This window comes from Bradyrhizobium sp., from assembly GCF_016213215.1.
GTDB lineage: Bacteria > Pseudomonadota > Alphaproteobacteria > Rhizobiales > Xanthobacteraceae > Bradyrhizobium.
This window is the reverse complement of record NZ_JACRAW010000020.1, coordinates 1-57,553: the sequence shown is the minus strand read 5'-3', so window position 1 is coordinate 57,553 and position 57,553 is coordinate 1. Positions and strand designations below refer to the sequence as shown.

Genomic DNA, 57,553 nt, shown 5'->3' with positions numbered 1-57,553 from the left:
TAATCGTCTCGCGCCAGCACGATTTCATGTAGCCGAGGACGACCGTGGCCTGGGGGGCGAGCTTGATCACCTTGCCGGGCGCCACATAGTCCATGAATTCAACGCCCTGGACCTTGCCTTGCACGTCCTCGACGATGGCAACGGGCGACTGGGCTGCGGCGGACGCAGCGAGACCAAATACGCCGACTACGACACCGAGCAGCCTTTTCATGGCATCGCTCCCGAAGAGAAATTGGTTTAATTGCCTGATAAATCGAGGGAGGCTGGAAGCTTTGATCTGGATCATTCTTCGTTCTGACTGGTTTCACATTATGCGACGATGTTTGAATCAGCAAAACTAAAGCACCACGTTGCCCCGGCTGTCTACCACCGCGAGGAGGCAAAGCTCCGGGAGGCGCTGCTCAACGCGCAGTTCGACCTGAAGGAGCAACGCCGCTTTCCCGTGCTGATCCTGATCGCAGGCGTCGAGGGCGCCGGCAAGGGCGAGACGGTCAATCTCCTCAACGAGTGGATGGACCCTCGCCAGATCCATACCCATGCATTCTTCCGACCTTCCGACGAGGAAAGCGAGCGACCGCCGAACTGGCGTTTCTGGCGCGCCCTGCCTCCAAAGGGGGAAATCGGCATCTTCTTCGGTGCCTGGCATACGATGCCGATCGTACAGCGTGTCATCGGTGAGACCGGCGAAGGAGAGTTCTCAGGCGCCGTTGCCGAAATCCAGCGGCTGGAGAAGATGCTGTGCGATGAGGGCATCCTGCTCATCAAGTACTGGTTTCACTTGTCCAAGGGCCAGCAGAAGAAGCGGCTGGAGTCGCTCGAAAAGGATCCCAAGACGCGTTGGCGGGTCACCGATCTGGAATGGGACTATTTCAGGCTCTACGACCGGTTCATCAAGGTCTGCGATCCTTTCCTGCGCGAAACGTCGACCGGCGAGGCGCCCTGGATCGTGGTGCCCGGCGCCGATGCCCGTTTTCGGGCGCTGACCGTCGGCCGGCATCTGCTGGCGACCATTCGCCAGCGACTTGACGATTCACGCGGGAAGAAGCCAGCCAGGAAGGCCCTGCCGCTGCCGGTTGTCGGCGACCGGTTGAATGTGATCAGCAAGCTCGAGCTCGACCAGAAGATGTCGAAGGACGAGTACAAATTGGAGCTGGAGAAATGGCAGGGGCGGCTCAACGTCGCCTCGCGCGATCCGCGCTTCAAGAATCTCTCGGTGGTGGCGGTGTTCGAGGGTAACGACAGCGCCGGGAAAGGCGGCGCGATCCGGCGAGTTACCCAGGCGCTGGACGCGCGGTGGTACGATACAGTTTCGGTCGCCGCGCCGACCGAAGAGGAGCTTGCACAGCCCTATCTCTGGCGCTTCTGGCGCCATCTGCCGAGGCACGGCAATCTCACGATCTTCGATCGGTCCTGGTACGGCCGGGTGCTGGTCGAGCGGATCGAAGGGTTCTGCTCGGATGCAGACTGGATGCGGGCCTATGGCGAGATCAACGACTTCGAAGACGCCATGGTCAGCCACGGCACGGTGGTCGCGAAATTCTGGCTCGCAATCAGCAAGGACGAGCAGTACCGGCGCTTCAAGGAACGCGAGCAGGTCGCGTTCAAGCGTTTCAAGATCACCAAGGAAGACTGGCGCAATCGCGAGCGGTGGAATGACTATGAAGTTGCGGTCTGCGACATGGTCGACCGCACTTCGACGGCAAAGGCGCCGTGGACGCTGGTCGAAGCTAACAACAAGTATCACGCCCGGATCAAGGTGCTGAAGACTCTGTGCAGCGCCGTGGAAGAGCGGCTCGAGCAGATCCCGAAGAAGGACGGCAAGCGGAAGTGAAGCCGCAGGCGGCGGCCGCCGATGCACAAGCGGCTCGCGCCTTGCGGCCGGTCAGCCTTCTCTTCTTCCCCATTCGAGAAACAGTCCGATATCGCCGGGCAGGCCATCCGGGAATTCGACCACGCGCGCAACCAGGCTGAAGCCTTGCGGTTGCAACTCCTTTTTCCACCGCATGAAGACCTCGGCGGCGAGGCCGCGAAGTGTCGTCGGCCAGCTCGGATCGGGTGCGTTGATGGCGCGGCCGTGGTCGGTGCAGAGCTCGGACGGAAAGCGCAGCAAGAGCTGTTCCTCATCGCCCTTCTGGGCCGCAGCGCGCGCGTTTCGCAGCATGTGCTGCCAGGATGCTTCCGAAAGCCGAGCGGACATCATCTGCTCTGCCTGCTTGTGATGCGTTTCGGTGAGCTGGTGCCGCACTTCGTCGCGATGCTGTGTCTCGTGCTGTTTGAAATTGAGCGCCAAATCGCGGAACGCACCGGCCGACAATTCGGTGCTGCCGGCGTGGGCCGAGGAGATTGCGGCCGTCGGCTTCCGAATGTCTTTCATTGCACCGTGCCTTTCCAGGAGGGCAGGACCCTTGCCGATGTTCTCGGGCGACGGCTCGGGCTGAGCCGCCTGCCTGTTGGCGAATGCCCGAACCAGATCGGCGCGGCTGACGATGCCGACCATGCGGCCGCCGCTCATGACCGGTACCCGTTTGATCTTCCTCGCCGACAATAGCTCCGCGATCTCGATCGCGTCGGCGTCCTCGTCCACCGTCACGACGGGCGAGATCATCATGTCCCGCGCGGAGCGGTCCTGCGATTCCAGAAAACCGAGAAATTCCGGATTGAGTTCCTCGCCTTCGGCCAGCGCCTTGAGCCACCAATCGCGGCGGGCTTCCCGCGCCGACTCGTCGCGCGGCATCAGGTCACCCTCGCTGATCATCCCGATCGGCCTGCCTTGCTCGTCAACGACGGGCACGGCGCTGATGCTGTGCCTGGCAAGAAGCGTGGCGACGGCGCGCCTTGACGCATCCGCCGTCGTCGCCACCACGTTCCGGTTCATGATATCGCGCGCCTTCATCGGTTCTCCGTTTAGGAAGCTATCCCAGTTTGCTTGCCGATCAGTTGCCGGCTTCCTGCTTTGTCGCCAGATTGGTCACCTGCACCCGCCGATTTTCGGCGGCGAAGGGATTGGCCCGATTCTTCAGCTGCTCCTTGCCGTAGCCGGCCGATACCAGATTCTCGGAGGCAATACGGAAGTTCTGGACCAGAAAGGCCCTTACCGACTGCGACCGGCGCTCCGACAGCTGTTGGTTGTACTCCTGGCTGCCCCTGGCATCGGTGTGGCCGCTCAGCAGAAACACGCCGCCCTGCAGCGCTTGATTGGTGAGCGCGCGACCAAGATTCATCAGGTCGGGCACGGCCTTGCTGGCGATCTCGGAGGAGTTGTAGTCGAAATAGATTTCGAGATCGATGCTCGGCCGTTCCTTGGCGATCGTCGCCACCTCGGTCCGCTCGTCGACCGTCAGCGAGCGCGTCTTGGTGCGCAGGCTGTTGATGAAGGTCTGGCGTTGGGTATTCTGCTGCGCCGGCATGCCGCTCAGATTGCGGGTTACCGATTTCGGCGTGAGCGCCCGCAGGATCTGCGACTCGCTGACCGGTTCGGCCGCCTGGGCCAAACCACACGCCGCAAGCAGTGCGATTCCGCACCCAATGGTCAGTTTGCGGAGAAATCGGCCTTCGCTGCGTAAATATGTCATGGCCTTGTCCACCCTCTGCTATGGTATGAAATGTATCGGCTCGAACCGGAATCGGCTCCTTGACGGAAATCAAAGAACAGGCGGACGCCGGAGATTCTAGAGGATGCCATGAGTGGTGATAGCAGCATTGCCGAGACGCTAAAGGAAGAGGTCGCGGAGATCGCGAAGGCCGTTGCGGCTGACGTGAAGGCGATCGCGGCGGAAGTGGCGGAAGTCGCGGAAGCAGTGGCCGAAGGCACGGCCGAGCTCTGCGGCGATGGGACCAGTGAGGAAGTCGCGGCAAGTCCGCCCCCTGCAATACCGTCTCGCGCGGACGAGGTGCCCGGCACCGGCCGCGCCAACGAACAGAAATAGGATCCGCCAGCGTCGACCATTTTCTTACCGGGTCGGAAAGAAAAAGAACCTCTCTCCTTCGCGTAACCGCCCATTGAACGCCGGCCGCTGGCGCCCCTGTGTGCCATTGGTCACCTCGTCGCGGACCCGATCAAAGAACGATCGCAGGTCCAGGTTCGGCGTCGGCAGGTTCTTGAGTAATGCCCGCGTAAAGGGGCTGTTGAACTCATCGCCGTCGAGCGTGACCTCGCCGGGCTGGGTCGAATACAGCGCGACCATGTTCAAGTGCTCCGTCTTCAGGCCCGCCAATCCGCCACCGATCTCTTTCCGGCGCGCGAGGAGCTGATCCAAGGCAGTGTCGGTGGATTTGTCGAAGGTTCTCTTGCGGGCGGCGATCCGGTGCGCTTGCTGCACGAAGGGGTCGTCCCGGCAGGCATCGAGCACGATCATGTGCAGGTGCTTGGCGGGCCCGACCGCAGCAACCATCTGGTCGATGGATATCGCATGGGAGGGGGCATCTCTCAATGTGTCCATGCTCGCATCAACCGGAATGGCATAGTTGACTCCGTCAACCTCGATGCCGTGACCGGCGTAGTAGATTACCGCCCAGTCTGCGCCGGCGGCTTCGCGCGCGAACTGCTGCAACGAAGCTTCCAGCTGATTTCGATCGAGGTCTCTCCCTACCGTCACCTGGGCGAATCCGGCTTCGCTGAGGGCGGCGCCGACGCTCTCGGCATCCCGGTCAGAATTCATCAACGGCGGCACATTGGCGTAGGCGGCGTTGCCGATGACGAGTGCAATGCGTCGCCCCTGTTGCTTGCCGATCGAAGCGGAGCGGGAGAGCACGTCGATATTCGGCGGCAACGGATCGCCGGCCCTTCGCGAGAGCCGGGCGCGCAGCACTTCGAGCCGGAAAAGCGAATAGTCATAGGTGGCCTTATCCATGGGGTTGGTTCGCGTCATGTCGCCGGCCTTGCGATACTCGCTCGCCGCTTCGTCGAACCGCTTCGACCTTTCGTAGGCCAATCCGCGCTCGATCACTGCCTGGGCATAGGTCGGGAGCACGGCAAGCGCCCGGCCGTAGGCGTGCAGCGCCTTGTCCAGATCCTTCAGGTAGTCGCGCGCGAGGTTGCCGGCACGGACATGGAATTGCGCCGCCAGCATGGGCAGCGGCGAAGTTTCCGCCGCCCTGGTCCAGTCGGCAAAAGCGCGTTGCGGCTCTCCGACAACGTAGGCAAGCCTGGCGCGGCCGCTGAGGGCATACCAGGTCTGGCTGCCGCCCGCCGTTTCCGCACGGTCATAGTCGGCGAGCGCCTGTTCGAAATCGCCGTATCGGGCCCACAGAATGGCGCGGTTGATCCATGCGTTCTGATTGCCGGGGTCGAACTGGACCGCGGTATCGAGTTCGGTTCGAGCCTCGGAGAAGCGGTCCAGTCGTTCGAGAATGATCGCGCGTTGGACGTGGTGTGATGAGATTTTCGGGTCGGCGCGAATGGCTTCCGCGAGATCAGAAAGCGCATGATCGAACCGCTCCAGCACCGTGTAGATCGTCGCCCGCAGGCTGAATGGTTGCGGGGCCGGCCTGGGTGCGGCGGAGATCGACGCTGCAAGGTCATCGAGGGCGAGCTTCACTTCGCGCTGGGATGCTTCGCCCGCCGATCCGATCGGCTTCATGTCGGCAATCGCCAGTTGGCTCGCCTTGAGAAAATGATTGAGGCCCCTGAAATAGTAGGCGTGCGCGCGCTGCTCTGCCGTCGCCGACGGATCGTCCAGCACGCCGGTGCAGGCCCGGACCGTGCCGGCGATCTCGTTGTCGGTCCTGACGCGCTCGTACCGGAGCGCCACACACTCGGCATAATCGCTCTGCTGGGCGTGGGCCAGGTTCGCCGGCATGAGCATCGCCATCACGCCAAGCCAAGCGATGCAAACGGGCCGGGCGCAATTTGAGAAGGTGTTCATTAAAGACGCAGCGGTCGCTGTGGGTGCCTGGGTTCAGGTCACAGCACGCGCGGTTTGCCCGCGTTGAGGCAGGTCAACCCAAGATCGGTTTTGTGGTGTCGCGAGGTCGTCCGATGCGGTGACCACAGCCGTCGCGCCCCCGCCGTACCGCAAGTGGCAGACCTGAGCCCTTCGCTATCCTGATTCAAGCCGATTTGATGCTGTTCCGAGGTCTGGAACAAGCATCAAGCGGCGCGAGTTCATCCCGCTTCTTGCGTAATGGGAGTCATCGACCCGACACTATTTTCTTACGTTGTACGTTGTGATTCAATTAAGTTATTATCATTGCGCTGGGGCTGCCCTTAACGGGTGTTGCCATGCCACGGCTGAAACATGAAGTTGGCGCCGCAACGGACACGCTGCTTGACCGCTCTGACGGGCCAATAATCAGTCAAAGCTCCGCCCTAACAACACTGCTGCCGGCTTTGCGACTGACGCGCTGTTGCGCTTCCCAGTCTCGAAAGAGACGTGGCACCCTTCCATGGCCCTGCTCGACTCGGAAGCTCTGTTTGATGAGCATGCGTTCGAGAATGCCTTACCCATACCCGAGGTGATCGATGCGAGCAGAGGTAGGCACATCACGCTCCAGATTCACCAAACAAGCCAGTTTCTCGGGCTACATGATGCTGATGGCCATGCACTCTACACGACGGTTTGGGGTTACGGGACCGGGTTAGGAAACACCAGCTACCCCGGCCCGACAATTCTTGCCTACGAAGGGGTACCAATAACGGTCAACTGGCAGAACAAGCTGCCTCTTACGGGACACCTTCTGCCAGTTGATACCTCGCTGCATTTCGCGGACTCGTTAACTCACCCGCTGAGCAGCGGTTACGTACCTATAGTGACCCATCTTCATGGTGGGCATAACGACTCGATTTTCGACGGCTTGCCCGATCAGTGGTTCACCCAATCGGGAGGCGGGAACGGGCCGCGAGGTGTTGGCCCGGGGTTTGTCACCTCGACAATGACGTATGGCAACGACCAGCAGGCTGCCACGCTTTGGTACCATGACCATGCGCTCGGGATAACACGCCTCAACGTCTACGCGGGTCTTGCCGGGTTTTACGTGCTCGAAGACCAGAACCGACTCCACCTTGTGAAGCAGGGCGTCCTTCCAAGCGGGGACTACGACCTCGGCCTGGCGATCCAGGACCGCGCCTTCACGAGCGATGGTCAACTCTATTATCCTGCCTTAAAACCGATCCTCTTCCCGGCAGCGATATGACTGTCGGCGATGTGGTACCCCAGAAATTCTATGACACGTTCGGCGAGAATGCGCCGTCGGTCGTCCCGGAGTTCTTCGGCGATACGATCCTGGTCAACGGCATGGCGTGGCCCAAGCTGAACGTCGCCGCGGGCGATTACGAATTCCGGCTTCTCAACGGCTCCGATTCCCGCTTCTACGTGCTCGAGGTCAGCAATCCAGACGTTGCGGTGCACCTCGTCGGGACGGAAGGCGGGCTTCTCCCTCAGGCCGTGACTATCAGCGATGGCGACGGCATTCAGGAAAGCAACGAATTCCTTGTTCTCGCGCCTGGCGACCGCGTCGAACTCGTGTTCGATTTCAGCAAGCTTGACAACGGTGATCCCGTGAACCTGCTTAACGTTGGTCCGAAATTCGACCCATTCAAGGGGGTCTCGTCTGAGGGCCTTTTGTTCGGGGATGCAGAGTCGGCTGGCGCGAACGATCCCGTCGGCAACATCATGCAATTCGCTGTCGACACTGAGATCAAACCGTTTGACGCGAAGGTTCAGGACGGAACCGTCCTGGTGAAGGACTTCGTGAGCCTCACGCAGGACGCCAACCACGATGATGTTGCCGATATCGCGACGAATGTTCGGAAGGTCGGATTGTTTGAGGGCGTCGATGGGTATGACCGCGTCACCCCGATGCTTGGCAAGGCTGAAGCCGGTACGGTCATCACCGACAAGATGTCGTCCGGTGATTTTGGCCCGCTAGCATGGGAGGCGCCAACGACCGAAAAGCCGCTCCTTGGCTCAACTGAGCAGTGGGAAATGTTCAACTTCTCGGAGGATAGCCATCCGATCCATCTGCACCTGACGCAATATCAGGTACTGGGGAAGTGGCACATCGACTTCCTTGATCAGGATGACAATGGCATCCCCGACGATACGAACGCGGATGGGCTGATTACTTACGTAACGGGTCATCCCCGGACTATCTGGTCGCGGACATCTGGATCGGCGACAAAATCGCTCTGCGACCTGAAGAGACTGGATGGCAGGACACCGTCTCTGTGGACCCGCAGCAGATGATGGCGCTTGTCGCGACCTTTGATAAGCCGGGCGACTACGTCTGGCACTGCCATATCCTCTCGCATGAGGACAACGAAATGATGCGGCCGTACACGGTAGTCAGCGATCCCGGCCTGTTCACGTAGTCACTCGGTTGGCTTCTTTTTGATAATCAAAATCGGCCGACATGGGTCAGCAGCGTCCGCAGTTTCTGATTGCGCAGCGTCTTATGCACTCGACGACAACGTCCCGCCCGCATCATCTGCGCCATACCGCGCATCGTTGCGGTCGGTCTTGTTGATCTGCCTGTAACACCGTTCGCATGTGCCGCGCCTCGACACAGATCACCGCCATGGACCTCGTGTCACCGTCGCAGCCCCCATCTTCTTCAGGTCCGGCAACTGGAGGGCGAGCCGTAGCCCTCTTTAGAAATCATTAACTGTCGAAAGCCACGCGGCCTCGGCGTCATGGTCTCGCCCAAGAGTTGGCGCCAAATGTTAGCACTCTTGATGCGAGTATTTTTCCATGTCCAAAGACGGCAAATATGCTGCCTGGTTCAGAACGAAGTATGGCCAAGGCACTGGTATCGTCTACCTGAAGAACGGCGAGATCTCGGGTGGCGATGGATTCTTTACCTATGCCGGCTCCTACGAGATCGACCAAGAACGATTTACCGCAACGTTGACGACCAAACGGCACGCCGACGGCCCGTCGACCGTGTTCGGTCTCGACGAGGTCGAGGTCACGCTGACGGGGCAGGTCAAGGGCGCCATCGCGACCTGCACCGGAAGCGCCAAGCAGGCCCCCGGCGTCGTCTTCGAAGCGACGCTGATCCCAAGCCAGGATGACAAGCCTGCGTTCGATCTCAAGCACACCGTGCTCAAGCTGAACCCCGACAAGCTGCCAAAAGGCCTCGACTTCCGGTCGCGCACCCGCAATCCGTTCGGCTTATGAGCCGATCGACGCCTGCGCGCGGGCCTGCAGATTTCCGTTTGGACTCGAAAGTGCGTCTCTGCCGTCCGCCCGCGCGAATGTTCGCAACAGCGTCGACCCGTCAAACGTCGCTTCAGGCCAGGCCAACAGCGGTATTTGAGAACGGCGGGGTTTGACCGATCCTGCGTGCAAAGACCAGCTTCCGGGCAGTCCGACTGGTGCAGAAGGGGACGAGAAACACGAAACTGCCAGTCCGAGAAAACGTTTGCTGGAACAACCATTCCGTGTGAGCCAGTGCAGGACTTAAGTCTTTGTTAACCATGCCCGGCCGATCCTGTCGGCGGGTCACTTCAGACCGAAAGACGGACATGTTTCAGCTGTTCTTGCGGGCTCGCGCACACAACCTCCTTCACGAGCGTTCCCACGAGCGCTCCGGTGAGAAGGGCTTCAAGGCTCGCGCGACTGAACGCGATGCGGAAACGGATCGCGTGCGCATCGGCTCGGTCTTCACCGCCATCGAGACGGCTCTCCAGGATGCAGAGCGGGAGCAGGCGGGCCTGACCAAGCGCGTGGATGATGCGCTTGCGCGCTCCGCGGTCACCTTCGGTAACGGAACGGACGAATACCTGGATCGGGAGCCGCTAGACAACTACCACCAGGATCTGTTTGCGGCCGACATCTCCAACGGCCAGCGGCGGCTCAAGGAACTGGCCAACACGATTTCCCATTTGAAGTTCGTCAAGGCCGCGTTGCTGACCCGCTTCCCGGATTTCAAGCCGCCCCCCGGCTGACCGGTCGCATCGGGGGTACCTGCAGCGAATCGCAGTGGTGCTGATGCGGGGGGCGTTTCCCGGGCTCGAGAGGCGCCCGCTATTTCGAGACGCTGCGCCTGGTCTCTGCCAGATCACTGGCGACCATTTCTTTCACCAGTTGCGCAAAACTGGTTTTGGGCTTCCAGCCGAGCTTTTGCCGCGCTTTGCTCGCGTCGCCAATCAAGAGGTCGACTTCGGTCGGACGGAAGTACGTCGGATCGATGCGAACCAGGACCTTGCCGCTCCGCTTGTCGATGCCAGTCTCGTCCACACCCTTACCGCGCCATTCGATGCTGCGGCCGACTTCGTTGAAGGCTAGCTCGACCAATTCCCGCACCGAATGCGTCTCGCCGGTCGCCAGCACAAAGTCCTCCGGTTTGTCCGCCTGCAGGATCAGGTGCATGCCTTCGACATAATCCCGCGCATGGCCCCAGTCGCGCTTGGCTTCGAGATTTCCCAGATAGATTGTTTCGTCCATACCCAGTTCGATGCGCGCGACGCCGCGCGTGATCTTGCGTGTCACGAAGGTCTCGCCGCGGATCGGGCTCTCGTGATTGAAGAGAATTCCGTTCGAGGCGAACATGCCGTAGGCTTCACGGTAGTTCACCGTGATCCAGTATCCGTACAGTTTGGCGACACCGTAAGGCGAGCGCGGATAGAATGGCGTCGTCTCCTTTTGCGGGATTTCCTGCACCAGGCCATAGAGCTCGGAAGTCGATGCCTGGTAGAAGCGCGTCTCTTTCTCCATGCCCAAAATGCGTATGGCCTCCAGTAATCGAAGAACCCCGATAGCGTCAGCGTTGGCGGTATATTCAGCAGTTTCGAAGCTGACTTGGACGTGGCTTTGGGCGGCCAGGTTGTAGATTTCGGTCGGCCGAATCTGTTGCACCAGGCGAATGAGATTGGTCGAGTCCGTCATGTCCCCGTAATGCATGAGAAACGGCACATTCCCGACATGCGGATCCTGATAGAGGTGATCGACGCGCGCGGTGTTGAAGGAGGACGAACGCCGCTTGATGCCGTGCACGGTATAGCCGAGCCTGAGCAGGTATTCGGCAAGATAGGCGCCGTCCTGACCGGTAACCCCTGTGATCAACGCGACGCGGCGCTTCGAATTTTCAACCGCCATGACTTCTCCAGTACGTGGGGCCCGAGGTGAGTTCCCGAGCCGGGAATGGGCATCTAGCACACAATTCGTGCTTGCGCAGACCCTGCGTTAGCCGCCCGGCCCCAGTGTTGCCGTACCTGGCCTCGAACGCCGGGATCGGGTAGCGTCTCTTCCATCAGCCGGCGGCGGGTGGCTCAATCCGCCGCCGACGGGAAGGGGCCCGCCACCGCTCATTCTGCTTGCGGCCGCTGTTCCGGGCCTGTCTGGAATTTTTCGCGCGACGGATAAACCCACCTCTCCCGCGCGCGCCCGCGCCTTCATCACGGCGTCGTGCCGCAGGGAACCCCATCGACCAGCCTTGCGGCGTTTGCTAGGGAATGGGCAGAACGATCCGTCCAGGGAAGGGAATAGACCATGCGTGAGGCTGTCATCGTTTCATATGCTCGCACCGGGCTCGCCAAATCGGGGCGCGGTGGCTTCAATATCACGCCGCCGATGACCATGGCGGCGCACGCGATCAAGCACGCCGTTGAGCGCGCCGGCGTCGACAAGGACTATGTCGAGGACTGCTATCTCGGCAATTGTGCCCACGGCGCCCGCAATATCGGCCGCGAGGCGGCGCTACTTGCAGGCATGCCCAAGACCACCGGCGGCGTTTCCGTCAACCGCTTCTGCTCCTCGGGCTTGCAGACGATTGCCATGGCGGCGAACAGCATCCGCTCGGACGGCTCCGACTGTATCGTTGCCGGCGGTGTCGAGAGCATCTCCGTTCCCCAAGGCGGGATGCCGAAGGAAGCCCAGGATGCGGAACTCCTGAAATACGCTCCGGATATTTACATGGCCATGATCGATACGGCCGACATCGTTGCCCAGCGCTACAATATCAGCCGCCAATACCAGGACGAATTCTCGCTGGAATCGCAGCGCCGTATGGCCGCAGCCCAGCAGGCCGGCAAGTTCAAGGACGAAATCGTCCCCGTGAAGACGAAGATGAAGGTCGTCAACAAGGAGACGAAGGAGGAAAGCATCGTCGACTACACGGTGACGCGGGACGAGTGCAACCGTCCCGACACGACGATGGAAGGTCTCGCCAAGCTCGAGCCGGTCAAGGGCCCGGGCAAGTACGTCACCGCTGGCAACGCCAGCCAGCTCTCGGACGGTGCGGCCGCTGTCGTGCTGATGGAAGCCAAGGATGCCGAAAGGCGCGGCCTTGAACCGTTGGGACGCTTCGTGTCGTGGGCCAGTGCCGGTTGCGAGCCGGACGAAATGGGCATCGGCCCGGTTTTCGCCATTCCGAAGCTCCTCAAGCGCCAGGGGCTGAAGATCGATGATATCGATCTGTGGGAGCTCAACGAGGCGTTCGCCAGCCAGTGTCTCTATTGCCGCGACAAACTCGGGATCGATCCGGCGAAGTACAACGTCAATGGCGGGTCCATCGCCATCGGTCATCCCTTCGGCATGACCGGCGCCCGCCTGACCGGTCACATCCTGCAGGAAGGCCGTCGCCGCAAGGCAAAATGGGGCGTCGTCACCATGTGCATCGGCGGTGGTCAGGGCGGCGCGGGGCTGTTCGAGATCTACAGCTGAGGACCAAGCCGCAAATCATACCGCCGGGTTCATTTTGAAACTGCCGGCCGCCGCATGACTATTACGACGTGAACCGACCGATACGCCGGGTTTCCGGCGCATCGGAACGCGAGAGGCGGGCCAGCAGCCGGAACGGCTAGCCGCAGTTTTGTTCGCGGCTGGCTCCCGCTTCCGACGGTTCGACCGCGGCCTTCCGTCAAGCTCGATCGGGTGATGGGCTGCGGCCGTGATGCTCTGCCGCGCCGTTTCGACAGGGCGCTCGTTGGTTTGCGCCGCGAGCTTTGAGTAGGATCAAACGCGCGACTTTCCTTATCAGCGTACATGTAAGAGCAAGAGCATCGCTCATCCGAGAATGCCGGGTCCGCACATGCCTGACTTTCGGTACTGTTGTACAGCCGCCAGGGGAGCTTCATTCCGCACGACCCTGCTTGCCGTTCTGTTTGCCACAATCGGTGCCTTCGCCGTCCTTGCGGACGAAGGGACTGACTGCAACGCCGCAGACGCCCGGCCGGACATCGGAATTTCGGCCTGCAGCGCCATCATCAGCGGCGGCAAGGTGAGCGGCCATGACCTCGCGGTGGTGTACCGTAATCGCGGCGCGGGTCATTTCCGCAAGAACGAGAACGATGATGCGTTTGCCGACTTCGATCGCGCCATCGCGCTCGATCCCAACTTTGCGCTGGCCTATCGAGGGCGGGGTACGATCTTTGAGATCAAGGGCGACCTCGACCGCGCGCTTGCCGATCTGAACGAGGCCGTCCGGCTCGATCCGAGCGCCGCCATCGCCTACCACAACCGGGGTGTGGCCTTCAGAAAGAAGGGCGACCTCGATCGCGCGATATCGGATTTCAACTCGGCGATTGCCCTCGACGTCAATTATGCCAATGCCTATTTCAGTCGCGGCTATACTTGGGAGATGAAGAACGACATCGATGGCGCCATCGCCGACTATTCGAGGGCCATCGAGCTCAACCCGAAGGACGCGCGTTCGTACAACAACCGCGGCAATCTGTTTCGGCGCAGGAACAACCCTGATCGCGCGATGGCCGATTTGACCAGCGCCATCCAGGCGGATCCCAAGTTTGCCCTCGCGTACCGGAATCGCGGAAACATTTTCGAATCGAAAGGCGATCTCGACCATGCGCTCGCCGATTACAGCGACGCGATCCGCCTCAATCCGAAGGACGTCTACGTTCTCAACAGCCGCGGCAATGTCTTTCAGCGCAAGAACGATTTCGATCATGCGATCGCGGACGCAACCAGCGCGATCCAGCTGGATGCGAAGTTCTCCAGTGCGTACCGCACCCGAGCCTTAACCTACATCCGCAAGGGTGACTTCGACTCGGCGATTGCTGATTACAGCATCCTGATCGGCCTCAATCCGTCGGACCCCCACGCCTATATGGGGCGCGGCAATGCCTGGCACGGCAAGCATGACACCGACAAGGCATTGTCGGACTATGCGGCTGCGATCCGCATTGACCCGAACAACGCCGCTGTGCGCCGGGGACGGGCAAAGATCTTCGACGACAAGAATGATTACGAGAAGGCGATCGCCGATTATAGCGAGGCCATCCGGCTCGATCCCGCCGAGGGCTCCGCGCTGTTCGGCCGGGCCCGCATGCTTTCGGGCAAGGGCGAGGTCGACCGCGCGATCACGGACTATTCCAGCTATATCAGGATGAAGCCGACAGATCAGTTCGCCTATAACAATCGCGGCATCCTGTTCAGCAGGAAAGGTGATCGGGATCGCGCCATAGCCGATTTCAGTGAAGCCATCCGACTCGACCCGAGCTATGGCGGCGCCTTTGCGCATCGCGGCCTCGCCTATGAGAGCAAGCGTGATATCGATCGGGCGCGATCGGACTTCCAGACTGCGCTGAGCCTGCCGATCAAGTACGGAACCGGCAAATGGGGCCATGACACGGCGCAGGCGCGCTTGGCGGTCCTGACGGCCGCGCCCGCCGCGCCGGTGCCGAGACCGGCGCCCGTCGCCAAATCGGTACCTACGAGGCCGGCGACGTCGGCTGCAACGGCTTCGCCGACTCCCCAGACCACGCTGCCCAAGATCGTTGCCCCAGCGACGGTGGTCGGTTCAAAGCTTGCCTTGGTGATCGGCAACGGCGCCTATCGAAATGCGCCGGCGCTGCCCAACCCGTCAAATGACGCGCGCGCCGTGGCCGAGGCGCTCAAAAAGGATGGCTTTGCGGTGATCGAGGCGACGGACCTCGACCGTGCCGCCATGGAGCGCGCGCTGCTCGACTTCCTCCAGAAAGCGCCCGCGGCGAAGTTGCGCCTGCTGTTCTACGCCGGGCACGGCATCCAGGTTGACGGCAACAACTACCTCGTGCCGGTCGACGCCATCGTTTCCAGCAAGAGCTCGGCGATATTCGAACTGGTGGACATCGACCGCATCCTCAAGGGGCTCGACGACGAAGCCCGAGCCAATGTGATCATCCTTGATGCCTGCCGCGATAATCCGTTCGAGGCGCATCTGTCATCGGGCCGGTCGATCGCCAGGGGGGCCGGTCTGACCGGCTACGCAACGGTCGGCAGCGGCACGCTGATTGCGTTCGCCACCGCGCCGGGGACCACGGCTGAGGACGGCACCGGCAATCACAGCCCGTTCACCGCCGCTCTGCTCAGGCATATCGGCACGCCCAAGCTGGAAGTGAACCAGATGCTCACCCGCGTCCGCATCGATGTCGCTGGAGCCACCGGGAAACGACAGATTCCGTGGGTGAACTCGTCGCTGCTTGGCGAGGTGTTCTTGAACTAGCAGGTCGGCGCACATGGCTCGAGCGGGTGTGCTATGAAGAGATCGGATGAGGAACGCCGAAACTCAGCAGGGACAAGACTCAAACAGCATGAACCAGCCTGTGCACTCCCGCGCCGCCGGCAGCCGGCCGGTCCCCGAGTTCGACTATATCATCGTCGGCGCAGGCTCTGCCGGCTGCGTGCTCGCCAATCGCCTGACGGAGAGCGGCAGGCACTCCGTGCTCCTGCTGGAGGCGGGGCCGAAGGATACCAACATCTGGATTCACGTGCCGCTCGGCTATGGCCGCCTGTTCAAGGAAAAGAGCGTCAACTGGATGTACGAGACCGAGCCCGAGCCGGGCCTTGGTGGGCGGACCGTTTTCCAGCCGCGCGGCAAGGTGCTGGGCGGGTCGAGCTCGATCAACGGACTGCTCTACGTTCGCGGCCAGCGTGAGGATTACGACCGCTGGCGCCAGCTCGGCAATGCCGGCTGGGGCTATGACGACGTTCTGCCCTATTTCAGGAAGGCAGAAAACCAGGAGCGCGGCGCCGACGAATTCCATGGCACCGGAGGCCCGCTGCCGGTGTCCGACCTTCTGCATGCCGATCCGCTGTCGAAGGCTTTCATCGCGGCGGCCGCCGAGACCGGCATTCCCTTCAACCGCGACTTCAACGGCGCGACCCAGGAAGGAGCGGGCTTTTTCCAGACCACCACCCGCAAGGGGCGGCGGGCCTCGACGGCGGTCGCCTATCTGCGGACAGCGCGAAACAGGTCCAATCTCAAGGTCGAAACCTCCGCGCTGGCGCAGCGGATTTTGTTCGAAGGCCGTCGCGCGGTCGGCATCGAGTATCGATGTGGCGCGGAGCTGCGCAGGGCCCGCGCGCGCAGGGAGATGGTGATCTCGAGCGGGGCCTACAACTCGCCGCAACTGCTGCAGCTCTCCGGCGTTGGACCAGCGGATCTCCTCAACAAGCACGGCATCGAGGTCGTGCTCGATGCACCCGGCGTCGGTCACGGTCTGCAGGACCACATGCAGGTCAGGGTGGTAATGCGCTGCACGCAGCCCATTACCCTGAATGACACCGTCAATCATCCGATCCGCCGCACGCTCGCGGGCCTGCGCTATGCCGCGCTGCGCCAGGGCTGGCTGACCATCGCCGCGGGGACTGCCGGTGCGTTCTTCAAGACCAGCCCACGGCTGGCGACGCCTGACGTGCAGATCCATTTCCTGCCGTTCTCGACCGACAAGATGGGCGAGAAGCTGCACGCATTTTCCGGCTTTACCGCCTCGGTGTGCCAGTTGCGCCCCGAAAGCCGCGGCTCGCTCCGCATCAAGAGCGCCGATCCGGCCGTGCCGCCGGAGATCAGGATCAACTATCTTTCAACCGAAACGGACCGCGCCACCAATGTCGAAGGACTGAAGATCCTGCGGCGGATTCTCGCCGCCCCGGCGCTGAAACCATTCGTGGAGGAGGAGGTCGATCCCGGCGCCAGGGTCGCGACCGATACGGAACTCCTCGAATACTGCCGCCAGCGCGGCAGTACCATCTATCATCCGACCTCAACCTGCCGTATGGGCAACGATGTGCTCGCGGTACTTGACCAGCGGCTGCGGGTGAGGGGCCTTGAAGGGCTGCGCGTGGTCGACGCCTCGGTGATGCCGGACCTTGTATCCGGCAATACCAACGCGCCGATCATCATGATCGCAGAGAAGGCTTCCGACATGATATTGGAGGATGCGCGCTAGAGCATGATCCGGAAAAGTGGGTACCGGTTTTCCGAAAGATCATGCTCAAACAAGATCGGCAGCGCGAAGACCGCTCGCGCTTTGTGCGCGTAGGAAGGAGAACGAGTTTTGGGCATTCGATTGCGGATCGGCACGCGCAAGAGCACGATGGCGCTGGCGCAGACCGAAGAGATCGCGCGCCGCCTGACTGCCGCCGTCGCCGGGGTCGAGGTCGAGATCGTCAAGTTCGACACGACCGGCGACCTCGACCAGACCAGCAAGCTGCTGCCGCATGGCGGCAAGGGCGGCGCCTTCGTCGCGCAGATCCGGGCCGCCGTGCGTTCGGGTGACCTGCACGCGGCGATGCATTCGCTGAAGGACATGCCCGGGAACGAGGACACCCCCGGCCTCGTGATCGGGGCCACGCTGTCGCGCGATCCGCCGGGCGACGTCCTGGTGCTGCGCGAGGGCATCTCGCTCGACGCGCTCAGGCAATCACGCGGCAAGGGCTTCAAGATCGGCACCAACGCGGTGCGGCGCGCGGCCTATGCGCGTCGGCTGTTTCCGGAAGTCGAGGTCATCCATTTCCGCGGTGCCGCCGACACTCGCGTGCGCAAGCTCGACCAGGGCGAGAAGCAGCGACTGCCGGATGGCGGATCGGTCGGGCCCGCGGATGCGCTGATCATGGCGCGCTCGGGGCTTGATCGGGTCGGCCTCTTGCACCGCGCCGGCTATGAATTCTCGGCCGACGAGATGCTGCCTGCGGCCGGGCAGGGCATCGTCGCGGTCGAATGCGCGGCGCAGGACTGGCAGACCCGGCAGATTCTTTCCGCGATCGATGACAAGGCGGCGCGCGCGTGCGCCGACGCCGAACGCGAGGTGCTGTGGGTGCTCAATGGCCATTGCAACTCGCCGGTCGCCGGCTACTCCACCATCAACGGTGCGCAGATGTCGCTGAGCGCGTCGGTGCTCGATCTGACCGGCAATCTGTTCATCGAGGCGTCGCGCATGGGGCCGGCCGATCGGCCGCGCGAGCTCGGCCGAGCCGTCGGGCTCGAGCTGCTCGCCAAGGGCGCCGCCGAGATCATCGAGCGCAGCCGGCCGAGGTAGCCTTCGGAACGGCGGGCTCGAGACAAACCGCGCTTGCTATCCCGCCTTGCCCCGCACGCGCTTGAGCATGCGCTCGACATGCGCGATCGGGGTTTCCGGCTGGATGCCGTGGCCGAGATTGAAGATCAGCGGCCCGCTTCCGTAGCTCGCAAGCACGTCGTCCACCGCGCGATCGAGCGCGTCGCCGCCGGCGATCAGCGCCAGCGGATCGAGATTGCCCTGTACCGCCACTCGGCTTTGCACCTGGTCGCGGATGAAGGCCGGCTCGGCGGTCCAGTCAATGCTGACCGCATTGACGCCGGTCGCCTCGACATAGGCGGGCAGAAGCGCGCCGGCGCCGCGCGGAAAGCCGATAATCTTCGCATCTGGCACTTTCTTGCGGATGCCCTCGACGATGCGGCGCGTCGGCTCGATTGACCAGCGCGCAAATTCGCGCGGTGGCAGCACGCCGGCCCAGGTATCGAAGATCTGCAGCGCCTCGGCGCCGGCCTGAAGCTGACGGAGCAGGTATTCGATCGAGTTTTCCACCAGCACGTCGATGATGTCCGCGAACGCGTCAGGATGCCGATACGCCATCAGTCGCGCCGGCGCCTGGTCGGGCGTGCCTTGTCCTGCCACCATGTAGGTTGCAACGGTCCAGGGCGCGCCGCAGAAGCCGATCAGCGTGACTTTGGGATCGAGCGCGCGGCGCACCAGCCGCAACGCCTCAAACACCGGCTCGAGCCGGTTCAGGTCGGCGCGTTTGGCGAGCGATCGGGCTTTCTCCGGCGTATCGAGCGGCTCCAGCCGCGGCCCTTCGCCGACTTCGAACCGCACCTCACGTTCAAGCGCATGGGGTATGACGAGAATGTCGGAGAAGATGATGGCGGCATCGAAGTTGAAGCGGCGGATCGGCTGCAGCGTAACTTCGGCGGCGAGCTCCGGCGAAAAACAGAGATCCAGGAACGAGCCGGCCCTGGCCCGGACCTCGCGATATTCCGGCAGATATCGGCCCGCCTGCCGCATCATCCAGATGGGAGGAACGGCCTGCTTCTGCCCCGAAAGCACGGCAAGGAACGGTTTGAGGACCGGGTTCTGGGTCAACGGAATTTTCCCGCAAGTTCAGCAGCTATTGGTGCGGCCCTGATACACCGCCGAGGCCGCAACGCCAAGCGCGGCCGGGAACCAGCGCGAATCCGCAGCGTTGACCTCGCGCGCAACGGAGGATTCCATGGCTGAGAAATTCAACCCCGCGCCGCATGACAAGCACGCCGAGGACCCGCAGGAGGCGCTTCGCGCCGACAAGGATATGCACACTCGGCTGGAAGCCGGCCTCAAGGATACCTTCCCAGCGTCGGATCCCGTCAGCGCCGCGCAGCCGTCGCCCTCCAAGGCCGATGGCCGGGAGCAAAACGAGACCCTCTGGGATAAGGTAAAGGCCCTCTTTCGCTGAGAGCAAAACGCGCGTCCGGTAATCTCTCGTTAGCAATGGTGCAAACGCTGTGCGCGGGACTTGCGGACTGCGCTACCTTTTGCCACCCCGCTTCAGGGTTCCATAAGGGTTCCGCAGGATTCTCCCTCATGGAGAATCCTGCATCATGGAAAGCGCTCGTCAAAGAGCCGGCCTGAGGCGCCTGCCGCTGCGTGCAGCGGCATTCGTGGTGTTCACTTGCGTGGCTATTCTTGCCGTCAGCGGCTGGCGCGAGTGGATCTCGCGCCAGGTACTTCTGGGCGCCGCGGAAACCGAAATGGAAAACCTGGCGCGCTCGCTGACGCAGCACGCCGAGGACAGTCTCGATCTGTTGGACTCCAGCATCATTGGTGCGGTCAGCCGAATGGAGATTGACGGGACCGGTCCCGACGCGATCGCCAAGCTTCGAAACGTCTTCACGGCGCGCAAGGATGCGATCGAGCGTATCCATAGCCTCGGTGTCCTCGATCAGGACGGCAATTGGCTTACCGAGCCGGGGACAGTAATCAGCACGCTCAGCAACGACGAGTTCTTTCGGTATCACGTCTACAGCAACAAGCGCGAGGCGTATGTCGGCCGTCCGGTCAAGAGTCTTGCGGATGGCGAATGGGTCATTACCCTCTCGCGCCGGTTCAATCATCCGAACGGCAGTTTTGCCGGCGTGGTGGTCGGAGCGATCAGCTCGAACTATCTCTCCCGCTTCTACCAGCAATTCGATATCGGTCGTCACAGCTCCATCCTGTTGCTGCATGCGGGAGGCACGGTCATCGCCCGCAGCCAGGATAGTGCCACGTACGCCGGGCGCGACCTTTCGGACCGTCCGCTCTTCCGAGACCCTTCGCTGCAGGGCCCCGGCGGGGCCTACGCACTGAAATCGCCGCTGGACGGCAAGGACCGCTTGAATTTCTTCTCGCGCAGCAGCCGATTTCCTGTCGTGCTCCTTGCGACCGTGCAGAAGGATGAAGTTCTGGCGCCATGGCGAGCGGCGGCCATCACGCGGATGTCTGTCGTGCTGGGCCTGGTGCTGTTGATCGCGCTCATCGGGACCTTCCTGGTCCGCCAGCTCATGCTCAGCAAACGGATGGCCGCCGCGCTGGCGGAGAAGGAAGCCAGTTTCCGCCTGCTTGCCGAGGGCTCCAGCGACATGGTGACCCGCATCGGGCTCGACGAGCGGATCCGTTACGTCTCGCCCTCTTGCCGCCGTATCGTGGGCTGGGGAACGAGCAAGTTGGTGGGCACGCCCGCGCTCGCGGGCGTTCATCCGGACGATCTGCCCGACGTTCGCAAGATCGTCGAGTCGATGAAGCGCGGCGAGTTGGAGGAGGCGCGCGTCACCTACCGGACGCGCCATCGCGACAGCGGCGAGATCTGGCTCGAATCGACCCTGTGCGTGACACGCGATGAAAGGGACGAGATCGACGGCGTGGTCGCGATTTCGCGCGACGTTACCGAGCAGAAGAACCTGGAAGGAAAGCTCGAAGCGCTGGCGGTCGAGGACGGGCTCACGGGCCTTGCTAACCGCCGCTGTTTCGACCAGCGCCTTTCAGAGGAGTGGGCCCGGGCTTACCGTGATCGAACCAGCCTCGGCTTGCTCCTGATCGATCTCGATCGCTTCAAGGAATATAACGACACCTATGGTCATCCCGCCGGCGACGATTGCCTGCGCGCCCTGGCAAAGATCCTCGCCCGCGAAGCGAAACGGCCCGGGGATCTTGCCGCGCGCTATGGTGGCGAGGAGTTCGCGATCATACTGCCCAACACCGACGCGGCGGGCTGCGCGCTCATCGCCGAGCGGATTCGTCAGGCTCTTCGCGTGGCGAAAATCGCTCACGCGTCGAATGTGCCGTCCGCGCTCGTCACCGCGAGCATCGGCGGCGCCGCCTGCCGCCCCGGGATGGAGCGCTCCGTCGGTCCGGTCTCGTTGATCGAGGCAGCGGACCGGGCGCTCTACGCGGCCAAGGATGGCGGGCGTGACAGCCTCGTGATGTCGGGCGAGGTTCACAACCTGCTTTCGGCCGCTTCAGGGCAGTAGTCAGCTCAATCCTGTCGCTTCAGTAGTGCGGCGGCCGTTCGTTGGCCGGGCCGGGCGTGGTGGCTTCGGCCTCCTGCAGGCGCTCGTTGAGCTGGGTGATCCGACGCGTGAGCGTATCGATCTGCTTCCATTGCGCCGTGATGACCTCATTCAACGAGTCGATGGTCTCGTCGTGATAGGTCAGCCGCGCCTCCAGCACGTCGATGCGCTCGCTTAAGCTCTTGAAATCATTCATCGCCGGCCCGGTCCTGGCAGAAAACCCTGCAGGGCAGGGCGACCGTTTAGCAGGCCGGAAGAGCCGGGAAAACCGCCAATTGCGCGCCGGATTGTTTCCGGCGGAGAGAACTTCGCGGCCCCACCGTGGTATACCACCATTGCCGAGACCGGCATGAATGTGCCATGTAGGTCCCGTTCCCCCCGGAAATCGCGCCTCGTGCGCCAAGATCCAAGAGCAGCAGAAAGACTATTCGGCATGAGAAGCTTCCATTTCCCCGGCAGGTCCACGGTTCACGCTCAGAACGGCATGGTGGCCACCTCGCACCCGCAAGCCGCATTGGCCGCGATCGAGGTGCTGCGCGACGGCGGCACGGCGGCGGACGCCGCGGTTGCAGGCTGCGCGCTGCTTGGGGTTATCGAGCCGCAATCGACCGGCATCGGCGGCGACTGCTTCTCCCTGGTGCAGCCGCGCGGGGAAGGCAAGATCACGGCCTACAACGGCTCGGGCCGGGCGCCGATGGCGGCGAGCGCGGAATGGTATCTTGAGCGCAAGATCCAGGCCATCCCATTGACCTCGGCGCATGCGGTCTCCATTCCCGGCGCGGTGGATGCATGGGCGACGATCCTGCGCGAACACGGCAAGCTAGGGTTCGACCGGGTGCTGCAGCCGGCGATCAAGGCCGCCGAGGAGGGATACGTTGTCGCGCCGCGCATCGCCTTTGACTGGAACAACCAGTTCGAGAAGCTGAAGAAGGGCACCAATACCGAGCGGTATTTGCTGCCGCACGGCCGGCCGCCCCAGGTCGGCGACGTCATCCACCAGCCGGAACTCGGCAAAACCCTGCGGGCGATCGCCAAGGACGGTCGCGACGCCTTCTACAAGGGGCCGGTCGCCGAGGACATGGTCGAGACCCTGCGCGGCATCGGCGGTCTCCACACGCTGGACGACTTTGCCTCTCATACTACCGAAGTCACCTCGCCGATCGGCACCACCTACAAGGGCCTCGACGTCTGGCAATGCCCGCCGAACGGGCCCGGTATCACCATGCTGGTGATGCTGAACATCCTGTCGCGCTTCGACCTGACGAAATTCCCGCCGCTGAGCGTCCAGCGCTTTCACCTCGAAGCCGAGGCGGCGCGCATCGCCTACATGATCCGCGAGCAGCACGTCGCCGATCCTGCCCATATGAAGATCGACGTCGCGAAAATTCTCGCGAAGGAATTCGCCGACGAGCACATCGGCAAGATCAGTATGGATCGGCTTCTCGATCTGCCCAACGTCGCGCCGCCGATGAACCCTTCCACCATCTACATCACGGTCGTGGACAAGGATCGCAACGTCTGCTCGTTCATCAATTCGATCGCGCATTCCTTCGGATCGGCGATCGTCTCCAACAAGACCGGCGTTCTCCTGCAGAACCGCGCCGGCGGTTTCCGTATCCAGCCCGATCATCCCAATTGCATCGCCGGCGGCAAGCGTCCGCTGCACACGATCATTCCGTGTCTCGTCACCAAGGCAGGGCGTGCCGTGATGCCGTATGGCGTGATGGGCGGACAGTACCAGCCGGTCGGCCAGGTGCATGTCCTGACCAACATCCTCGACTACGGCTGCGACGTGCAGGAAGCGATCGACATGCCGCGCGGCCTCCATTACGAGGGCGTCTACCAGCTCGAGGACGGCGTGCCGGCCGACATTGTCGATGGCTTGAAGAAGATCGGCCACAAGACGACCAACGTTGTCTCTCCGCTCGGCGGAGGACAGGCGATCTGGATCGACTGGGAGAAGGGCACGCTGACCGGCGGTTCCGATCCACGCAAGGACGGTTGCGCGCTCGGTTTTTGAGCAAGGCGGCAATTCCCCCCACATTAAGGTATCAGCCCATGCAGCGTTTTCAGCGTACAATCCTCGCGATTATATCGGCGCTCGCGATTGCAGTGACCGCCGGGACATCGGTTCTCGTTAGCGCCACGGCATCGGCCCAGACCACAGGAAAGACCATGACCACAGCCTCAGGCCTGCAGATCATCGACAGTGTCGCCGGCACCGGCGCCTCGCCCAAGCCCGGCCAGCTTTGCGTGATGCACTACACCGGCTGGCTCTATGAGAACGGCAAGAAAGGAAAGAAATTCGACAGCTCCCTCGACCGCAACGAGCCGTTCGAATTTCCGATCGGCAAGGGCAGGGTGATCGCCGGGTGGGACGAAGGTGTTGCCACCATGAAAGTCGGCGGCAAGCGTACGCTGATCATTCCGCCCGCGCTCGGCTACGGCGCGCGCGGCGCCGGTGGCGTCATCCCGCCGAACGCCACGCTGATGTTCGACGTCGAGCTACTGGCGGTGAAATAACCCCCTCGCTCCGGCGACGTTCTTCTTCTCTGCAAGACAAGAAGACCGGCCTCTTGGCCGGTCTTTGCCTGTTCCGGTCACTCGCCGGTTCTAATCCGCGGCTCGCTTGGCCGCCGAAGCCGCACTGTCGATCGCTTCCTTGGCCGTGTCCTTGGCCTCGCCCATGGTCTTCTGGCCCTTGCCCTTGATTTCCTGAACGGTGCCTTCGCCCTTCATGCGGTCGGAACCGGCAGCCTCGCCGATGCCCTGCTTGGCCTTGCCGATCGCCTCGTTGGTTACGCCCTTGATCTTGTCTTTCGTGCTACCCATGAAAATCTCCTCTTCTTCAAGAGACAAGCTAGGAACACACGATTAGTTCCGGGGCGGCTCTGGTCCGCGCCTACTGCAATCCTTAACTCTGGCGCGGAAACATTCGCGGGGAACACAATGACGGATCAGCACGAGCATTCGCGCCACGATCACGCACATGATGACAACGATCGCTGGAAGCACGACGGCGTACGCGTCATCCCCGGCAACCAGCTTGATCCGAACGTGCCGTCGACCCCCGGCATGGACCGCAAGGCGGCAATCAATTTCGCGCGCGTCGGCGCCCAGAAATTGTGGGCGGGCACCGTATCCATCAAACCCGACGCCAAGACCGGTGCGCATCATCACGGTCATCTCGAGAGCATCATCTATGTGGTGAAAGGAAAGACACGGATGCGCTGGGGCGAACGTCTGCAGTTCACGGCTGAAGCCAATCCCGGCGATTTCATTTTCGTGCCGCCCTATGTGCCGCATCAGGAGATCAATGCCAGCCGCGACGAGGTGCTGGAATGCGTGCTGGTGCGCAGCGACGGCGAGGCGGTTGCGATCAACCTCGACATCGAACCGGTCGAGAAGCCGGAGACCGTGCTGTGGATCGACCCCGTGCATCGGGATCCCGGCGAGAGCAAGTGATCTTGTCCGGCGCAAGACGGCGGCGCGGCGGGAAAGCAGCAGCGGGAGAGTCCGTCATGCCGAGCCTTGTGCGGGCCCCACGCGTTTGCTTCCGCCGGGAAAACTGATGGCCGGGCCGAGCCCGGCCATGGACGGGGCAGGAATCTCAATCGCAAAAAAGTAGCAGACCTTGTCGGATCTCCGGCGCTTGGTTCGTCCTCCGAGCGGATCACCACGAAAGGAGCTTCGTCCATGTCCAAGATCACCCCCTGTCTGTGGTTCGACGGTTCGGCTGAGGAGGCTGCGAACTTCTATGTCTCGCTTCTGCCCGACTCCCGGATCGCGAAGATCCAGAAAAACGTCATCGACAATCCATCGGGGAAGGCAGGTTCGGTGCTTGTCGTCGAGTTCACGATGGGCGGTCAGCGCTTCATCGCGCTGAACGGCGGCATGCGCATGGAATTCACCCATGCCATTTCCCTGCAGATCGACTGTGAAGATCAGGCCGAGGTCGACCGGGTGTGGGACGCCTTCCTTTCGAATGGCGGCCGGCCCGAGCAGTGCGGCTGGCTGAAGGACCGTTACGGCGTGTCCTGGCAGGTGGTACCGAGGGCGCTGCTGCAATATCTCTCCAGCAGCGATGGCGCCGCTGCACAGCGCGCCGCCCAGGCCATGATGAAGATGGTCAAGCTCGACGTCGAAGGGCTGCGGCGCGCCTACGAGGGCAAGTCCGCGGCGTAGCGACGTCGGAATGCCGCGCCGTTCTTGACCAGGCGCGGCCCTAGCGGGATGCGTGAGGCTGCAGATTGGAGCTCCGCCTTCATGCGGCGGAGCGGCGTCAATACTTGATTCGCAGGCCGATGCCGCCGTGGACGGTATTGCCGACAGGATGCGGTCCCACCGTGCCGTTGGCGAAGAGATCAACAATCCAGCTCTCCGACACGCGGAAGCCGAGGCGGCCGCCCAATTCGAACCAGCCCTGATCGCCCATGGTTGCCGTCACGCTGTTGGTGCCGTTCATGCTGGTGATGTTGGCGAGGATGCCGGAATTGGACCCAAACGAGTGCACATATCCGCCGTTGATGTTGGCTTCGACGGAACGGCCGAACAGATGGGTCCATTGGCCGCCGATCTTCACCAGACTGGTGCGATCGGTGCCGGTCGCGAACGTCGCCTCGAACGGATTGTAGGCGATCGTCGGATCGCTGTAACCGGAGACGCGCTGCCACAATTGCCAGAACTCGACCGAACCCGCGACCTCGTCGCGCGGCGACAGCCGGGTGATCCAGCCTGCGCGGCCATAGACGGCGTAATTCGAGCTGTTGGTCGAACCTGCAACCGTCACCGGGCCGCTGTTCGTATTGTAGCTGCGGGTATACCGCACCTTCTCCCAGGGCGTCAGAATGGTGCCGATGTCGAAGAACGGTCGCGAGGAGCCCCAGTCGGTGAAGTCATAGCGCAGCGCGAACGCGCCGATCGGCGCGCTGGTGACGCTGTAGTTGCCCTCGCCGTAGTGGGTGTAGGCCAGGCCGGCGATCAGCGACAGGTTGTTGGTGATCTCCTTGCGGCCGTGGATGCCCGCCGAGAACGATCCGACCGAACCGAACGCGCTCATGCAGTCGCCGCAGTTGACCTGCTCGTTGACCCCGAGCAACACGGTGCCGAGCACCCGGTTCGTGATCATCTGGTTGAAGCGCTGGTTGGCGACATCACGCACCGAGTCGCCGCTGGAACCGCCGTCTGTAGGAGGTGCATACGCCGGACCGAATGTGACCGGGCACTCGGTGCCGTAGCACGTAGCCGGAGTCGGCGAAGGCGTTGGACTTGGCAGCAGACCGGGTCCCTCACACCCGGTGTAGCACGTATCCGGAGTTGGCGAAGGTGTTGGACTTGGTAACAACCCCTGGGCCGAGGCCGGAGCCCCGTGCACGACCAATGCGCCAAGCACGATGGCCGCGCCGAGCGCGGCCGATGCGATCAAAGTGCGCAGCGATCTTGCCATGGTCAGCGCCCGCACAGCATGCCGCCGTCTTGGACATCGGGGGTGACAGTCGGAGAGTCATCCGCATATTTGTTCACCGAGCAAAGCCCGGCAGTCGACGCGCAGGTCTTGGCGAAGGTCCATGGCGGGATGTTGGCCTTCTTGATCTTGAACTTGCCGTTGTCGCCCAGGGTGATGATCGCGGTGTCGCCGGGGTTGATCAGCTCGAGGCATTGTCCATCGGGCGCGCAGACCTTCGAGCCGCCTTCCTGGAGCACCACCGTGGTACTGTTGCGGACCGTCAGGATGTCGAGGATGGTGCCGCGCACGCCGATCGTCGCCAATGGCGTCGAGATCTTGTACGCGGTCTTTTCCGAGTGACCGGTGACGAATCGGAATGCACCGGTCGTCATGCGAATAGCAACATCGCGGTAGGAATGGTCGTCATTGAAGACTGTGCTGTCGAGCGTGAGGCTCGCGTTGGGACCGAGCGACAGGTTGGTCGAGTCGGCCATGACGAAGCGCGCGGCGCTCTCGATGCCGGTCTGCACCGTGTCATCGCGCATCATGGCTTCGCCGACGTTGATCTGGTTGGCAGCGGATCCCGCCACGCGCAGCACTTGCTTTTGAACCACCACGGCCTCGCCGACGCGCTTCTGCGCGTGCGCGGCGCCCACCGAACACCCGATAGCCAGCAGCAAAGCAGGGAGAGAGAGAAAGAGGCGACGCAAATTCATTTCTTAACCGATCGATGTGTCTTGTATCGTACCCGATCGTGCGCAGTTGTAATGTTGTAATTTTACAACAAGCGTACAACGGCATGCGTCTTGGTTAGTGACAGCGCAGATTGGATACGTTCAATGCGAGCGATGAAAAATTTTCTCGGCGAGTGAAGCAGATTTGCCACGCAACTCATTCGCAAAAGCAGCGCGCAAATCGCGATCGACCCCGGATATCTCCGTGAGTCGGAGCGCGCTGATCGCCGTCGTCATTTTCGTGTGCGCGCACTTGCTGCTTCTGATCGGCATCAGCACGCCGCAGAAGTTCGTCTTCGACGAGGTGCATTACGTGCCTGCGGCGCGACAGATGCTCGCGCCCACCATAACGAAGCCCGTGCTCAATCCGATGCACCCGCCGCTGGCCAAAGAGCTGATGGCGCTGTCGATCGCTTCCTTCGGCGACAACGCGCTGGGATGGCGCTATCCGGCGACGCTGTTCGGCGCGTTTTCGATTCTGGCGGTCTATCTGTGCGGGCTCGCGCTGTTCGCGAGGGAGGGCCACGCGGTCGCCGCCGCCCTGATCGCCTTCTTCAACCAGATGGTCTTCGTGCAGTCGCGCGTTGCCATGCTGGACATCTTTGCGCTCGCGCTCGGCCTGCTCGGCACCGCGGCCTTCCTGCACGGCTTTAACCGAGAACGGCCGCATCGGTTGTTTGCGCTTGCGGGGCTCTTCTTCGGCCTTGCCACCGCCTGCAAGTGGAGCGGATTGTTTCCGCTTGCCACTTGCATCGCCATCGTCGCGCTGATCCGGCTGCTGCAACGATGGCGCACCGCGTTCGCCGATGCTCGCGAGAGCGACTGGTACCGGCCCGACCTCTGGCCGGAATTCCAGTCTCGGCATTTCGTCGCCTGCTTCCTGCTGCTGCCGGTGGCTTCCTACCTTTGGACTTTCTTCCCGCTCTACGGCCTGTCGGTGACGGACCTGATCGAGGCTCAGCGACGGATCTTCGCCGACAACACCACGACCGCCATCGCCAGTCACACCTACATGAGCGCGTGGCCGTCCTGGCCGTTCCTGGTGCGCCCGGTCTGGTTTCTGTTCGACAAGCTTGGTGAAGACAAGATGGCCGCCATCGTCTTCCTCGGCAATCCGCTGGTGCTGTGGCCGGCGCTCGTCGCGCTCGCAATTTGCCTGCGCGACTTCATCGTCACGCGGCGCGCGGACGTCTTCCTGATTCTGGCGTTCTATTTCGGGCCGTACATCGCCTGGGCGCTGTCGCCGCGGGCCTTGGCCTTCCTCTACTACTATCTGCCGTCGGCTACGATGACTTCGCTGGCGCTGGTCTACGCTTTGACCCGAGGCGATCTGCCTCGCTGGCTGGTTTGGGCTTTCGTCGCGGTCGCCGCGGTTGGCTTTATCGCCATGCTGCCGATCTCGGCCGCTTTCGTCGGCACGTCCATGGAGACGTTTGGTCGCCTGATGCTGTTCAGGAGCTGGATCTGACAAGGGCGCGGCAAGCTCGCCGCGCCCTCGATCGTTTCGAACGATCTCGTCTTGTGCCGTCCGGCGGAGCGCTCCCGCCTCGCGATTACTGCGACGCGGTCTTGGTGTCCATGTTGACCACCTGGACGCGGCGGTTGACCGGGGCGGTCGGGTTGGCGGCGTCCTTCAGCTTGGCCTTGCCGTAACCGACCGTGACGAGGTCGCTGCCGTTGAGCCCGTACTTCTCGACGAGGTAGCGCTTGATGGTGTCGGCGCGCCGCGCAGACAGATCCTGGTTGAAGCCATCGCTGCCGATCGCGTCGGTATGGCCGGCGACCACGAAGGTCGAGCCCTTCAGGCTCGGGTCGGACAGCGCCTTGCCGAGCGCCTGCACCGACGGCACCGACGTCTTGCTGATCTCAGCCGAGTTGTAGTCGAACTGGATTTCCAGGTCGATTTTCGGCTTGCTCGCCGCGAGCTCGGCAATCTGCTCGCGCTCACCCAGCGAGAGCGAGCGGGTCTGGCGATTGCGCACGGTGTTCAGGAAGCTCGTTTCCTTGGCTTTCACGGAAGGGTCGACCTGCGGGCCCGCGGACAGGCCGCGGGTGACCGGCTTCGGTTTCAAAGCGTCGAGGATCTGACCTGTCGACACGTTGCTGTCGCCGGCCAGTGCCAAACCTGCCGTCATCGACAGCGCGGCCGTAAGCGTGATGGCTTTCAATCCGAAGAAATGATGAGACCGGGTCATTGTCGTATCCTCGCTGTTACGCGCCTGATGATCTTTTGATGTTGCCATCATAGGCATGGTTCAAACACTCCGATGTGACGCACGTCACGGAAGGTGGGAGTGTGACCTGCGTCACGTTCAGACTTGGGCGGGACTTGTTATCGGAAAGGCGGCTCGAAAGGCCATTCCTCCCGTTGCTGCTCTTCCTTGTGGCCGCAATGCTGTCGCCGCGGCGCCGAGGTGAGAACAACAAACGGGCCAGATGGGCCAATAGGAACGTTGTCCGCGCCCCAATGACCCGGCGCAAGCGAAGAGTGCCGTGTTCCGTCCCGTGCGAAGGCAGAGTGAGTATCAGGGGTATCGCTCCGGCACGCCGGATGGAGCAGGTTTCAGCACTTCACTGCCGATCTACATCGGTGCGGCGCTGATTGCGGCTGCCATCCTGTTGTCGACCCTGATCAGTTCGCTCACGACTCGCTTCACCGGCGTCGACGGCCCCAACGAAGAGAGCATATGGCTGGTCGATCGGCTCACCGGCAGCGTCTATCGCTGCCAGGCGCCCGAGCGTGGCAGGGCGCTGTGCGAATCGGAGGTGGCGACGGGAAGCTTAGGCGAGCGGCCCAAAGGCGGACGCTGACCGCCGCGCTGCCACCGGACACAAGCGAATCCGCTACATTGCGCGCGCGATGTCACGCGAAGCCAAACCTGTTCTCCTCACCACGGCCAAAGCCCGCCGCATCTGGCTGCGCGCCCAGCGGCTGGATACGCCTTCCCCGTTCGGCAGCGGCCCGCAGGCGGTGACCGAGGCCGTAGCTCATCTCGGCTACGTCCAGATCGACACCATCAACGTCATCGAGCGTTGCCACCACCACATTCTCTACAACCGCATCCCCGACTATCGCCGCGCCGATCTTCGCCACGCCCAGAGCGTCGACAAGAGCGTATTCGAGTATTGGACGCATGCGCTCTCCTACGTGCCGACGAGGGATTTCCGCTTCTTCCTGCCGGCGATGCGCCAGCACCGGCGCGAGCGCCACCTGAGCCGCTGGTTCGGATCGGTGACGCCGGCGGCGACGCGCAAGGTGATGCGGCTGCTCCGGCAAGGTGCGTTGACCATCCGCGACATCGATGACGACGTGCTGGTCGATAAGCAGCATTTATGGGCGAGCCGCAAGCCGTCGAAGCGGGCGCTGCAGCTTGCGTTCTACAACGGCGTGGCGACGATCAGCGAACGCCAAGGCATGCTGAAGACCTACGAGCTGACGGAGCGGCATTTCGGCTGGGACCGCCTGCCGAGGCCAGCGTCACCGACCGAGGTTGCGAATTATCTGCTCGACCGCGCGCTTCGTGCGCAAGGCATCGTCAGCCTGGATTCGATCTGCCATCTCGATGCGCCGAGCAAGCCGAAGGTTGCGCGCGCGATCGCATCGCGCCTGCGTCGTGGCGAACTTCTGCCTGTCGCGCTTGAAGGGGCCAGGCACGAGCATTGGGCCGAGCCTGAGATGCTGGAAGCTGCGCTGGACGGCGCGCCGGAGCGCGTGCACATCCTCTCGCCCTTCGATCCGCTGATCATCCAGCGCAAGCGAACGCACGTTTTCTTCGACTACGAACATCGTTTCGAAGCCTATGTGCCGAAAGAAAAGCGCGTCTTGGGATATTTCGCGCTGCCGGTGCTTGCCGGCGACGAGATCGTTGCGGCGCTCGACCTGAAGGCCGACCGCCCGCACCGACGCCTGCTGATGCAGAAGTGGAGCTGGATCGGCAAAGGCGGGGGCCGGAGCGCGCGCCCCGAGCTGAAGCGGCGCATCGAGGAGGAGCTTCACCGCTTCGAGCGTTTTCAGCTCGCCGACTGAGTGCCGCGCGGGACAAACTTCGCGAACGTCAGCCAATCCAGCGCGACGCCCAGCAAAATGCCGATGCCGTAAGCGACCATGTTCCACGGCGAGAAGATACGCCCCAGCAGAAGCGCGCCGGCCGTGGTCAGCCGAAAGGAATCGAGCCAGGGCGTGTGGACTAATCGAAACAGCTCAACCAGGATCGCTACCGCGGCGGCGATCAGGGCGGCGTCGCGGCGATCGAGACGGGGCAGCGTGGCGGAAACGAGGAAGAAGACCATTGTCGCCCACAGCAAGGAGCCACCATACTTCACGATGAAAGCCGGTAGCCCGATCTGAAAGCCGTATCGGCGCAGCGCAAGTCCGCAAACGATGATGATCAGGGCGATGGCAAGGCTGAGCAGCGACTTGGTGCGAAGGTCAATGGCCCCTTGATCTCCGGTCGAACCCTCCTTTGCCAAGCTTTCCTCCTGCGGAGTGTTCGTTCCGGCGCGGAACCTGGAGCCGTTCGGCTGGTTAGCCCGTAACAACGGTTCCAAGGGAGGCACCATGAGCACCGACAAGTCAATTCTGGAAAAGATCACGGACACGGTGAAAGAGGTGGCCAATCGCGCTTCGGACGCCGCCGTCGAGGCGCTCAAACCCGAGCCGCATCCGGCCAAGAAAGGCGGCAGGATCGAAAAGGATGTCAGCGAGACCACCGCCGGCTACGTGCCGCTGGCGGCGGACGGCATCGTGGCCGATCCGCTTCTTGTCCAGCCACTTGCGGAGGCGCCGGCGAGGCCGAAGCGCGGAGGGAAGGCGGCCGGGCGGACCGCGTCGAAAAAGGCCACCAAATCTTCCGCGCGCCGCGCGCCGAAGAAGGCCGGGAAGAAATCGATGGCGAGGAAGTCGAAGGCCACGGTGAAGACGCGTCAAGCCTCGGCGGCCAAGCGCGCCGCCGGCAAGACGAGTCGGCGAGGCGCGAAGAAGCGCAGCCGCTGAGGCGCAACCAACTCCTGCATTCTCACCGTCCCGGAGAACGATGGGGCACACTCATGTCTTGCTGAGCCCCGGCCTGCAATTCACTGGCGCTGTTGACGTTGCGACTAGTGATGATTGACTCTTACGGCGCGATGCTGAAAACCCCCGTGGGGCAAAGAGGGGCAACCTCGGGGGAAATTCATGAGCCAGACTGTTGCCGGATCCGCGCCGGGTGACAAGAGCGAGATTGAGGTCTCGACCATCCGGGCCGTCTCCTGGCGTCTGATTCCATTCCTGGTACTGGCCTACTTCTTTTCCTATCTCGATCGCGTCAATCTCGGCTTCGCCGCGCTGACCATGAATGCGGAGCTGAAATTCACGCCGCTGATCTTCGCCTGGGGCGCGGGCATCTTCTTCTTCGGCTATTTCATCTTCGAAGTGCCGAGCAACCTGGCGCTCGAGAAGTTCGGCGCCAGCCGGTGGATCGCCCGCATCATGGTGACCTGGGGCGTGATCTCGGCCCTGATGGCCACCGTCAGCGGGATCTGGAGCTTCTACACCCTGCGTTTTTTGCTGGGCGTGGCGGAAGCCGGATTCTTTCCAGGCATCATCCTGTATCTGACATATTGGTATCCGGCCGAGTATCGCGCCCGTTTCCTCGCGGCTTTTGCCATCGCCGTTCCCGTCTCCACCGTGATCGGCTCGCCCATTTCGGGTCTGTTGCTTGGGCTCGACGGCGTCATGGGGTTGAAGGGCTGGCAGTGGCTGTTCATCATCGAGGGCATCCCGTCGGTCCTGCTCGGCATCGTCACCTGGTTCTACCTGACCGACAAGCCCGAGAAGGCGAACTGGCTGAGCGCCGAACAGAAGGCCTGGTTGTCGGCCCGGCTGCAAAGCGAGATCGCGGCCAAGCAGGCGGCGAAGCACTTCACGCTGGGTGAGGCGCTGTCCTCGCCGAAGGTGATCGCGCTGAGCATGATCTATTTCGGCTTCGTCGGCGCGCGCTCTATGGCATGCAGTTCTGGCTGCCGCAGATTGTCAAAGCCTTCGGCCTCACCAACGCCCAGACCGGCTTCGTCACCGCGATCCCGTACCTGTTCGGCACCGTTGCGATGATCCTGTGGGCACGCCGTTCCGATAAGATGCGCGAGCGGGTGAGCCATGTCGGAGCGCCGTTGCTGCTCACCGCGATCGCGCTCGGCGTCTCTAGCTATCTGACCCATCCGACCCTGACCATGGTGGCTTTGACGGTTGCCGCGATCGGCGTGTTCTGCACATTCGGGGTGTTCTGGACGCTGCCGACGGCATCGCTGTCCGGCACGGCGGCCGCCGGTGCGATTGCGCTGATCAACTCGATCGGCAACCTCGCGGGTTTCCTCGGGCCGTATTTGATCGGCTGGGCCAAGGACGCGACCGGCCAGATGTCGACCGGGCTATTGGTGCTGGCCATCCTGCCGTTGATCGCTGGACTGCTCGTCTTCCTGGGCGGGCACGAGACCAAGCACGAGTTCGCGGGGCAGGCGCGCTGACGATTGTCGCCTCTTTGTGAAGCGGACGCGCGTCAGCCTGGGCGCCATGGCCGCCCGGCGAAGAGGTGGTGGAACAGGGCGCGGCTCCTCCTGGGCTTGCTATAAATCGCCATAGGTTTCAAGGAGTTATAAAGATCTCGCCCCGGCTCTTGCGGTGCGGGCTGTGGTCTATCCAGCGACCACCGCTCGTTAACAATCACGAATTCATGATCAATGACGATTATTGACAATCGTCAGTCTTTATTCGACATTCCCTCGCAACTGAATGCCGCAGGAGTGTCTTCCGATGTTCGTCCGCTTGGTTTTGGCAGGCTATTCAAGGTTGCTAGTGGGCGCCTCGCTGGCCCTGATCGCGGTCGCTCTGGCGGGCTGCAACGACACGGTCGCCCAAAAGTCCACCCCGACCCGTCCGGTGCTGGTCGCCGCGGCCCATTACGAGGCCGAAACGCCCGAGCGCAGCTTCGTTGGCACCATCAAGCCCAGGATCGAGAGCGACCTCGGCTTTCGCGTGGCCGGCAAAGTCGCCAAGCGCCTGGTCGAGGTCGGGCAGACCGTCGATGTCAATCAGCCGCTCGCGACGCTGGACGAGGTCGATCTGAAGCTGCAGGCCGAGCAGGCCCAGGCTGAACTTTCCGCCGCGACCGGCGTCCTGGCGCAGGCGGCCGCCGCCGAGCAGCGCGCGAAGGAATTGCGCGCCAAGGGCTGGGCGACTGACGCGCAGATGGACCAGAGCCGTGCGGCGGCCGATGAAGCCCGCGGCCGGCTCAACCGCGCCGAGCGCTCGGTCGAATTGACCCGCAACTCGCTGTCCTATGCCACTCTCGCCGCCGACACCCGCGGCGTCGTCACGGCGACCTCGATCGAGCCCGGCCAGGTCGTGGCCGCCGGCCAGGCCGCCATTCGCGTGGCGCGCTTTGCCGAGAAGGAGGCGGTGGTTGCGATCCCTGAGACCCTGGTCGGGCGCGCCAGGTCGGGCGTCGCCAGCGTGACCCTGTGGTCGGAGCCGAACAGGAAATACGCCGCCAAGCTGCGCGAGATCGCGCCGACCGCCGATTCCGTCACCCGCACCTATCTTGCCAAGTTCTCGCTGCCCGAAGCCGACGACAAGGCCGCGCTCGGCATGACCGCGACCTTGACACTGGGCGATGCCGCAACCGAGCGCGTCGCGCGACTTCCGCTCTCGGCCTTGTTCAACGAAGGCGGCAAGCCCTGCTTCTATGTGGTCGGCGATAACGGCGAGATCTCGCGCAAGCCGGTCACGGTGAAATCCTATGAGAGCAATGACGTCGTCATCACCGGCGGCGTCGAAGAGGGCGCCAAGGTGATCGCGCTCGGGGTGCAGAAGGTCGATCCGAACGAGAAAGTGCGCATCGTGTCGTCGCTCTCGTTCTGAGTTGACTGACAACGAGCAACCACCGTCATTGCCAGGAGCGTAAGCGGCAAAGCAATCCAGACTGTTTTCGTGGACGCATCGCCTGGATTGCTTCGCTCCGCTCGCAATGACGACCCTATAAGGCGCTACCCTAGGAGAGTGCGATGAAGCGCTTCAATCTTTCGGCCTGGGCCGTCAGCAATCCGACGCTCGTTCTGTTCCTGATGATCGTGCTCGGTGTCGCCGGCTTCTTCTCCTATGAGAGGCTCGGCCGCGCCGAGGATCCCTTCTTCACGGTGAAGGTGGTGAACGTCTCGGTGATGTGGCCCGGCGCGACCGCCGGCGAGATGCAGACCCAGGTTGCCGACCCGATCGAGAAGAAGCTCCAGGAACTGCCCTATTTCGAGAAGGTTCAGACCTATTCCAAGCCGGCATTCACCGCGATGCAGATCACCTTCCGCGATTCCACGCCGCCGAAGGACGTGCCGCACCTGTTCTATCTTTTGCGCAAGAAGCTGGACGACGTGCAGGGGCAATTGCCGGCTGGCATTCTCGGCCCCGTCGTCAACGACGAGTTCTCCGACGTCGATTCGATCCTCTACATGATGACCGGTGACGGCGCCGACTACGCCCAGCTCAAGAAGGCGGCCGAAGGCATCCGGCAGCGGCTGCTGCGGGTGCCCGGAGTGACCAAGGTCAACCTCTACGGCACGCAGGACGAGCGGATCTTCGTCGAATTCAGCCACGCCAAGCTGGCGACCCTCGGCATCACGCCTCAGGCGCTGTTCGATTCCCTCGCCAAGCAGAACAGCGTCGTGCCGGCCGGCACGGTCGAAACGTCCTCGCAGCGTGTACCGCTGCGCGTTACCGGCGCGCTCGACGGCGCCAAGGCCGTGGCGGAGGCACCGATCGAAAGCAACGGCCGCGTCTTTCGCTTAGGCGACATCGCGACCGTCAGCCACGGCTTCGTCGATCCGCAGAGCTTTGTCGTTCGCCAGGAGGGCAAGCCCGCCCTCGGCATTGGCGTCGTGACCGCCAAGGGCGCCAACATTCTCGAACTCGGCAAGGAGGTCGAGAAGGCGACCGCCGATTTCATGAAGGCCGTGCCGCAAGGCATCGAGGTCAACATGATCGCCGATCAGCCCAAGGTGGTCGAGCACGCCGTCAGCGAGTTCGTGCGTTCCTTCATCGAGGCGCTTGCGATCGTTCTGTTCGTGTCTTTCGTTGCGCTGGGCTGGCGCACCGGCATCGTGGTGGCGCTCTCCGTGCCGCTGGTGCTCGGCATCGTCTTCATCGTCATGAACGCGATGTCGCTCGACCTGCATCGCATCACGCTCGGCGCCCTGATCATCGCGCTCGGGCTTCTGGTCGATGACGCCATCATCGCCGTCGAGATGATGGTGGTGAAAATGGAGCAGGGCTGGGACCGTTTCCGGGCCGCGTCCTTTGCCTGGGAGTCTACCGCGTTTCCGATGCTGACGGGCACACTGGTCACCGCTGCCGGTTTCCTGCCGATCGGCTTTGCCGATTCCGCAGTCGGCGAATACGCCGGCGGCATATTCTGGATCGTGGCGATCGCGCTGGTGGCGTCCTGGTTCGTCGCCGTGATCTTCACACCCTATATCGGCGTCAAGCTGCTGCCTGACATCAAGAAGGACCACGTTCACGATGAACGCGCGGTCTATGACACCCGTATGTACCGCGGGCTGCGCTCCATCGTGCGGTGGTGCGTCAATCACAGCGTCACGGTGGTCGCCGCGACGGTCGGTGTGTTCGTGATGGCGGTGGTCGGGTTCGGCCATGTGCAGCAGCAGTTCTTCCCGCTGTCGGAACGCCCCGAATTGTTTCTGCAGCTTCGGCTGCCCGAAGGCACCGCCTTCAACGTCACCGAAAAGACGGTGAAGGAAACGGAGAAGCTGCTCAAGGACGACAATGACATCGCGACCTATACCGCCTATGTCGGTCAGGGCTCGCCGCGGTTCTGGCTCGGCCTCAATCCGCAACTGCCTAACGAGGCCTTTGCCGAGATCGTGGTCGTCGCCAAGGACGTGAAGGCGCGCGAGCGCATCAAGGCGAAAATCGAGAACGCGGTCGCCGCCGGCGCCTTGCCCGAGGCACGGGTGCGCGTCGACCGCTTCAATTTCGGCCCGCCGGTCGGCTTCCCGGTGCAGTTCCGCGTGATCGGGCCCGATCCGGCCAAGGTGCGCGAGCTTGCGTACCAGGTGCGCGACATCGTCAAGCAGAACCCCAACGTGAAGGATCCGCAGCTCGATTGGAACGAGCAGTCGCCCTACCTGAAGCTCGTCGTCGATCAGGACCGCGCGCGAGCGATGGGGCTGACGCCGCAGGACGTCTCGCAGGCCCTTGCGATGCTGATCTCGGGGGCCCAGGTCACGACCGTGCGCGACGGCATCGAGAAGGTCGCCGTGGTGGCGCGCGCTGTGCCGTCGGAGCGGCTCGATCTTGCCCGTGTCGGCGACCTCACTGTGACTTCGCGCAACGGCGTCGCGGTGCCGTTGCAGCAGATCGCCAAAATCGAGTATGCGCATGAGGAGCCGATCCTGTGGCGCCGCAACCGTGACATGGCGATCACGGTGCGCACCGACGTCGCCGACGGCGTGCAGGCGCCCGACGTGACCAACCAGATCTGGCCCAAGCTGCAGCAGATCAGGGACAAGCTGGAGCCTGCCTACAGGATCGAGCCGGGCGGCGCCTTCGAGGAATCCGCCAAGGGCAACGCGTCGATCTTCGTGCTGTTTCCCGTCATGGTCATGGTCATGCTGACGCTGCTCATGATCCAGCTGCACAGCTTCTCGCGCCTTATCCTGGTCTTTTTGACCGCGCCGCTCGGGATAGTCGGCGCCTCGTTCGGTCTCAACATTGCCAACGCGCCATTCGGCTTCGTGGCACTGCTCGGCCTGATCGCGCTCGCGGGGATGATCATGCGCAACACGGTCATCCTGGTCGATCAGATCGAGACCGACGTGACGAGCGGGCTGTCCCGCCGGCAGGCGATCGTGGAAGCGACCGTCCGGCGCGCGCGGCCGGTGGTGCTGACCGCGTTGGCTGCGATTCTCGCCATGATCCCCCTGTCTCGCTCGGCCTTCTGGGGCCCGATGGCGATCACCATCATGGGAGGACTGTTTGTGGCGACCTTCCTGACGCTCCTGTATCTGCCGGGTTTGTATGCCCTTTGGTTCAGGAAAAGCCTCGATGAAGGCGGCTCAGGCGAGCGGACCGCTTCCGCGCCGCAGCATGAGGATGCAGGTCGGCCCGCAATTTCGCTTGCCGAAGCTGCAGAATAATTCAACACTAGTACACAGGTACGCTGGGCCCTCACGAAATGGCACTGGTTTCAGAGCACATTGAAAGCGACACCCGGGAGCGCATCCTCGAGGTGGCCGAGCGGCTGTTCCGTCAGATCGGCTACCAGAAGACCACGGTCGCCGATATCGCCAAGGAACTGCGCATGAGCCCGGCCAATGTCTATCGCTTCTTCGAATCGAAGAAGGCGATCCATCAGGCCGTGGCGCAGGCCCTGATGAGCGAAGTGGAGGTCGAGGCCCAGCGCATCGTCGTCAAGCCCGGCTCCGCCGCCGAGCGGCTGCGGGAGCTTCTGACCACCATTCATCGCATGAACTCCGAGCGTTATGTCGGCGACTCCAAGCTGCACGAGATGGTCGAAATCGCGATGATGGAGGACTGGGAAGTCTGCGTCGCGCATATGCACCGGATCACGGAGACCATTGCCGCGGTGGTTGCGCAAGGCGCAGCGTCCGGTGAATTCGAGGCGCCGGACGTGCCGCTCGCGGCTACTTGCGTTTGCACGGGCATGATCCGGTTCTTCCACCCGCAGATGATCGCCCAGGCCGCGACCAAGCCTGGCGCCACGATCGAGCAGATGATCGATTTTATCATCGCGGGCCTGTCGCCGCGTGGGAAGTAGCCTCCGCCGTCAGTCTCGCAGGATCTCCCGTCCGGCCAGCAGGGCTTTGACCAGGTCGACATTGCCGTTCGGGCAGATCATGCGACCATCAAGCTTGAAGAACTCCGCCCTGAATTCAGGGCGAACCTCCTCGAGCCACGAACTGACGGGCAGCGCGATCTCGACGTGTTCGGCATCCTTCCACCCGCGCGCCTCGGCGTTGCCGCGGACGATGGTCGTGTGGTCATCGATGATGATGTATTTTGCGTGGGCATTTCGATCCACCTCGATGAAGCCGTGATTGTAGGTCGAACTGAACACGCCAGCGACTTTCGCGTCCCGCCCAATTCTGATATCCGCGCTGCTGGCAACCAGATTCCTGCAAATGAGGTCGCGACCGATCGCAAGGAAGCAGGCCGGCGTATCGATCTCCCAATTGATGATGTTGCCGTTGACGATTAAATCCCTTTCGGCCCAGATTCCCGCGATGCCACCCCAGAAAAGCCTGTCAAGGTCGATGTCGCCCTCGATGGTGGCGTCCTCCGCGTAGTGGCGCACGCTGCGACCGTCCCCGTCATAGTCGTGGAATGAAAAGTGGCTCTCCAACTGCAGACGGTCCGCAACCTCCGCAACCGTGAGCTTCCTGAATACCGAGTTTGGCACGACGACCTCCTGCGTGAATCAACTCGGAAGTTTGGTGAGCCTTTGCCTACGAGGGGTTCAAATCGCTCTGGAAAATATCGCAGATTTTGAGGCCCGATAAGCAAGAGACGGTCGATTTGTCATCGCCGGCCTCTCGCCGTGTGGTAACTAAGTCCGGCCGACGCCCTCGCCGCTCAACTTCCGCCTTGCGAGGAGCGTAGCGACGAAGCAATCCAGAATGTCTTCGGGAGGCGTTCTGGACTGCTTCGCGGAGCCTGTCATCGGGCGCGCGTTCGCGCGACCCGTTGGCTCGCAATGGCGGCGTACATCAGGAGAATTTCAGCGGTGACCGAAAAAGACCTGCACTATTACGAGCCTTCGAAGGGCCATGGCCTGAAGCACGATCCGTTCAACGCCATCATCGCGCCGCGCCCGATCGGGTGGATTTCTTCCCGCGATGCGAAAGGCAACGTCAACCTCGCGCCTTACAGCTTCTTCAACGCGTTCTGCTATCACCCGCCGATCATCGGCTTTTCCTCCACCAACTGGAAGGATAGCGCTGCCAACATCGAGGAGACGAAAGAGTTCGTCTGGAATCTCGTCACCATGGATCTGGCAACGCAGATGAACGCAACCGCCGCGCACGTCGCCCGCGGCGTCAACGAATATGCGATCGCCGGGCTGACTGCCGCGCCTTGCAGGCTGGTCAGCGTCCCGCGGGTCGCCGAGAGTCCGGTCGCGTTCGAGTGCAGGCTGACGCAGATCGTTCGCCTCAAGGGGGCCGACGGCCGCGATGCCGAGGCCTGGCTCACCCTGGGCGAGGTCGTCGCGGTGCATATCGACAAGGCCTTCATCAAGGACGGCGTCTACCAGACGGCGCTGGCACACCCGATCGTGCGCGCCGGCCGCCGCGGCGACTATTTCGAGATCCGCCCCGAAAACATGTTCGAGATGGCCCGCCCGGATTGATTCCCCTGAATCATGGATTCCGGGCTCGCACTGCGCGCGCCCCGGAATGACAAAGCCTGATAGCTGCTGGCAATCAGCCTTCGTCTACTTATCTCCCCCGGAACCGGGGTGGCGGCCTGCCGTTGACGGCAGGCCACTCGATGCCGGTCAAATTCAACCTATTTTCAGCACGAGTGCCGCCTGAAATTGTCACGCTTTCGGCTAGACTAGGCGGTCAGCCGACCAGGTACGGAAAGTGGAATCGCGTTCGTTGCTCTTAAGGGGATATCGCCATGAGCACCTTTCGCCGCGACTACGTCACCAAGCCGATCTTTTCCTGGGCGCGCGGAGCCTTGCCCGCGATGTCCGATACCGAGCGCGAGGCGCTGGAGGCGGGGGACATCTGGTGGGACGCCGATCTCTTCACCGGCAATCCCGACTGGTCGAAGCTGCTCGCCACCGCGCCGGCGACCTTGACCGCGGAGGAGCGGGCTTTTCTCGACGGTCCGGTCGACGAGCTCTGCGCCATGCTCGACGAGTGGAAGGTCACCTGGGAATGGCGCGACCTGCCGCAGGAGGCGTGGAGCTTCATCAAACGCCATACGTTCTTCGGCATCATCATCCCGAAGGAATATGGCGGGCTCGGCTTTTCGCCCTATGCGCATTCCGAAGTGGTGCGCAAGCTCTCGACCCGCTCGATCGCCGCTGCCGTTACCGTGATGGTGCCGAATTCGCTCGGACCCGGCGAACTGTTGATGCGTTTCGGCACCAAGGAGCAGCGGGAGCGCTGGCTGCCGCGCCTTGCCGACGGCCGCGACATTCCCTGCTTCGGCCTGACCAGTCCCGAGGCCGGCTCCGACGCGGCCTCGATGGTCGACACCGGCGTCGTCTGCAAGGGCACCTTCGAGGGCCGCGAGACGATCGGGCTCAAGTTGAACTGGCACAAGCGATACATCACGCTGGGTCCGGTGTCGACGCTGCTCGGGCTTGCCTTCAAGGCCTACGATCCCGATCACCTCATCGGCGACAGGGAAGAGCTCGGCATTACCGTCGCATTGATTCCGACCCACCTGCCGGGCGTCGAGATCGGCCGGCGCCACCTGGCGGCGATGCAGGCGTTTCAGAACGGCCCGAACCGGGGCCGCGACGTCTTCATCCCGCTCGACTACATCATCGGCGGCAAGGAGCGGCTAGGGCAGGGCTGGAAGATGCTGATGACGGCGCTCGCCGCCGGCCGCGGCATCTCGCTGCCGTCGCTGTCGGCCGCGGCGGCGGCCTATGCGGCGCGCACCAGCGGTGCCTATGCCCGGATCCGCGAGCAGTTCGGCATCTCCATCTCCAAATTCGAAGGCATCGAGGAGCCGCTCGCGCGCATCACGGCGACCGCCTATCTCGTCGATGCTGCGCGCAGGTTGACCTGTGCCGCGCTGAATGCGGGCAATCATCCCTCCGTGATCTCGGGCATCATGAAATTGCAGGCGACCGAGCGGATGCGGATCGCGGTCGACGACGCCATGGACATCCACGGCGGCAAGGCCGTGATCGACGGACCGCAGAACTATCTCGGCAACCTCCATCGCGCGGTTCCGGTCGGCATCACCGTGGAGGGCGCCAATATCCTGACGCGCAATCTCATCGTGTTCGGGCAGGGCGCGATCCGCGCCCATCCCTATCTGCTCGAGGAGATGAATGCGTTGGCCGACAGCAATCGCGAGCGCGGGCTCGCTGCGTTCGACGACGCGTTCTGGAAGCATATCGGCCACAGCTTGAAAACACTGCTGCGCGCTTTCGGTCGCGGCTGGACCTTCGGCGTTTTTGCGCCGGCGCCGGATGCGGGCGAAGCGACCCAATTCTATCGCCAGCTCTCGCGCTATTCGGCGGCGTTCGCGCTGTGCGCCGACATGGCATTGCTCACCCTCGGCGGCGCCTTGAAGCGCAAGGAGATGCTGTCGGCGCGGTTCGGCGACATTCTGTCAGAGCTCTATCTGCTCTCTGCCGCGCTGAAGCGCTGGCAGGACGAGGGACGGCATCGGGAAGACTTCGCCGCGCTCGAATGGTGCATGGCGAACGGCTTTCGGACGATCGAGAACCGTTTTGCCGAGATCCTTGCCAACCTGCCCAACCGCTTCGTCGCCATTCTGTTGAAACTCGTCGTCCAGCCGTTCGGCGCGCGCGTGCTCGGCCCCTCCGATCGGATCGTGCATCAATGCGCCCAGCTCGTGCTGGAGCCGTCGGCCGCGCGCGACCGCCTGACGCCGGACCTCGCCCATGTCGAAGACGATGGCCCCTTCGCCCGGCTGGAGAAGGCATTCCTTCTGGTCGCCGCTACCGACGAAATCGCAAAGCGCATGCGCGCTTCGCGCCTGCACGACTGGAAGGAGGCCGTCTCGAAGGGCGTGATTACGCAAGGAGAAGGCGAGAAGCTCGCGGCGGCGCGGGAAGCGGTCGCCCGGGTGATCGAGGTTGACGATTTCGCCCCGGAAGCGCTGTCGCCGATTTACAAGAAGCCTGGCGTGCACCAATTCTTCCAGGAACTCGGCGAACAGAGGGCGGCAGGCTGATGGCACGACCGGTCTACATCGTCGACGGCAGCCGGACGCCGTTTCTGAAAGCACGTTCCGGACCTGGACCCTTCACCCCGGTCGACCTTGCCGTGCAATGCGGCCGGCCGCTGCTGGCGCGCCAGCCATTTGCGCGGAACGCGTTTGACCAGGTCATCCTCGGCTGCGTCAACGTGATCGCCGACGAAATGAACCCGGCGCGCGTGGCGGCGCTACGGCTCGGCATGGGCGAGGACATGGTCGCCTTCACCGTGCAGATCAATTGCGGCTCCGGCATGCAGTCGATCGACACCGGTTACCGCTACATCCGCGAGGGTCTTGCGAACCTGATCCTCGCCGGGGGCACCGAGGCGCTGAGCTACGCGCCGCTGGTCTGGCCGCAGCAGGGCGTGCGCTGGTTCGCCGGTCTTGCCACGGCCAAGAGCCTCACCGCCAGGATCGCCGCCGCGCTGAAGATCCGGCCGAGCTATCTCAAGCCGGTCATCGGGCTCGAGCGCGGCCTTACCGATCCCATCACCGATCTCAACATGGGCCAGACCGCCGAAGTGGTCGGGCATCTCTTCGGCATCACCCGCGCGCAGTCCGACGCCTATGCCGCGGAAAGCCATCGCCGTCTTGCCAATGCGCAAGCACAAGGCTGGCTCAAGGGCGAGGTCGAGACCGCATTTGCGCGCGACGGCAGGTTCTACGACCACGACGACGGCGTGCGGCCGGATTCGACGCCGGCGGCGCTGTCCAAGTTGAATCCGGTGTTCGAGCGTCCCTGGGGCCAGGTGACCGCCGGCAATTCCTCGCAGATCACCGACGGTGCCTCCTGGGTGATCCTCGCCTCCGAAGAAGCCGTGACGAAATACGGCCTGACGCCGAAGGCCGCGATCGTCGACAGCCACTGGGCCGCGCTCGATCCCAGCGTGATGGGATTGGGCCCCGTCCTGTCGGTGACGCCGCTGCTTAAGCGCAACAATCTGACGATCAAGGACGTCGAGACCTGGGAATTGAACGAGGCCTTTGCGACGCAGGTGCTGGGCTGTCTTGCCGCATGGAACGACGACAAGTTCTGCCGCGAGGTTCTGGACCTCGAGGGAGCCGCGGGCGAGATCAACCGCGAAAGACTCAATGTCGACGGCGGCGCGATCAGCCTCGGCCATCCCGTCGGCACGAGCGGCAACCGCATCGTGCTGCATCTCGTCAACGCGATGAAGCGGCTCGGCACAAGGTGCGGCATCGCCACCGAATGCATCGGCGGCGGGCTCGGCGGCGCCATGCTGATAGAGACGGTGTGACTATGGATTCCAGGATCATGCACGTACTCGGTGACCGCGTGCTCGAGCTCGGGCCGGCGCTGCAGCCAGGCGGTCCCTATCGGAATTTCAAATTGACGCGCGATGAGGACGGCATCGCCTGGCTCCTGTTCGACCGCGAAGGCGCGAGCGCCAATACGCTGTCCGCGGAGGTGATGCAGGAATTCAATGCCGTGCTGGCTTCGCTCGAGGCCGAGCGCCCGGCGGGGCTCGTGATCCGGTCGGCGAAGCCGTCGGGCTTCATCGCCGGCGCCGACGTCAACGAATTCCGCGGCGCCGACGACCCGGGCATGGTGGAGGCGGCGATCCGCGACGCCCATGCCGTGATCGATCGTCTCGAGGCGCTGCGGCTGCCGACGGTCGCCGTGATTCACGGCTTCTGCCTCGGTGGCGGGCTCGAGGTTGCGCTCGCCTGCCAGTCGCGCATCGCCATCGACGCCGCGCGCTTCGGCTTTCCGGAGGTGATGCTGGGGCTGCACCCCGGCCTGGGTGGCACCGCGCGCTTCACGGCGCTGGTCCATCCGACCCAGGCGATGACCTTGATGCTCACCGGCCGCACCATCGACGCGCGGCGGGCCAAGGCGCTGGGACTCGTCGATGCCGTCACCCAGGAACGCCACGTAGGCAATGCGGTAAAGGACGCGCTGTTCGGACGCCTGAAGCGTGCGCGACCCGGCCTGATCAACACTTTCACGAACTTGACGCCGGTTCGCGGCTTCCTCGCCAACCGCATGCGGGCGGAGGCGGCCAAAGCCGCGCGCCGCGAGCATTATCCGGCGCCATATGCGCTGATCGATCTGTGGGAGGAGCACGGCGGCGACAAGGCCGCGATGCTCAAGGCGGAGCCGGCCTCCTTTGCGCGACTGATGGTGACGCCGACCGCGCAGAACCTGATCCGCGTCTTCTTCCTGCGCGAGCAGATGAAGAAGAGTGCGGGCAGCGGCAGCGCGATCAGGCATGTCCATGTCATCGGCGCCGGCGCCATGGGCGGTGATATCGCGGCCTGGTGCGCAGGCCAGGGCCTGCGCACCTCGCTCGCCGACATGAAGGCGGAGCCGATCGCGGGCGCGGTCAAGCGAGCCGCCGAGCTCTACGGCAAGATCATTCGCAAGCCGATCGAGGTGCGCGATGCGCTCGACCGGCTCATCCCCGACATGGAAGGCGAGGGCGTGCGCAATGCGGATTTGATCATCGAGGCGGTGCCGGAGAAGCTGGAGCTCAAGCAGAAGCTTTATGCCGGCATCGAGCCGAAGATGAAGCAGGGCGCCATCCTTGCGACCAATACCTCGAGCATCCCGCTTGAGGATCTGCGCACCAATCTCGTCCGGCCGGAGCGGCTGGTCGGGCTGCATTTCTTCAACCCGGTCTCGCGCTTGCAGCTGGTCGAAGTCGTTAGCCACGAGGGCAGCAATAGTGAGATTCTGAAACAGGCGCTCGCCTTTGTCGGCGAAATCGACCGCCTGCCGCTCCCCGTGAAGAGCTCGCCGGGTTTTCTCGTCAACCGCGCGCTGACGCCCTACATGCTGGAAGCGATGGTGATGCTCGACGAGAAGATCGACCAGCGCCTGATCGATGCTGCGGCGGAGAAATTCGGCATGCCGATGGGACCGATCGAGCTTGCCGACCAGGTCGGCCTCGACATCTGCCTCGACGTCGGCGACATGCTGCGCTCGAAGTTCGGCGATCTGTTGCCGCCGACGCCGGCCTGGCTGCGCGAGAAGGTCGCCAAGGGCGAGCTTGGCCGCAAGACCGGCAAGGGCTTCTACGTCTGGAGGGAGGGCAGGGCCGACAAGGCGCGCGGCCCGCAGACCGCCGAGCCGACGGACGAGATGATCGACCGCCTGATCCTGCCGATGTCCAACGTCTGCATCGCGGCGCTGCGCGAGGGCATTGTCGACAATGCCGACGCGGTCGATGGTGCGATGATTTTCGGCACCGGCTACGCGCCGTTCCGCGGCGGGCCGCTGAACTATGCGCGCACGCGCGGCGTGCAAAACGTCGTCGCCGCCTTGCGCGCGCTTGCCGAAAAGTTTGGCGGCCGCTTTACCCCCGATCCCGGCTGGGACTCCTTCAAGTGAGGCACGCCGCATGAAAGAGCCGCAGGTGCATGCGATTCCGGACGGAGCGGGCGAGCCGGACGGTGATCTTTGCATCCGCACGCTGGCGATGCCCGCCGATACCAACGCCAACGGCGATATCTTCGGCGGCTGGCTGCTCAGCCAGATGGACGTCGGCGGCGGCGTGTTCGCCTCGAAGATTGCGAAGTCGCGCACGGTCACGGTCGCGATCGAGGCGATGAATTTCCGCAAGGCGGTTTATGTCGGCGACCTCGTTTCAGTCTACGCCAATCTCGTGCGCATTGGTCGCACTTCGCTGACGGTGCATCTCGAAGCCTGGGTGTTGCGCCGCAAGGAGGAGCAACCGATCCTGGTCACCGATGGCAATTTTACCTACGTCTCGATCGACGACGACGGTAACCCGCAGCCGGTCCGCCGCGTCGAACCGCCGATCGCGACCTGATCGCGCGGGACGCGCCGCAACATCATGGCGGACGCGAGCGAGTGTCCAGCATTCGCCTGCAATCAGTCACAAAACCGATGAGGTTGCCGCGTACTCAATAGCCCGTCGATTCGGGAATGATGACCGGTGCGCCCACAGGAACTTTCAGGCGCCAACGTGGTTGTCAGCCCGCACTGGGGAAGAACGGGAATGTCCAAGAGTTACATCATCGAAGTCGACACGCAGACCGCAGGAATCGTTGTCCGCACCCCCGAGGGCTATCGGTTCTTCGCATCCTCCCACCGATTTAACGCGCTGGAGGGCGAACTCTTCCGCAATGCACGGGAAGCCGAGCGTGCCGCCCGCCGCCTTATTGGTAATTTCAACCAGGCAGCTTAGGCGCCAGCCGTCGGCGAAGCGCAACACTTTGGATCCTGGTGCTGAGGAGGCGCGCAAGCGCCGTCATCGGACGATGCTTCGCATCGCCGGAAAGCATGCGGTCGCGGTGGGCCCTCGCCCTTCGACGCGCTGACGCGCTCCTCAGGATGCGGGCGCTCCTTAAGGATTGGGGACATAGATTTCGCATCCCTCGTTGACCGCAAGAACGATCAGTCGCACCATGGCACTTTCTTCCGGAGGTGCCGCCGTGACCGGATTGACTCATCGCCAGACCGAAATCCTCAACATCGCACGTGCCTCGGGACGCGTGACGGTGGAGGACCTGGCGCGGCGGTTCGAGGTCTCCGCGCAAACCATCCGCAAGGATCTCAACGACTTGTGCGAGCGGCGGTCGATGACGCGCATCCATGGCGGGGCCATCATCGCTTCGGGCGTCGAGAACCTCGCCTATGAGGCGCGGCGCTTCGTCGCCGCCGAGGAGAAGAAGGCGATCGGCGCCGCCGCGGCAGCGTTGATTCCCAACGGCTCTTCCCTCTTTATCAACATCGGGACCACGACGGAGGAAGTGGCGAGCGCGTTGACTTCGCACGAGGACCTGCTCGTCATCACCAACAACCTCAACGTGGCGATGCTGCTCTACCGCCACCCGCGCATCGAGGTCGTCGTGGCGGGCGGAACCGTGCGGCGCGCCGACGGTGCGGTGGTAGGTTCGACCGCGACGCAACTGATCGGCCAATTCAAGGTCGACTACGCCATCATCGGCGCGTCGGCGATCGACGAGGAGGGCGCGCTGCTCGACTTCGATTATCGCGAGGTGCAGGCGGCGCAGGCCATCATCGCCAATGCGCGCAGCGTGATGCTGGTCGCCGACCAGACCAAGCTCCGGCGCAGTGCGCCGGTGCGCATTGCTCATCTCAGCCAGATCCAGACCTTCGTCACCGATTCGGCGCTGCCGTCCGGGCTCGCCAACATCTGCCATACCCGGGGCATCGAGGTGATCGAGGCGATGCCCAAGCGCGCCACTGATATCGAAGAGGCGGCCTCCTCCGAACCAGCCCAGGACGCCGCTCCCGAAGCTGCGCCCGTCGTGCGGTTGCGCTAAGGCGGCGTTCGCTCCTCAGTTGAAAGATCGGCCCTTCGTCCCCGCTTGCGGGGGAGAGTTGGAGACGGGGCGAGCACCGATCGTGGGGCCATGCCCCCCTTACCCTTCTCCGCAGGCGGGGAGAAAACGACCATCGCACTTCCATTTTCCCCCAAAGGCTAATCCCGGCGTTCCACTTTCATCTTGCTTTCGTATTGCGTTGTGTTTTAGTCCAAATCGAAAGCAAAATCGCCAAACCGAACGGGCGAATGCCGGGGGAAGCGTCTGTTGGATCGGATTTTCGACCTCGCGATCATTGGAGGCGGCGTTAACGGCTGCGGCATCGCGCGCGACGCGGCGGGCCGCGGAAATACCGTCTTCCTCTGTGAAATGAACGATCTGGCGAGCGGGACATCGTCCTGGTCGACCAAGCTCGTCCATGGCGGACTGCGTTACCTCGAATATTATGAGTTTCGCCTGGTTCGCGAGGCGCTCATCGAGCGCGAAGTCCTCTGGGCGATCGCTCCCCACATCATCCGGCCGCTTCGCTTCGTCCTGCCGCACCATTCCGGTCTGCGCCCGGCCTGGCTGCTGCGTCTGGGGCTCTTTCTCTACGACCATATCGGCGGCCGCCACCTGTTGCCGGCGACACGCACGGTCGATCTTACCAACGACGAGGTAGGCCGGCCGCTGGTCAAGAATCGCTTCAGGCGCGGCTTCGAATACTCCGACTGCTTTGTCGACGATGCCCGTCTCGTCGTGCTCACCGCCCGCGATGCCGCCGATCGCGGCGCCGAGATCCACACCCGTACCCGGGCCATCGAGATCCGGCAGGCGGACGGCCAGTGGCAGGTGACGACGCACAACACCGTGACGGGCGTGCGAACCACCATCCGCGCCCGCACGCTGGTCAATGCCGGCGGCCCCTGGGTCGAGGACGTGCTGGCGAGCGGCGCCGGCGTCAACGCCAAGGCAAAGGTTCGCCTGGTGCAGGGCTCGCACATCGTGGTGCGAAAGCTCTACGACCACGATCGCGCCTACATCTTCCAGAACGCGGACGGACGTATCATCTTCGCCATTCCTTACCAGGACGACTTCACCCTGATCGGAACCACCGATCGCGACTATGACGGCGATCCGGCCAAGGTGAAGGCGACGCCCGAAGAGGTGGAGTATCTGTGCGCCGCCGTCAGCGAATATCTGGCCAAGCCGGTCAAGTCTGAGGACGTGGTCTGGAACTATTCCGGCGTGCGGCCGCTCTACGACGACGGCGCGAGCGAAGCCAAGGCCGCGACGCGCGACTACGTCTTCGAACTGGATACCCCCGGCGGCGCGCCGCTGCTCTCGATCTATGGCGGCAAGATCACGACCTACCGGCGCCTCGCCGAAGAAGCGCTCGAACGGCTGTCGCCCTATTTGCGCAGCGCCACGGAGCATGAAGGGTGGACCGGCAAATCGCCGCTGCCCGGCGGGGACATGGATGTTTTCGCCGTCTCCAGCCTGATCAGGCAACTCAGGGACGACTATCCGTTCCTCAGCACTGAGCACGCCGACCGGCTCGCGCATGCCTATGGAACCCTCGCCCGCAGGGTGCTCGGCAATGCCAAATCGCTCGCCGATCTCGGCGAGTCCTTCGGCGCGACCTTGACCGAATCCGAGGTCAGGTACCTGATGGCCTCGGAGTGGGCCTTGACCGCCGAAGACATCGTGTGGCGGCGTTCCAAGCTTGGCTTGCGTCTGTCGACCGCCCAAATTGCCGCACTCGACGACTGGATCGCCAAGCAGCAGAGTCCCTTGCTGGAAGCAGGAGGACGCTCATGACGGTGATCCTCGATCACGTCACGCGGGTGGTGGACGGCGTGCCCACGATTCGGGACATCACGCTGACGCTGGCGAAGGGCACGCTGAACGTGCTGCTCGGGCCGACCCTGTCCGGCAAGACCTCGATCATGCGGCTGCTCGCCGGCCTCGACAAGCCGACCACCGGCAGGGTGCTGGTCGAGGGCAAGGACGTCACCGGCTTCGACGTGCGCCAGCGCTCGGTCGCGATGGTCTATCAGCAGTTCATCAACTACCCCTCGCTCACGGTCTACGAAAACATCGCGTCGCCCCTGCGCGTGCAGCGCAAACCTCGCGAGGAGATCGAAAAGCGCGTCGCCGAGGCCGCCCGGCTGCTGCGGCTCGAGCCATTTCTGAACCGCACGCCGCTGCAGTTGTCGGGCGGTCAGCAGCAGCGCACCGCGATTGCGCGCGCGTTGGTGAAGGGTGCCGACCTCGTCCTGCTCGACGAGCCGCTCGCCAACCTCGATTACAAGCTGCGCGAGGAATTGCGCGCCGAACTGCCGCGGATCTTCGAGGCGTCGGGCGCGGTCTTCGTCTACGCCACGACCGAGCCAACCGAGGCGCTCATGCTCGGCGGTAACACCGTCTGCATGTGGGAAGGCCAGGTGCTGCAGTCGGGTGAGACCGCCAAGGTCTATCACCGTCCGCAGACGCTGCGCGTCGCACAGGTTTTTTCGGACCCGCCGCTCAACGTCGTCCTCATCGAGAAGAAGAACCGGAAGATCGCCTATTCCGGCGGCATCGAGGCGCCCGCGACCGGAGTCTATGCCGCGCTCGCCGACGGGGCCTATCGCGTCGGCTTCCGTCCGCACCAGCTCGAGGTCGCCAAAAGCATTCCCGGCCGCCACGCCTTCCGCGCCACGGTGACGGTGACGGAAATCACCGGTTCGGAAAGTTTCGTGCACCTGACCCGCGACGGCGCGAACTGGGTGGCGGTGCTGCACGGCGTGCACGAATTCGAGCCCGGCCAGCTGCTCGATGCCGCGCTCGATCCCGACAATGTCTTTGTGTTCGATGCGGATGGCCGCCTGGTCGCCGCACCTGGTAACCCCTGAGGAAGATGCATCATGGCCCGCATTGACCTCGTCGATCTCGCGCACTCCTACAGCGGCAATGACGCCGCCCCTGAGAGTTTTGCGTTGAAGCCGGTGACGATGACCTGGCGCCAGGGTGGCGCCTATGCGCTGTTGGGTCCGTCCGGGTGCGGCAAGACCACGCTGCTCAACCTGATCTCGGGCATCGTCGCGCCGTCGCGCGGCAAGATCCTGTTCGACGGCAAGGACATCACCGCGCTGTCGACGCAGAAGCGCAACATCGCGCAGGTATTCCAGTTCCCGGTCATCTACGACACCATGACCGTCGGGGAGAACCTGGCCTTTCCGCTCAAGAACCGCCGCGTGCCCAAGGCCGAGATCGACAAGCGCGTGGCCGAGATCGCGCGCCTGCTCGACCTTGCGCCCTACCTCAACCGCAAGGCCACGCGCCTGACCGCCGACGCCAAGCAGAAGATCTCGCTCGGTCGCGGGCTCGTGCGCTCCGACGTCGCAGCCATCCTGTTCGATGAGCCGCTGACGGTGATCGACCCCGAGCTGAAGTGGCAATTGCGCTCCAAGCTGAAGGCGCTGCATCGCGAGCTCGACCTCACGATGATCTATGTCACCCATGACCAGACCGAGGCGCTGACCTTCGCCGACACCGTGGTGGTGATGCATGACGGCCGCGTCGTGCAGAGCGGTACCCCGGCGGAATTGTTCGAAAAGCCCGCGCACACCTTCGTCGGCTATTTCATCGGCTCGCCCGGCATGAATATCGTGCCGGCTGTCGTCAAGGGACGCGAGGCGCAGATCGACGGCCACGTCATCGCCCTGCAGCGCAGCTACGACGCAATGCCGGCCGGGTCGAAGATCGAGATCGGGGTGCGTCCGGAGTTCGTCGACGTGGTGGCGCCCGCGCCGGGTCTGCTCTCGGCAAGAATCGAGCGGATCGACGATCTCGGCCGCATCCGCTTCGCCCGCGTGCGCGTCGGTGACGCCAGGTTCGCGGCCAAGGTGCCACCCGGCTTCACATCGTCCGACGGCCAGGCGGCGCTGAAATTCGACCCTTCGCACGTGCACGTTTATGCCGACAGCCGTCTGGTGGAGGGAGCTGCCTGATGGAAAAGACCATCAATCAAAAGGCCTGGTTCCTGGTGCTGCCGGTGTTCCTGCTGGTGGCGTTCTCGGCGGTGCTGCCGCTGATGACGGTCGTGAACTATTCGATGCAGGACACCTTCGGCAACAACCAGTTCTTCTGGAACGGCGTCGGCTGGTTCAAGGAGCTGCTCGATCCCTCGACCGACCTCGGCAGCCGTTTCTTCGCCTCGCTCTGGCGCAACCTGTTCTTCTCCGCCGCAATCCTGGCGATCGAGGTGCCGCTCGGCATCGTGATTGCGCTCTCGATGCCGCGCCAGGGCTGGCAGGTCGCCGCGTGCCTCGTGATCCTCGCCTTGCCGCTCCTGATCCCGTGGAACGTGGTCGGCACGATCTGGCAGATCTTCGGCCGGCCCGACATCGGCCTGCTCGGCTACGCGCTGAACAGCCTCGGGATCAACTACAACTATGTATCCAACGATTTCGACGCCTGGGCGACCGTCATCGTCATGGACGTCTGGCACTGGACCAGCCTCGTGGCGTTGCTGTGCTACGCCGGGCTGAAATCCATTCCCGAAGCCTATTACCAGGCCGCCCAGATCGACGGCGCCTCGCGATGGGCGGTGTTTGCCGCGATCCAGCTTCCGAAGATGAACCGCGTGCTCCTGATTGCGGTGCTGCTCCGCTTCATGGACTCTTTCATGATCTATACCGAGCCGTTCGTCGTCACCGGCGGCGGGCCGGGCAACTCCACGACGTTCATTTCGATCGAGCTCGTCAAGATCGCGCTCGGCCAGTTCGATCTCGGCAAGGCCGCCGCGATGTCGCTGGTCTACAACCTCATCATCCTGATCGTGTGCTGGGTGTTCTATACCGTGATGACGAATGCCGGCGTCGAGCGTCCGATGAAGGAGAAGAAGCCATGATCCATTCGATCCCTGGCCGCCGCTTCATCCTGTCCCTGTTCCTGATCTTTCTGCTGTTGCCGATCTATTGGCTCGTCAACATGAGCTTCAAGACGAACTACGAGATCATCTCGACGATGACGTTGTGGCCGCATCAGCCGACGCTCGACAATTACATGCGCATCTTCACCGATGAGAGCTGGTATTCCGGCTACATCAATTCGCTGAAATACGTCGTTCTCAACACCGTCATTTCGATCGCCGTGGCGTTGCCGGCGGCTTACGCTTTCTCGCGCTACCGCTTTCTCGGCGACAAGCACCTGTTCTTCTGGCTGCTGTCGAACCGCATGGCGCCCGCGGCGGTCTATGCGCTGCCGTTCTTCAACCTCTATTCGGCTATCGGCCTGTTCGATACGCCGTGGGCGGTGGCGTTGGCGCACTGCATCTTCAACGTTCCGCTTGCGGTCTGGATCCTGGAGGGATTCGTCTCCAGCGTGCCGCGCGAGATCGACGAGACCGCCTTTCTCGACGGCTATTCCTTCCCGCGGTTCTTCGTCAAGATCTTCATGCCCCTGATCGCAAGCGGCATCGGCGTCGCCGCCTTCTTCTGCTTCATGTTTTCGTGGGTCGAGCTGCTGCTCGCCCGTACGCTGACTTCGGTCGCGGCAAAGCCGATCTCGGCGACCATGACGCGCACGGTGTCGGCCGCCGGCATGGACTGGGGTCTGCTCGCCGCCGCCGGCGTGCTCACCATCATCCCGGGCGCGCTCGTGATCTGGTTTGTCCGCAACTACATTGCGCGCGGTTTCGCGCTGGGCCGGGTCTAGGAGGACGCATGATCACGAAAAGTGGCTACCGGTCTTCGGACCGGATCATGCGCAAGGAGTAAGATCATGGAGAGCATCGCATGGATGGCCTGGACGCTGCCGACCGCGATCTTCTTCGCGCTGCTCGCCTGCACGCTGGCGGTGATGACTTACCTTGCCGCCGCCTATCCCGAGGCCGAGCGCGTCGGCGTGCTGCGCATTCCGACCACGCGGGGAGACCGCGTGTTCATCTCGCTGATTCTTGCCGCCGTCATCCATCTGTTGTGGATCGGGCTTATCGGCACCGACGCGATTGCGATGCTGCCGGTGGGGGAGGAAGGTCTGGAGATTTCGAGCCTATGGCTCGCAACTGCAATTTCGCTTGTGATGGCCGTGATTGTTTTCCGTACGGTCTGAAGCTCGCGAAAAAGGCCAGATTCGGGATCAACCCGGACCTGTTTAGAGTTTGTGGCTCCAAAGGAGGAACAACATGCGACAGTTTAGGAGAAGGAAGGGTCCATTGACGAAGAATAGCTTTCTGACGATGTCCAGCGCCGCGGCGCTGATTGCGGCGTCGATGACGATCGCGGCGCCTGCACGCGCCGACGATGCCACGATCCAGAGGTGGATCGACAGTGAATTCCAGCCCTCGACCTTGTCCAAGGCCGATCAGCTCAAGGAACTGCAGTGGTTCGAAAAAGCGGCCCAGCCCTTCAAGGGGATGGACATCAACATCGTCTCGGAGACCATCACGACTCACGAATACGAGGCGAGGACGCTGGCGAAGGCCTTCAGCGAGATTACCGGCATCAAGGTCAGGCATGACCTGATCCAGGAAGGCGACGTGGTCGAGAAGCTGCAGACCCAGATGCAGTCCGGCAAGAACGTTTATGACGGCTGGATCAACGACTCCGACCTGATCGGCACACACTTCCGTTACGGCCAGACAATGGCGTTGTCCGACTACATGGCCGGCGACGGCAAGGACGTCACCAATCCGATGCTCGACGTCAACGACTTCATCGGCAAGTCATTCACGACAGGTCCGGACGGCAAGCTCTATCAGCTGCCCGACCAGCAATTCGCGAACCTCTATTGGTTCCGCTACGACTGGTTCACCAACCCCGAGTACAAGGCCAAGTTCAAGGCCAAGTATGGCTATGAGCTCGGCGTGCCCGTGAACTGGTCGGCCTATGAAGACATCGCCGAGTTCTTCACTAACGACATCAAGGAGATCAACGGCGTCAAGGTCTACGGCCATATGGACTATGGCAAGAAGGACCCCTCGCTCGGATGGCGGTTCACCGACGCCTGGCTGTCGATGGCCGGCAACGGCAGCAAGGGCATTCCGAACGGTCTGCCGGTCGACGAATGGGGCATCCGCATGGAAGGCTGCCGTCCCGTGGGCTCCTCGGTCGAGCGCGGCGGCGACACCAACGGTCCCGCTTCGGTCTACGCCATCACCAAATATCTCGACTGGCTGAAGAAGTATGCTCCGCCGCAGGCGCAGGGCATGACCTTCTCCGAAGCCGGTCCGGTGCCGGCGCAGGGCAACATCGCCCAGCAGATGTTCTGGTACACCGCTTTCACCGCCGACATGGTGAAGCCGGGCCTGCCGGTGGTGAATGCCGACGGCACCCCGAAGTGGCGCATGGCTCCGTCGCCGCATGGTTCGTACTGGAAGGACGGCATGAAGCTCGGCTACCAGGACGCCGGCTCGCTGACGCTGTTGAAGTCGACGCCGGCCGACCGCCGCAAGGCAGCCTGGCTCTACCTGCAGTTCATCGTCTCCAAGTCGGTGAGCCTCAAGAAGAGCCATGTCGGTCTCACGTTCATCCGTGAATCCGACATCTGGGATAAGTCCTTTACGGAACGTGCGCCGAAGCTCGGCGGCCTGATCGAGTTCTACCGCTCGCCCGCCCGCGTGCAGTGGACCCCGACCGGCAACAACGTGCCTGACTATCCGAAGCTGGCCCAGCTGTGGTGGCAGAACATCGGCGACGCGTCGTCAGGTGCCAAAACGGCGCAGCAGGCGATGGACTCGCTCGCTGCCGCGCAGGATTCGGTGCTTGAACGTCTGGAGAAGTCCGGCGTGCAGGGTGCCTGCGGTCCGAAGATGAACAAGAAGGACAAGGCTGAACACTGGTTCGCGAAGGCCGAGAAGGATGGAAGCATCGCGCCCCAGCGCAAGCTCGCCAACGAGAAGCCGAAGGGCGAAACCGTCGACTACGACACGCTGATCAAGTCGTGGCCGGCCACCCCGCCCAAGCGCGCCGAGGCGAAGTAAGCTTCGCATCTTCATGCCGAACTCGTTTCGGCCATCGACGAAACAGGAAGGCCGGGAGCGATCCCGGCCTTTCCCTTTTCTTGGCCGCGATGCGTCCGAGCCGTCATTGCGAGGAGCGGAGCGACGAAGCAATCCGGACTCTGCGGTGACACTTCTGGATTGCTTCGCTTCGCTCGCAATGACAGGGAGGAAATAGCGCTTCGCCTACTCCGCCGGCTCCGCCGCCTCCAGCGTCGGATAATCGGTGTAGCCCTTGGCGCTGCCGCCATAGAAGGTGGTCTTGTCCCACGGATTGAGCGGCGCGCCCTTCCTGAGGCGCTCGACCAGGTCGGGATTGGAGATGAACGCCTTGCCGAACGCGATCAGGTCGGCGGCGCCGGCGTCAAGCACCTTGGTCGCCAGCTCGAAATCATAGCCGTTGTTGGCGATGTAGGCACCGGAGAAGCGCTTGCGCAGCG

50 protein-coding genes and 3 pseudogenes are annotated in these 57,553 nt (G+C 63.1%); 39 read left to right on the top strand and 14 right to left on the bottom strand.

All coding sequences use genetic code 11. From position 1 onward, the window contains the following. A pseudogene (locus tag HY852_RS05015) lies at positions 1-211 on the bottom strand (hypothetical protein); the annotation flags it as partial. A 108-nt stretch (positions 212-319) separates the two neighbouring features. Here HY852_RS05015 and pap point away from each other — a divergent pair. Next, positions 320-1,831, top strand: a complete 1,512-nt coding sequence (gene pap / locus HY852_RS05010; protein ID WP_291603048.1) for a polyphosphate:AMP phosphotransferase — start codon at positions 320-322, stop codon at positions 1,829-1,831. Positions 1,832-1,882: 51 nt separating this feature from the next. On the opposite strand, the gene HY852_RS05005 is transcribed toward pap, so the two are convergent. Together HY852_RS05005 and HY852_RS05000 are read right to left on the bottom strand one after the other, a co-directional pair. Then, positions 1,883-2,893 carry a CBS domain-containing protein gene (locus HY852_RS05005; protein WP_291603047.1) on the bottom strand — a complete coding sequence of 337 codons (1,011 nt, stop codon included), beginning with the start codon at positions 2,891-2,893 and terminating at the stop codon, positions 1,883-1,885. Positions 2,894-2,933: 40 nt separating this feature from the next. Further along, positions 2,934-3,572 (bottom strand): OmpA family protein, encoded by a 639-nt coding sequence (locus tag HY852_RS05000; protein ID WP_291603046.1) that lies wholly within the window; start codon positions 3,570-3,572, stop codon positions 2,934-2,936. Between the two features lie 108 nt (positions 3,573-3,680). Between HY852_RS05000 and HY852_RS04995 the strand changes: the two genes are divergently transcribed. Then, positions 3,681-3,926, top strand: coding sequence for a hypothetical protein (locus HY852_RS04995; RefSeq protein ID WP_291603044.1), 246 nt, complete (start codon positions 3,681-3,683; stop codon positions 3,924-3,926). A 24-nt stretch (positions 3,927-3,950) separates the two neighbouring features. Here the strand turns inward: HY852_RS04995 and HY852_RS04990 are convergent, their stop codons facing one another. Then, entirely contained in the window at positions 3,951-5,537 is a 1,587-nt protein-coding gene (locus HY852_RS04990) for a caspase family protein (protein WP_291603043.1), read from the bottom strand. Between the two features lie 847 nt (positions 5,538-6,384). Here HY852_RS04990 and HY852_RS04985 point away from each other — a divergent pair. The 5 genes from HY852_RS04985 (at position 6,385) to HY852_RS04965 (ending at position 9,886) form a co-directional block, all read left to right on the top strand. Beyond that, the gene (locus tag HY852_RS04985; RefSeq protein WP_291603042.1) at positions 6,385-7,131 is read left to right on the top strand and encodes a multicopper oxidase domain-containing protein; all 747 of its coding nucleotides are present in this window, start codon (positions 6,385-6,387) and stop codon (positions 7,129-7,131) included. Next, positions 7,128-8,183, top strand: coding sequence for a multicopper oxidase domain-containing protein (locus tag HY852_RS04980; RefSeq protein ID WP_291603040.1), 1,056 nt, complete (start codon positions 7,128-7,130; stop codon positions 8,181-8,183). The genes HY852_RS04985 and HY852_RS04980 overlap by 4 nt, the downstream gene beginning before the upstream one ends. Continuing rightward, complete coding sequence (locus HY852_RS04975; RefSeq protein WP_291603039.1) at positions 8,180-8,308, top strand: multicopper oxidase domain-containing protein; 129 nt, start codon at positions 8,180-8,182, stop codon at positions 8,306-8,308. Before HY852_RS04980 ends, HY852_RS04975 begins: the two co-directional genes overlap by 4 nt. A 379-nt stretch (positions 8,309-8,687) precedes the next feature. Further along, positions 8,688-9,116 carry a hypothetical protein gene (locus HY852_RS04970; RefSeq protein ID WP_291603038.1) on the top strand — a complete coding sequence of 143 codons (429 nt, stop codon included), beginning with the start codon at positions 8,688-8,690 and terminating at the stop codon, positions 9,114-9,116. A gap of 347 nt (positions 9,117-9,463) precedes the next feature. After that, a complete protein-coding gene (locus HY852_RS04965) occupies positions 9,464-9,886 on the top strand; it encodes a hypothetical protein (protein ID WP_291603037.1) in 423 nt (140 codons plus the stop codon). A gap of 79 nt (positions 9,887-9,965) precedes the next feature. Here the strand turns inward: HY852_RS04965 and gmd are convergent, their stop codons facing one another. Next, complete coding sequence (gmd, locus tag HY852_RS04960; protein WP_291603036.1) at positions 9,966-11,036, bottom strand: GDP-mannose 4,6-dehydratase; 1,071 nt, start codon at positions 11,034-11,036, stop codon at positions 9,966-9,968. A gap of 393 nt (positions 11,037-11,429) precedes the next feature. On the opposite strand from gmd, the gene HY852_RS04955 reads away from it, so the two are divergent. From HY852_RS04955 to hemC, 4 genes are all read left to right on the top strand, one after another. Then, positions 11,430-12,602 (top strand): acetyl-CoA C-acyltransferase, encoded by a 1,173-nt coding sequence (locus tag HY852_RS04955; protein ID WP_291603035.1) that lies wholly within the window; start codon positions 11,430-11,432, stop codon positions 12,600-12,602. Between the two features lie 367 nt (positions 12,603-12,969). Next, the gene (locus HY852_RS04950; RefSeq protein WP_291603034.1) at positions 12,970-15,381 is read left to right on the top strand and encodes a tetratricopeptide repeat protein; all 2,412 of its coding nucleotides are present in this window, start codon (positions 12,970-12,972) and stop codon (positions 15,379-15,381) included. 88 nt (positions 15,382-15,469) lie between these two features. Beyond that, on the top strand, positions 15,470-17,107 hold the full coding sequence (locus HY852_RS04945) for a choline dehydrogenase (RefSeq protein WP_291603033.1): 1,638 nt from the start codon (positions 15,470-15,472) through the stop codon (positions 17,105-17,107). 108 nt (positions 17,108-17,215) lie between these two features. After that, on the top strand, positions 17,216-18,196 hold the full coding sequence (gene hemC / locus HY852_RS04940; RefSeq protein ID WP_291603032.1) for a hydroxymethylbilane synthase: 981 nt from the start codon (positions 17,216-17,218) through the stop codon (positions 18,194-18,196). Between the two features lie 36 nt (positions 18,197-18,232). Here the strand turns inward: hemC and hemE are convergent, their stop codons facing one another. Further along, a complete protein-coding gene (gene hemE / locus HY852_RS04935; protein WP_291603031.1) occupies positions 18,233-19,279 on the bottom strand; it encodes a uroporphyrinogen decarboxylase in 1,047 nt (348 codons plus the stop codon). A gap of 127 nt (positions 19,280-19,406) precedes the next feature. Between hemE and HY852_RS04930 the strand changes: the two genes are divergently transcribed. Further along, positions 19,407-19,628, top strand: coding sequence for a hypothetical protein (locus HY852_RS04930; RefSeq protein ID WP_291603030.1), 222 nt, complete (start codon positions 19,407-19,409; stop codon positions 19,626-19,628). A gap of 145 nt (positions 19,629-19,773) precedes the next feature. Then, the gene (locus tag HY852_RS04925; protein ID WP_291603029.1) at positions 19,774-21,678 is read left to right on the top strand and encodes a diguanylate cyclase; all 1,905 of its coding nucleotides are present in this window, start codon (positions 19,774-19,776) and stop codon (positions 21,676-21,678) included. 19 nt (positions 21,679-21,697) lie between these two features. On the opposite strand, the gene HY852_RS04920 is transcribed toward HY852_RS04925, so the two are convergent. After that, positions 21,698-21,913, bottom strand: coding sequence for a SlyX family protein (locus tag HY852_RS04920; protein ID WP_291603028.1), 216 nt, complete (start codon positions 21,911-21,913; stop codon positions 21,698-21,700). 237 nt (positions 21,914-22,150) lie between these two features. On the opposite strand from HY852_RS04920, the gene ggt reads away from it, so the two are divergent. After that, on the top strand, positions 22,151-23,737 hold the full coding sequence (gene ggt, locus HY852_RS04915; RefSeq protein WP_291603027.1) for a gamma-glutamyltransferase: 1,587 nt from the start codon (positions 22,151-22,153) through the stop codon (positions 23,735-23,737). A 38-nt stretch (positions 23,738-23,775) separates the two neighbouring features. Next, a complete protein-coding gene (locus tag HY852_RS04910) occupies positions 23,776-24,240 on the top strand; it encodes an FKBP-type peptidyl-prolyl cis-trans isomerase (RefSeq protein WP_291603026.1) in 465 nt (154 codons plus the stop codon). A 90-nt stretch (positions 24,241-24,330) separates the two neighbouring features. Here the strand turns inward: HY852_RS04910 and HY852_RS04905 are convergent, their stop codons facing one another. Then, the gene (locus tag HY852_RS04905) at positions 24,331-24,549 is read right to left on the bottom strand and encodes a CsbD family protein (RefSeq protein ID WP_291603025.1); all 219 of its coding nucleotides are present in this window, start codon (positions 24,547-24,549) and stop codon (positions 24,331-24,333) included. Positions 24,550-24,666: 117 nt separating this feature from the next. Between HY852_RS04905 and HY852_RS04900 the strand changes: the two genes are divergently transcribed. Both HY852_RS04900 and HY852_RS04895 read left to right on the top strand, forming a co-directional pair. Then, the gene (locus HY852_RS04900; RefSeq protein ID WP_291603024.1) at positions 24,667-25,182 is read left to right on the top strand and encodes a cupin domain-containing protein; all 516 of its coding nucleotides are present in this window, start codon (positions 24,667-24,669) and stop codon (positions 25,180-25,182) included. 231 nt (positions 25,183-25,413) lie between these two features. After that, the gene (locus HY852_RS04895) at positions 25,414-25,902 is read left to right on the top strand and encodes a VOC family protein (RefSeq protein WP_291603023.1); all 489 of its coding nucleotides are present in this window, start codon (positions 25,414-25,416) and stop codon (positions 25,900-25,902) included. Between the two features lie 97 nt (positions 25,903-25,999). Here the strand turns inward: HY852_RS04895 and HY852_RS04890 are convergent, their stop codons facing one another. Together HY852_RS04890 and HY852_RS04885 are read right to left on the bottom strand one after the other, a co-directional pair. Then, positions 26,000-27,163 carry a hypothetical protein gene (locus tag HY852_RS04890; protein WP_291603022.1) on the bottom strand — a complete coding sequence of 388 codons (1,164 nt, stop codon included), beginning with the start codon at positions 27,161-27,163 and terminating at the stop codon, positions 26,000-26,002. A 2-nt stretch (positions 27,164-27,165) separates the two neighbouring features. Then, entirely contained in the window at positions 27,166-27,819 is a 654-nt protein-coding gene (locus HY852_RS04885) for a FecR family protein (protein ID WP_291603021.1), read from the bottom strand. Between the two features lie 283 nt (positions 27,820-28,102). On the opposite strand from HY852_RS04885, the gene HY852_RS04880 reads away from it, so the two are divergent. Then, positions 28,103-29,365 (top strand): phospholipid carrier-dependent glycosyltransferase, encoded by a 1,263-nt coding sequence (locus HY852_RS04880; RefSeq protein WP_291603020.1) that lies wholly within the window; start codon positions 28,103-28,105, stop codon positions 29,363-29,365. Between the two features lie 85 nt (positions 29,366-29,450). On the opposite strand, the gene HY852_RS04875 is transcribed toward HY852_RS04880, so the two are convergent. Further along, positions 29,451-30,092, bottom strand: coding sequence for an OmpA family protein (locus tag HY852_RS04875; protein ID WP_291603019.1), 642 nt, complete (start codon positions 30,090-30,092; stop codon positions 29,451-29,453). Between the two features lie 379 nt (positions 30,093-30,471). On the opposite strand from HY852_RS04875, the gene HY852_RS04870 reads away from it, so the two are divergent. Continuing rightward, positions 30,472-30,708, top strand: coding sequence for a hypothetical protein (locus tag HY852_RS04870; protein WP_291603055.1), 237 nt, complete (start codon positions 30,472-30,474; stop codon positions 30,706-30,708). Between the two features lie 49 nt (positions 30,709-30,757). Continuing rightward, the gene (locus HY852_RS04865) at positions 30,758-31,924 is read left to right on the top strand and encodes a crosslink repair DNA glycosylase YcaQ family protein (RefSeq protein ID WP_291603018.1); all 1,167 of its coding nucleotides are present in this window, start codon (positions 30,758-30,760) and stop codon (positions 31,922-31,924) included. On the opposite strand, the gene HY852_RS04860 is transcribed toward HY852_RS04865, so the two are convergent. Further along, on the bottom strand, positions 31,909-32,469 hold the full coding sequence (locus HY852_RS04860) for a DUF2809 domain-containing protein (protein WP_367116325.1): 561 nt from the start codon (positions 32,467-32,469) through the stop codon (positions 31,909-31,911). The genes HY852_RS04865 and HY852_RS04860 overlap by 16 nt on opposite strands. On the opposite strand from HY852_RS04860, the gene HY852_RS04855 reads away from it, so the two are divergent. From HY852_RS04855 to HY852_RS04835, 5 genes and pseudogenes are all read left to right on the top strand, one after another. Next, positions 32,456-32,890, top strand: coding sequence for a hypothetical protein (locus HY852_RS04855; protein ID WP_291603017.1), 435 nt, complete (start codon positions 32,456-32,458; stop codon positions 32,888-32,890). The two genes, HY852_RS04860 and HY852_RS04855, sit on opposite strands and share 14 nt — an antisense overlap. Before the next feature lie 180 nt (positions 32,891-33,070). Beyond that, positions 33,071-34,398: pseudogene (locus tag HY852_RS04850) on the top strand (MFS transporter). A gap of 286 nt (positions 34,399-34,684) precedes the next feature. Continuing rightward, on the top strand, positions 34,685-35,791 hold the full coding sequence (locus HY852_RS04845; protein ID WP_291603016.1) for an efflux RND transporter periplasmic adaptor subunit: 1,107 nt from the start codon (positions 34,685-34,687) through the stop codon (positions 35,789-35,791). Positions 35,792-35,934: 143 nt separating this feature from the next. After that, positions 35,935-39,075 carry an efflux RND transporter permease subunit gene (locus HY852_RS04840; RefSeq protein ID WP_291603015.1) on the top strand — a complete coding sequence of 1,047 codons (3,141 nt, stop codon included), beginning with the start codon at positions 35,935-35,937 and terminating at the stop codon, positions 39,073-39,075. A gap of 38 nt (positions 39,076-39,113) precedes the next feature. After that, on the top strand, positions 39,114-39,716 hold the full coding sequence (locus HY852_RS04835) for a TetR/AcrR family transcriptional regulator (RefSeq protein ID WP_291603014.1): 603 nt from the start codon (positions 39,114-39,116) through the stop codon (positions 39,714-39,716). Between the two features lie 9 nt (positions 39,717-39,725). On the opposite strand, the gene HY852_RS04830 is transcribed toward HY852_RS04835, so the two are convergent. Then, positions 39,726-40,358 carry a hypothetical protein gene (locus tag HY852_RS04830; protein WP_291603013.1) on the bottom strand — a complete coding sequence of 211 codons (633 nt, stop codon included), beginning with the start codon at positions 40,356-40,358 and terminating at the stop codon, positions 39,726-39,728. A gap of 324 nt (positions 40,359-40,682) precedes the next feature. Between HY852_RS04830 and HY852_RS04825 the strand changes: the two genes are divergently transcribed. From HY852_RS04825 to HY852_RS04760, 14 genes are all read left to right on the top strand, one after another. Then, entirely contained in the window at positions 40,683-41,306 is a 624-nt protein-coding gene (locus HY852_RS04825) for a flavin reductase family protein (RefSeq protein WP_291603012.1), read from the top strand. Positions 41,307-41,578: 272 nt separating this feature from the next. Continuing rightward, positions 41,579-43,846, top strand: a complete 2,268-nt coding sequence (locus HY852_RS04820) for an acyl-CoA dehydrogenase (RefSeq protein ID WP_291603011.1) — start codon at positions 41,579-41,581, stop codon at positions 43,844-43,846. Continuing rightward, positions 43,846-45,129 carry an acetyl-CoA C-acetyltransferase gene (locus HY852_RS04815; RefSeq protein WP_291603010.1) on the top strand — a complete coding sequence of 428 codons (1,284 nt, stop codon included), beginning with the start codon at positions 43,846-43,848 and terminating at the stop codon, positions 45,127-45,129. Before HY852_RS04820 ends, HY852_RS04815 begins: the two co-directional genes overlap by 1 nt. A gap of 2 nt (positions 45,130-45,131) precedes the next feature. After that, positions 45,132-47,225, top strand: coding sequence for a 3-hydroxyacyl-CoA dehydrogenase NAD-binding domain-containing protein (locus tag HY852_RS04810; protein WP_291603053.1), 2,094 nt, complete (start codon positions 45,132-45,134; stop codon positions 47,223-47,225). Positions 47,226-47,235: 10 nt separating this feature from the next. Then, complete coding sequence (locus tag HY852_RS04805; protein WP_291603009.1) at positions 47,236-47,667, top strand: acyl-CoA thioesterase; 432 nt, start codon at positions 47,236-47,238, stop codon at positions 47,665-47,667. Between the two features lie 189 nt (positions 47,668-47,856). Next, the gene (locus HY852_RS04800) at positions 47,857-48,045 is read left to right on the top strand and encodes a hypothetical protein (protein WP_291603008.1); all 189 of its coding nucleotides are present in this window, start codon (positions 47,857-47,859) and stop codon (positions 48,043-48,045) included. A 247-nt stretch (positions 48,046-48,292) separates the two neighbouring features. Beyond that, positions 48,293-49,147, top strand: a complete 855-nt coding sequence (locus HY852_RS04795; RefSeq protein WP_291603007.1) for a DeoR/GlpR family DNA-binding transcription regulator — start codon at positions 48,293-48,295, stop codon at positions 49,145-49,147. 267 nt (positions 49,148-49,414) lie between these two features. Beyond that, positions 49,415-50,947, top strand: a complete 1,533-nt coding sequence (glpD, locus tag HY852_RS04790) for a glycerol-3-phosphate dehydrogenase (protein ID WP_291603006.1) — start codon at positions 49,415-49,417, stop codon at positions 50,945-50,947. Then, positions 50,944-52,023: an ABC transporter ATP-binding protein gene (locus HY852_RS04785; RefSeq protein ID WP_291603005.1), complete on the top strand. Its 1,080-nt coding sequence runs from the start codon at positions 50,944-50,946 to the stop codon at positions 52,021-52,023. Before glpD ends, HY852_RS04785 begins: the two co-directional genes overlap by 4 nt. A 12-nt stretch (positions 52,024-52,035) precedes the next feature. Beyond that, positions 52,036-53,121 carry an ABC transporter ATP-binding protein gene (locus HY852_RS04780; protein WP_291603004.1) on the top strand — a complete coding sequence of 362 codons (1,086 nt, stop codon included), beginning with the start codon at positions 52,036-52,038 and terminating at the stop codon, positions 53,119-53,121. Beyond that, a complete protein-coding gene (locus HY852_RS04775; protein ID WP_291603003.1) occupies positions 53,121-54,023 on the top strand; it encodes a carbohydrate ABC transporter permease in 903 nt (300 codons plus the stop codon). The genes HY852_RS04780 and HY852_RS04775 overlap by 1 nt, the downstream gene beginning before the upstream one ends. Further along, on the top strand, positions 54,023-54,829 hold the full coding sequence (locus HY852_RS04770; RefSeq protein WP_291603051.1) for a carbohydrate ABC transporter permease: 807 nt from the start codon (positions 54,023-54,025) through the stop codon (positions 54,827-54,829). The genes HY852_RS04775 and HY852_RS04770 overlap by 1 nt, the downstream gene beginning before the upstream one ends. Positions 54,830-54,895: 66 nt before the next feature. Further along, positions 54,896-55,225 (top strand): DUF2160 domain-containing protein, encoded by a 330-nt coding sequence (locus HY852_RS04765; protein WP_291603002.1) that lies wholly within the window; start codon positions 54,896-54,898, stop codon positions 55,223-55,225. A 127-nt stretch (positions 55,226-55,352) separates the two neighbouring features. Further along, positions 55,353-57,095, top strand: a complete 1,743-nt coding sequence (locus tag HY852_RS04760) for an ABC transporter substrate-binding protein (RefSeq protein ID WP_291603050.1) — start codon at positions 55,353-55,355, stop codon at positions 57,093-57,095. A gap of 204 nt (positions 57,096-57,299) precedes the next feature. Here HY852_RS04760 and HY852_RS04755 read toward each other — a convergent pair. Next, a pseudogene (locus tag HY852_RS04755) lies at positions 57,300-57,553 on the bottom strand (alkene reductase); the annotation flags it as partial.

What these genes read in the sequence shown, in the direction of transcription:
- HY852_RS04970 (WP_291603038.1), top strand. Translation starts at nt 8,688, where the DNA reads ATGTCCAAAGACGGCAAATATGCTGCCTGGTTCAGAACGAAGTATGGC.
- gmd (WP_291603036.1), bottom strand. Translation starts at nt 11,036, where the DNA reads ATGGCGGTTGAAAATTCGAAGCGCCGCGTCGCGTTGATCACAGGGGTT.
- HY852_RS04835 (WP_291603014.1), top strand. Translation starts at nt 39,114, where the DNA reads ATGGCACTGGTTTCAGAGCACATTGAAAGCGACACCCGGGAGCGCATC.
- HY852_RS04855 (WP_291603017.1), top strand. Translation starts at nt 32,456, where the DNA reads ATGAGCACCGACAAGTCAATTCTGGAAAAGATCACGGACACGGTGAAA.
- HY852_RS04765 (WP_291603002.1), top strand. Translation starts at nt 54,896, where the DNA reads ATGGAGAGCATCGCATGGATGGCCTGGACGCTGCCGACCGCGATCTTC.
- pap (WP_291603048.1), top strand. Translation starts at nt 320, where the DNA reads ATGTTTGAATCAGCAAAACTAAAGCACCACGTTGCCCCGGCTGTCTAC.
- HY852_RS04945 (WP_291603033.1), top strand. Translation starts at nt 15,470, where the DNA reads ATGAACCAGCCTGTGCACTCCCGCGCCGCCGGCAGCCGGCCGGTCCCC.
- HY852_RS05000 (WP_291603046.1), bottom strand. Translation starts at nt 3,572, where the DNA reads ATGACATATTTACGCAGCGAAGGCCGATTTCTCCGCAAACTGACCATT.
- HY852_RS04845 (WP_291603016.1), top strand. Translation starts at nt 34,685, where the DNA reads ATGTTCGTCCGCTTGGTTTTGGCAGGCTATTCAAGGTTGCTAGTGGGC.
- HY852_RS04865 (WP_291603018.1), top strand. Translation starts at nt 30,758, where the DNA reads ATGTCACGCGAAGCCAAACCTGTTCTCCTCACCACGGCCAAAGCCCGC.
- HY852_RS04975 (WP_291603039.1), top strand. Translation starts at nt 8,180, where the DNA reads ATGATGGCGCTTGTCGCGACCTTTGATAAGCCGGGCGACTACGTCTGG.
- HY852_RS04810 (WP_291603053.1), top strand. Translation starts at nt 45,132, where the DNA reads ATGGATTCCAGGATCATGCACGTACTCGGTGACCGCGTGCTCGAGCTC.
- HY852_RS04965 (WP_291603037.1), top strand. Translation starts at nt 9,464, where the DNA reads ATGTTTCAGCTGTTCTTGCGGGCTCGCGCACACAACCTCCTTCACGAG.
- HY852_RS04890 (WP_291603022.1), bottom strand. Translation starts at nt 27,163, where the DNA reads ATGGCAAGATCGCTGCGCACTTTGATCGCATCGGCCGCGCTCGGCGCG.
- HY852_RS04980 (WP_291603040.1), top strand. Translation starts at nt 7,128, where the DNA reads ATGACTGTCGGCGATGTGGTACCCCAGAAATTCTATGACACGTTCGGC.
- HY852_RS04920 (WP_291603028.1), bottom strand. Translation starts at nt 21,913, where the DNA reads ATGAATGATTTCAAGAGCTTAAGCGAGCGCATCGACGTGCTGGAGGCG.
- HY852_RS04815 (WP_291603010.1), top strand. Translation starts at nt 43,846, where the DNA reads ATGGCACGACCGGTCTACATCGTCGACGGCAGCCGGACGCCGTTTCTG.
- HY852_RS04760 (WP_291603050.1), top strand. Translation starts at nt 55,353, where the DNA reads ATGTCCAGCGCCGCGGCGCTGATTGCGGCGTCGATGACGATCGCGGCG.
- HY852_RS04930 (WP_291603030.1), top strand. Translation starts at nt 19,407, where the DNA reads ATGGCTGAGAAATTCAACCCCGCGCCGCATGACAAGCACGCCGAGGAC.
- HY852_RS04820 (WP_291603011.1), top strand. Translation starts at nt 41,579, where the DNA reads ATGAGCACCTTTCGCCGCGACTACGTCACCAAGCCGATCTTTTCCTGG.
- HY852_RS04950 (WP_291603034.1), top strand. Translation starts at nt 12,970, where the DNA reads ATGCCTGACTTTCGGTACTGTTGTACAGCCGCCAGGGGAGCTTCATTC.
- HY852_RS04780 (WP_291603004.1), top strand. Translation starts at nt 52,036, where the DNA reads ATGGCCCGCATTGACCTCGTCGATCTCGCGCACTCCTACAGCGGCAAT.
- HY852_RS04775 (WP_291603003.1), top strand. Translation starts at nt 53,121, where the DNA reads ATGGAAAAGACCATCAATCAAAAGGCCTGGTTCCTGGTGCTGCCGGTG.
- HY852_RS04995 (WP_291603044.1), top strand. Translation starts at nt 3,681, where the DNA reads ATGAGTGGTGATAGCAGCATTGCCGAGACGCTAAAGGAAGAGGTCGCG.
- HY852_RS04925 (WP_291603029.1), top strand. Translation starts at nt 19,774, where the DNA reads ATGGAAAGCGCTCGTCAAAGAGCCGGCCTGAGGCGCCTGCCGCTGCGT.
- HY852_RS04785 (WP_291603005.1), top strand. Translation starts at nt 50,944, where the DNA reads ATGACGGTGATCCTCGATCACGTCACGCGGGTGGTGGACGGCGTGCCC.
- HY852_RS04900 (WP_291603024.1), top strand. Translation starts at nt 24,667, where the DNA reads ATGACGGATCAGCACGAGCATTCGCGCCACGATCACGCACATGATGAC.
- HY852_RS04805 (WP_291603009.1), top strand. Translation starts at nt 47,236, where the DNA reads ATGAAAGAGCCGCAGGTGCATGCGATTCCGGACGGAGCGGGCGAGCCG.
- HY852_RS04905 (WP_291603025.1), bottom strand. Translation starts at nt 24,549, where the DNA reads ATGGGTAGCACGAAAGACAAGATCAAGGGCGTAACCAACGAGGCGATC.
- HY852_RS04840 (WP_291603015.1), top strand. Translation starts at nt 35,935, where the DNA reads ATGAAGCGCTTCAATCTTTCGGCCTGGGCCGTCAGCAATCCGACGCTC.
- HY852_RS04875 (WP_291603019.1), bottom strand. Translation starts at nt 30,092, where the DNA reads ATGACCCGGTCTCATCATTTCTTCGGATTGAAAGCCATCACGCTTACG.
- HY852_RS04955 (WP_291603035.1), top strand. Translation starts at nt 11,430, where the DNA reads ATGCGTGAGGCTGTCATCGTTTCATATGCTCGCACCGGGCTCGCCAAA.
- HY852_RS04800 (WP_291603008.1), top strand. Translation starts at nt 47,857, where the DNA reads ATGTCCAAGAGTTACATCATCGAAGTCGACACGCAGACCGCAGGAATC.
- ggt (WP_291603027.1), top strand. Translation starts at nt 22,151, where the DNA reads ATGAGAAGCTTCCATTTCCCCGGCAGGTCCACGGTTCACGCTCAGAAC.
- HY852_RS04985 (WP_291603042.1), top strand. Translation starts at nt 6,385, where the DNA reads ATGGCCCTGCTCGACTCGGAAGCTCTGTTTGATGAGCATGCGTTCGAG.
- HY852_RS04910 (WP_291603026.1), top strand. Translation starts at nt 23,776, where the DNA reads ATGCAGCGTTTTCAGCGTACAATCCTCGCGATTATATCGGCGCTCGCG.
- HY852_RS05005 (WP_291603047.1), bottom strand. Translation starts at nt 2,893, where the DNA reads ATGAAGGCGCGCGATATCATGAACCGGAACGTGGTGGCGACGACGGCG.
- HY852_RS04895 (WP_291603023.1), top strand. Translation starts at nt 25,414, where the DNA reads ATGTCCAAGATCACCCCCTGTCTGTGGTTCGACGGTTCGGCTGAGGAG.